Annotated in this window: 76 protein-coding genes, 3 tRNA genes, 1 rRNA gene and 1 pseudogene (2 of these 81 running past the window's edge); 73 read left to right on the forward strand and 8 right to left on the reverse strand. The window is 42.9% G+C overall.

Features of this window, described 5'->3' with window-relative positions:
- The 4 genes from NYE68_RS00975 to NYE68_RS00990 form a co-directional block, all read right to left on the reverse strand.
- Positions 1–560 carry the 5' portion of a site-specific integrase gene (locus NYE68_RS00975; RefSeq protein WP_342493996.1) on the reverse strand. The gene continues 655 nt to the left of window position 1, outside the view, so 560 of the gene's 1,215 nt are visible here — the first part of the coding sequence; it begins with the start codon at positions 558–560; the stop codon falls past the left edge of the window.
- Entirely contained in the window at positions 547–1,077 is a 531-nt protein-coding gene (locus NYE68_RS00980; protein ID WP_342493997.1) for an ImmA/IrrE family metallo-endopeptidase, read from the reverse strand. The genes NYE68_RS00975 and NYE68_RS00980 overlap by 14 nt, the downstream gene beginning before the upstream one ends.
- A 78-nt stretch (positions 1,078–1,155) precedes the next feature.
- On the reverse strand, positions 1,156–1,764 hold the full coding sequence (locus tag NYE68_RS00985; protein ID WP_342493998.1) for a hypothetical protein: 609 nt from the start codon (positions 1,762–1,764) through the stop codon (positions 1,156–1,158).
- A 231-nt stretch (positions 1,765–1,995) separates the two neighbouring features.
- The gene (locus NYE68_RS00990) at positions 1,996–2,331 is read right to left on the reverse strand and encodes a helix-turn-helix transcriptional regulator (protein WP_224994200.1); all 336 of its coding nucleotides are present in this window, start codon (positions 2,329–2,331) and stop codon (positions 1,996–1,998) included.
- 150 nt (positions 2,332–2,481) lie between these two features.
- On the opposite strand from NYE68_RS00990, the gene NYE68_RS00995 reads away from it, so the two are divergent.
- The 30 genes from NYE68_RS00995 to dcm all read left to right on the forward strand — a co-directional run bounded on the left by NYE68_RS00995 (position 2,482) and on the right by dcm (position 18,140).
- The gene (locus NYE68_RS00995) at positions 2,482–2,715 is read left to right on the forward strand and encodes a helix-turn-helix transcriptional regulator (RefSeq protein WP_053285433.1); all 234 of its coding nucleotides are present in this window, start codon (positions 2,482–2,484) and stop codon (positions 2,713–2,715) included.
- 67 nt (positions 2,716–2,782) lie between these two features.
- Positions 2,783–2,977, forward strand: coding sequence for a helix-turn-helix domain-containing protein (locus NYE68_RS01000; RefSeq protein ID WP_025284108.1), 195 nt, complete (start codon positions 2,783–2,785; stop codon positions 2,975–2,977).
- An 85-nt stretch (positions 2,978–3,062) separates the two neighbouring features.
- Complete coding sequence (locus tag NYE68_RS01005; RefSeq protein ID WP_038455948.1) at positions 3,063–3,329, forward strand: helix-turn-helix transcriptional regulator; 267 nt, start codon at positions 3,063–3,065, stop codon at positions 3,327–3,329.
- Between the two features lies 1 nt (position 3,330).
- Positions 3,331–3,609, forward strand: coding sequence for a hypothetical protein (locus NYE68_RS01010; RefSeq protein WP_327813696.1), 279 nt, complete (start codon positions 3,331–3,333; stop codon positions 3,607–3,609).
- Position 3,610: 1 nt separating this feature from the next.
- Complete coding sequence (locus NYE68_RS01015; protein ID WP_164512106.1) at positions 3,611–3,787, forward strand: hypothetical protein; 177 nt, start codon at positions 3,611–3,613, stop codon at positions 3,785–3,787.
- A gap of 160 nt (positions 3,788–3,947) precedes the next feature.
- On the forward strand, positions 3,948–4,142 hold the full coding sequence (locus tag NYE68_RS01020; RefSeq protein ID WP_025284111.1) for a hypothetical protein: 195 nt from the start codon (positions 3,948–3,950) through the stop codon (positions 4,140–4,142).
- A gap of 112 nt (positions 4,143–4,254) precedes the next feature.
- The gene (locus tag NYE68_RS01025; protein ID WP_053285429.1) at positions 4,255–4,440 is read left to right on the forward strand and encodes a hypothetical protein; all 186 of its coding nucleotides are present in this window, start codon (positions 4,255–4,257) and stop codon (positions 4,438–4,440) included.
- On the forward strand, positions 4,437–6,425 hold the full coding sequence (locus NYE68_RS01030; RefSeq protein WP_342493999.1) for a hypothetical protein: 1,989 nt from the start codon (positions 4,437–4,439) through the stop codon (positions 6,423–6,425). Before NYE68_RS01025 ends, NYE68_RS01030 begins: the two co-directional genes overlap by 4 nt.
- Entirely contained in the window at positions 6,422–6,673 is a 252-nt protein-coding gene (locus NYE68_RS01035; RefSeq protein ID WP_069013503.1) for a hypothetical protein, read from the forward strand. The genes NYE68_RS01030 and NYE68_RS01035 overlap by 4 nt, the downstream gene beginning before the upstream one ends.
- Positions 6,666–7,406 (forward strand): phage recombination protein Bet, encoded by a 741-nt coding sequence (gene bet / locus NYE68_RS01040; protein WP_069013502.1) that lies wholly within the window; start codon positions 6,666–6,668, stop codon positions 7,404–7,406. The genes NYE68_RS01035 and bet overlap by 8 nt, the downstream gene beginning before the upstream one ends.
- Entirely contained in the window at positions 7,403–8,104 is a 702-nt protein-coding gene (locus tag NYE68_RS01045; protein ID WP_237436908.1) for an MBL fold metallo-hydrolase, read from the forward strand. The genes bet and NYE68_RS01045 overlap by 4 nt, the downstream gene beginning before the upstream one ends.
- Positions 8,105–8,304: 200 nt before the next feature.
- The gene (locus tag NYE68_RS01050; RefSeq protein WP_342494000.1) at positions 8,305–9,060 is read left to right on the forward strand and encodes a hypothetical protein; all 756 of its coding nucleotides are present in this window, start codon (positions 8,305–8,307) and stop codon (positions 9,058–9,060) included.
- A 5-nt stretch (positions 9,061–9,065) separates the two neighbouring features.
- Complete coding sequence (locus NYE68_RS01055; protein WP_237436906.1) at positions 9,066–9,347, forward strand: replicative helicase loader/inhibitor; 282 nt, start codon at positions 9,066–9,068, stop codon at positions 9,345–9,347.
- The gene (gene dnaB / locus NYE68_RS01060) at positions 9,322–10,620 is read left to right on the forward strand and encodes a replicative DNA helicase (RefSeq protein WP_342494001.1); all 1,299 of its coding nucleotides are present in this window, start codon (positions 9,322–9,324) and stop codon (positions 10,618–10,620) included. The genes NYE68_RS01055 and dnaB overlap by 26 nt, the downstream gene beginning before the upstream one ends.
- Positions 10,621–10,904: 284 nt before the next feature.
- Complete coding sequence (locus tag NYE68_RS01065; protein WP_069013496.1) at positions 10,905–11,363, forward strand: RusA family crossover junction endodeoxyribonuclease; 459 nt, start codon at positions 10,905–10,907, stop codon at positions 11,361–11,363.
- Positions 11,333–12,025, forward strand: coding sequence for a hypothetical protein (locus NYE68_RS01070; protein WP_342494002.1), 693 nt, complete (start codon positions 11,333–11,335; stop codon positions 12,023–12,025). Before NYE68_RS01065 ends, NYE68_RS01070 begins: the two co-directional genes overlap by 31 nt.
- 134 nt (positions 12,026–12,159) lie before the next feature.
- Positions 12,160–12,336 (forward strand): hypothetical protein, encoded by a 177-nt coding sequence (locus NYE68_RS01075; RefSeq protein WP_342494003.1) that lies wholly within the window; start codon positions 12,160–12,162, stop codon positions 12,334–12,336.
- Positions 12,333–12,593: an ASCH/PUA domain-containing protein gene (locus NYE68_RS01080; RefSeq protein ID WP_266056205.1), complete on the forward strand. Its 261-nt coding sequence runs from the start codon at positions 12,333–12,335 to the stop codon at positions 12,591–12,593. The genes NYE68_RS01075 and NYE68_RS01080 overlap by 4 nt, the downstream gene beginning before the upstream one ends.
- Positions 12,577–12,846, forward strand: coding sequence for an IDEAL domain-containing protein (locus NYE68_RS01085; protein WP_342494004.1), 270 nt, complete (start codon positions 12,577–12,579; stop codon positions 12,844–12,846). The genes NYE68_RS01080 and NYE68_RS01085 overlap by 17 nt, the downstream gene beginning before the upstream one ends.
- A 74-nt stretch (positions 12,847–12,920) precedes the next feature.
- Positions 12,921–13,124, forward strand: a complete 204-nt coding sequence (locus NYE68_RS01090; RefSeq protein WP_069013491.1) for an XtrA/YqaO family protein — start codon at positions 12,921–12,923, stop codon at positions 13,122–13,124.
- A gap of 40 nt (positions 13,125–13,164) precedes the next feature.
- Positions 13,165–13,386 carry a hypothetical protein gene (locus NYE68_RS01095; protein ID WP_342494005.1) on the forward strand — a complete coding sequence of 74 codons (222 nt, stop codon included), beginning with the start codon at positions 13,165–13,167 and terminating at the stop codon, positions 13,384–13,386.
- Between the two features lie 47 nt (positions 13,387–13,433).
- Positions 13,434–13,718, forward strand: coding sequence for a hypothetical protein (locus tag NYE68_RS01100; protein WP_342494006.1), 285 nt, complete (start codon positions 13,434–13,436; stop codon positions 13,716–13,718).
- Positions 13,715–13,954 (forward strand): hypothetical protein, encoded by a 240-nt coding sequence (locus NYE68_RS01105; protein ID WP_342494007.1) that lies wholly within the window; start codon positions 13,715–13,717, stop codon positions 13,952–13,954. The genes NYE68_RS01100 and NYE68_RS01105 overlap by 4 nt, the downstream gene beginning before the upstream one ends.
- 13 nt (positions 13,955–13,967) lie before the next feature.
- On the forward strand, positions 13,968–14,402 hold the full coding sequence (locus NYE68_RS01110; RefSeq protein ID WP_342494008.1) for a hypothetical protein: 435 nt from the start codon (positions 13,968–13,970) through the stop codon (positions 14,400–14,402).
- Between the two features lie 101 nt (positions 14,403–14,503).
- Positions 14,504–14,890 (forward strand): ArpU family phage packaging/lysis transcriptional regulator, encoded by a 387-nt coding sequence (locus tag NYE68_RS01115; protein WP_342494009.1) that lies wholly within the window; start codon positions 14,504–14,506, stop codon positions 14,888–14,890.
- A 498-nt stretch (positions 14,891–15,388) separates the two neighbouring features.
- Entirely contained in the window at positions 15,389–15,556 is a 168-nt protein-coding gene (locus NYE68_RS01120) for a hypothetical protein (protein ID WP_170930485.1), read from the forward strand.
- A gap of 94 nt (positions 15,557–15,650) precedes the next feature.
- A complete protein-coding gene (locus NYE68_RS01125) occupies positions 15,651–15,995 on the forward strand; it encodes a structural protein (protein ID WP_342494010.1) in 345 nt (114 codons plus the stop codon).
- 62 nt (positions 15,996–16,057) lie between these two features.
- A complete protein-coding gene (locus tag NYE68_RS01130) occupies positions 16,058–16,504 on the forward strand; it encodes a hypothetical protein (RefSeq protein WP_342494011.1) in 447 nt (148 codons plus the stop codon).
- A 79-nt stretch (positions 16,505–16,583) separates the two neighbouring features.
- Positions 16,584–17,105 carry a ParB N-terminal domain-containing protein gene (locus NYE68_RS01135; RefSeq protein ID WP_069013517.1) on the forward strand — a complete coding sequence of 174 codons (522 nt, stop codon included), beginning with the start codon at positions 16,584–16,586 and terminating at the stop codon, positions 17,103–17,105.
- A 9-nt stretch (positions 17,106–17,114) separates the two neighbouring features.
- Complete coding sequence (gene dcm, locus NYE68_RS01140; protein ID WP_342494012.1) at positions 17,115–18,140, forward strand: DNA (cytosine-5-)-methyltransferase; 1,026 nt, start codon at positions 17,115–17,117, stop codon at positions 18,138–18,140.
- Positions 18,141–18,166: 26 nt separating this feature from the next.
- Here the strand turns inward: dcm and NYE68_RS01145 are convergent, their stop codons facing one another.
- Positions 18,167–18,691 carry a hypothetical protein gene (locus tag NYE68_RS01145; protein ID WP_342494013.1) on the reverse strand — a complete coding sequence of 175 codons (525 nt, stop codon included), beginning with the start codon at positions 18,689–18,691 and terminating at the stop codon, positions 18,167–18,169.
- A gap of 193 nt (positions 18,692–18,884) precedes the next feature.
- Between NYE68_RS01145 and NYE68_RS01150 the strand changes: the two genes are divergently transcribed.
- The 33 genes from NYE68_RS01150 to NYE68_RS01310 all read left to right on the forward strand — a co-directional run bounded on the left by NYE68_RS01150 (position 18,885) and on the right by NYE68_RS01310 (position 45,767).
- A complete protein-coding gene (locus tag NYE68_RS01150) occupies positions 18,885–19,133 on the forward strand; it encodes a hypothetical protein (protein ID WP_039252702.1) in 249 nt (82 codons plus the stop codon).
- Positions 19,134–19,181: 48 nt separating this feature from the next.
- Entirely contained in the window at positions 19,182–20,063 is an 882-nt protein-coding gene (gene terS, locus NYE68_RS01155; protein ID WP_342494014.1) for a phage terminase small subunit, read from the forward strand.
- Positions 20,063–21,409, forward strand: a complete 1,347-nt coding sequence (locus NYE68_RS01160) for a PBSX family phage terminase large subunit (protein WP_342494015.1) — start codon at positions 20,063–20,065, stop codon at positions 21,407–21,409. The genes terS and NYE68_RS01160 overlap by 1 nt, the downstream gene beginning before the upstream one ends.
- The gene (locus NYE68_RS01165; protein WP_342494016.1) at positions 21,375–22,922 is read left to right on the forward strand and encodes a phage portal protein; all 1,548 of its coding nucleotides are present in this window, start codon (positions 21,375–21,377) and stop codon (positions 22,920–22,922) included. Before NYE68_RS01160 ends, NYE68_RS01165 begins: the two co-directional genes overlap by 35 nt.
- Complete coding sequence (locus NYE68_RS01170; protein WP_342494017.1) at positions 22,906–23,823, forward strand: phage head morphogenesis protein; 918 nt, start codon at positions 22,906–22,908, stop codon at positions 23,821–23,823. The genes NYE68_RS01165 and NYE68_RS01170 overlap by 17 nt, the downstream gene beginning before the upstream one ends.
- A 41-nt stretch (positions 23,824–23,864) precedes the next feature.
- On the forward strand, positions 23,865–24,422 hold the full coding sequence (locus NYE68_RS01175) for a hypothetical protein (RefSeq protein WP_342494018.1): 558 nt from the start codon (positions 23,865–23,867) through the stop codon (positions 24,420–24,422).
- A gap of 27 nt (positions 24,423–24,449) precedes the next feature.
- The gene (locus NYE68_RS01180; protein WP_342494019.1) at positions 24,450–25,637 is read left to right on the forward strand and encodes an XkdF-like putative serine protease domain-containing protein; all 1,188 of its coding nucleotides are present in this window, start codon (positions 24,450–24,452) and stop codon (positions 25,635–25,637) included.
- A 29-nt stretch (positions 25,638–25,666) separates the two neighbouring features.
- Complete coding sequence (locus tag NYE68_RS01185; protein ID WP_266056247.1) at positions 25,667–26,602, forward strand: phage major capsid protein; 936 nt, start codon at positions 25,667–25,669, stop codon at positions 26,600–26,602.
- A gap of 11 nt (positions 26,603–26,613) precedes the next feature.
- Positions 26,614–26,964: a YqbF domain-containing protein gene (locus tag NYE68_RS01190; RefSeq protein ID WP_342494020.1), complete on the forward strand. Its 351-nt coding sequence runs from the start codon at positions 26,614–26,616 to the stop codon at positions 26,962–26,964.
- Between the two features lie 5 nt (positions 26,965–26,969).
- Positions 26,970–27,362: a DUF3199 family protein gene (locus tag NYE68_RS01195; protein WP_342494142.1), complete on the forward strand. Its 393-nt coding sequence runs from the start codon at positions 26,970–26,972 to the stop codon at positions 27,360–27,362.
- Entirely contained in the window at positions 27,359–27,721 is a 363-nt protein-coding gene (locus tag NYE68_RS01200) for a DUF3599 family protein (protein ID WP_088461991.1), read from the forward strand. The genes NYE68_RS01195 and NYE68_RS01200 overlap by 4 nt, the downstream gene beginning before the upstream one ends.
- Positions 27,718–28,221: an HK97 gp10 family phage protein gene (locus NYE68_RS01205; protein WP_342494021.1), complete on the forward strand. Its 504-nt coding sequence runs from the start codon at positions 27,718–27,720 to the stop codon at positions 28,219–28,221. Before NYE68_RS01200 ends, NYE68_RS01205 begins: the two co-directional genes overlap by 4 nt.
- A gap of 14 nt (positions 28,222–28,235) precedes the next feature.
- Entirely contained in the window at positions 28,236–28,673 is a 438-nt protein-coding gene (locus tag NYE68_RS01210) for a DUF6838 family protein (protein ID WP_266056253.1), read from the forward strand.
- Positions 28,670–28,861, forward strand: coding sequence for a hypothetical protein (locus NYE68_RS01215; RefSeq protein ID WP_095061700.1), 192 nt, complete (start codon positions 28,670–28,672; stop codon positions 28,859–28,861). The genes NYE68_RS01210 and NYE68_RS01215 overlap by 4 nt, the downstream gene beginning before the upstream one ends.
- Entirely contained in the window at positions 28,862–30,262 is a 1,401-nt protein-coding gene (locus NYE68_RS01220; RefSeq protein ID WP_342494022.1) for a phage tail sheath family protein, read from the forward strand.
- Between the two features lies 1 nt (position 30,263).
- Complete coding sequence (locus NYE68_RS01225; RefSeq protein WP_019712741.1) at positions 30,264–30,707, forward strand: phage tail tube protein; 444 nt, start codon at positions 30,264–30,266, stop codon at positions 30,705–30,707.
- A 646-nt stretch (positions 30,708–31,353) separates the two neighbouring features.
- Positions 31,354–31,803, forward strand: coding sequence for a phage portal protein (locus tag NYE68_RS01230; protein WP_342494023.1), 450 nt, complete (start codon positions 31,354–31,356; stop codon positions 31,801–31,803).
- A gap of 41 nt (positions 31,804–31,844) precedes the next feature.
- A complete protein-coding gene (locus NYE68_RS01235) occupies positions 31,845–31,976 on the forward strand; it encodes a hypothetical protein (RefSeq protein ID WP_223198305.1) in 132 nt (43 codons plus the stop codon).
- Between the two features lie 42 nt (positions 31,977–32,018).
- Positions 32,019–37,325: a phage tail tape measure protein gene (locus tag NYE68_RS01240; protein WP_342494024.1), complete on the forward strand. Its 5,307-nt coding sequence runs from the start codon at positions 32,019–32,021 to the stop codon at positions 37,323–37,325.
- On the forward strand, positions 37,318–37,977 hold the full coding sequence (locus NYE68_RS01245) for a LysM peptidoglycan-binding domain-containing protein (RefSeq protein ID WP_069013434.1): 660 nt from the start codon (positions 37,318–37,320) through the stop codon (positions 37,975–37,977). The genes NYE68_RS01240 and NYE68_RS01245 overlap by 8 nt, the downstream gene beginning before the upstream one ends.
- A gap of 13 nt (positions 37,978–37,990) precedes the next feature.
- Complete coding sequence (locus NYE68_RS01250; RefSeq protein WP_342494025.1) at positions 37,991–38,971, forward strand: phage portal protein; 981 nt, start codon at positions 37,991–37,993, stop codon at positions 38,969–38,971.
- Positions 38,968–39,234 carry a DUF2577 family protein gene (locus NYE68_RS01255; RefSeq protein WP_342494026.1) on the forward strand — a complete coding sequence of 89 codons (267 nt, stop codon included), beginning with the start codon at positions 38,968–38,970 and terminating at the stop codon, positions 39,232–39,234. The genes NYE68_RS01250 and NYE68_RS01255 overlap by 4 nt, the downstream gene beginning before the upstream one ends.
- Before the next feature lie 14 nt (positions 39,235–39,248).
- On the forward strand, positions 39,249–39,674 hold the full coding sequence (locus NYE68_RS01260) for a DUF2634 domain-containing protein (RefSeq protein WP_069013437.1): 426 nt from the start codon (positions 39,249–39,251) through the stop codon (positions 39,672–39,674).
- Positions 39,667–40,713 carry a baseplate J/gp47 family protein gene (locus NYE68_RS01265; RefSeq protein WP_342494027.1) on the forward strand — a complete coding sequence of 349 codons (1,047 nt, stop codon included), beginning with the start codon at positions 39,667–39,669 and terminating at the stop codon, positions 40,711–40,713. The genes NYE68_RS01260 and NYE68_RS01265 overlap by 8 nt, the downstream gene beginning before the upstream one ends.
- On the forward strand, positions 40,697–41,275 hold the full coding sequence (locus tag NYE68_RS01270; protein ID WP_342494028.1) for a YmfQ family protein: 579 nt from the start codon (positions 40,697–40,699) through the stop codon (positions 41,273–41,275). The genes NYE68_RS01265 and NYE68_RS01270 overlap by 17 nt, the downstream gene beginning before the upstream one ends.
- On the forward strand, positions 41,272–41,544 hold the full coding sequence (locus NYE68_RS01275; RefSeq protein WP_342494029.1) for a hypothetical protein: 273 nt from the start codon (positions 41,272–41,274) through the stop codon (positions 41,542–41,544). The genes NYE68_RS01270 and NYE68_RS01275 overlap by 4 nt, the downstream gene beginning before the upstream one ends.
- Before the next feature lie 2 nt (positions 41,545–41,546).
- On the forward strand, positions 41,547–42,644 hold the full coding sequence (locus NYE68_RS01280; RefSeq protein WP_327813666.1) for a hypothetical protein: 1,098 nt from the start codon (positions 41,547–41,549) through the stop codon (positions 42,642–42,644).
- An 11-nt stretch (positions 42,645–42,655) separates the two neighbouring features.
- Positions 42,656–42,994 carry an XkdW family protein gene (locus tag NYE68_RS01285; protein ID WP_192452826.1) on the forward strand — a complete coding sequence of 113 codons (339 nt, stop codon included), beginning with the start codon at positions 42,656–42,658 and terminating at the stop codon, positions 42,992–42,994.
- Positions 42,991–43,155: an XkdX family protein gene (locus NYE68_RS01290; protein ID WP_025284122.1), complete on the forward strand. Its 165-nt coding sequence runs from the start codon at positions 42,991–42,993 to the stop codon at positions 43,153–43,155. Before NYE68_RS01285 ends, NYE68_RS01290 begins: the two co-directional genes overlap by 4 nt.
- 95 nt (positions 43,156–43,250) lie before the next feature.
- Positions 43,251–44,153, forward strand: a complete 903-nt coding sequence (locus NYE68_RS01295) for a phage portal protein (RefSeq protein WP_327813664.1) — start codon at positions 43,251–43,253, stop codon at positions 44,151–44,153.
- 80 nt (positions 44,154–44,233) lie between these two features.
- Complete coding sequence (locus NYE68_RS01300) at positions 44,234–44,503, forward strand: hemolysin XhlA family protein (protein ID WP_160342555.1); 270 nt, start codon at positions 44,234–44,236, stop codon at positions 44,501–44,503.
- 12 nt (positions 44,504–44,515) lie between these two features.
- Positions 44,516–44,779 carry a phage holin gene (locus NYE68_RS01305; RefSeq protein ID WP_088461977.1) on the forward strand — a complete coding sequence of 88 codons (264 nt, stop codon included), beginning with the start codon at positions 44,516–44,518 and terminating at the stop codon, positions 44,777–44,779.
- A 52-nt stretch (positions 44,780–44,831) separates the two neighbouring features.
- Positions 44,832–45,767: an N-acetylmuramoyl-L-alanine amidase gene (locus NYE68_RS01310; protein WP_342494030.1), complete on the forward strand. Its 936-nt coding sequence runs from the start codon at positions 44,832–44,834 to the stop codon at positions 45,765–45,767.
- A gap of 37 nt (positions 45,768–45,804) precedes the next feature.
- On the opposite strand, the gene NYE68_RS01315 is transcribed toward NYE68_RS01310, so the two are convergent.
- Together NYE68_RS01315 and NYE68_RS01320 are read right to left on the reverse strand one after the other, a co-directional pair.
- The gene (locus NYE68_RS01315; protein WP_237436877.1) at positions 45,805–46,245 is read right to left on the reverse strand and encodes an SMI1/KNR4 family protein; all 441 of its coding nucleotides are present in this window, start codon (positions 46,243–46,245) and stop codon (positions 45,805–45,807) included.
- Positions 46,246–46,257: 12 nt separating this feature from the next.
- Positions 46,258–48,084 (reverse strand): T7SS effector LXG polymorphic toxin, encoded by a 1,827-nt coding sequence (locus tag NYE68_RS01320; RefSeq protein WP_342494031.1) that lies wholly within the window; start codon positions 48,082–48,084, stop codon positions 46,258–46,260.
- A gap of 134 nt (positions 48,085–48,218) precedes the next feature.
- On the opposite strand from NYE68_RS01320, the pseudogene NYE68_RS01325 reads away from it, so the two are divergent.
- From NYE68_RS01325 to NYE68_RS01345, 5 genes and pseudogenes are all read left to right on the forward strand, one after another.
- Positions 48,219–48,305 (forward strand): annotated as a pseudogene (locus tag NYE68_RS01325) (peptidoglycan-binding domain-containing protein); the annotation flags it as partial.
- A 108-nt stretch (positions 48,306–48,413) separates the two neighbouring features.
- A complete protein-coding gene (locus tag NYE68_RS01330) occupies positions 48,414–48,833 on the forward strand; it encodes a hypothetical protein (protein WP_199022298.1) in 420 nt (139 codons plus the stop codon).
- Between the two features lie 193 nt (positions 48,834–49,026).
- Positions 49,027–49,659, forward strand: coding sequence for a VanZ family protein (locus tag NYE68_RS01335; protein ID WP_342494032.1), 633 nt, complete (start codon positions 49,027–49,029; stop codon positions 49,657–49,659).
- A complete protein-coding gene (locus NYE68_RS01340; RefSeq protein ID WP_199022300.1) occupies positions 49,660–50,040 on the forward strand; it encodes a hypothetical protein in 381 nt (126 codons plus the stop codon). It begins immediately after the preceding gene.
- A gap of 149 nt (positions 50,041–50,189) precedes the next feature.
- Positions 50,190–51,317: a Rap family tetratricopeptide repeat protein gene (locus NYE68_RS01345; RefSeq protein ID WP_204530214.1), complete on the forward strand. Its 1,128-nt coding sequence runs from the start codon at positions 50,190–50,192 to the stop codon at positions 51,315–51,317.
- Positions 51,318–51,493: 176 nt separating this feature from the next.
- Here the strand turns inward: NYE68_RS01345 and NYE68_RS01350 are convergent, their stop codons facing one another.
- A complete protein-coding gene (locus NYE68_RS01350; RefSeq protein WP_342494033.1) occupies positions 51,494–51,682 on the reverse strand; it encodes a hypothetical protein in 189 nt (62 codons plus the stop codon).
- Positions 51,683–52,009: 327 nt separating this feature from the next.
- Here NYE68_RS01350 and NYE68_RS01355 point away from each other — a divergent pair, with 327 nt between their 5' ends.
- The 5 genes from NYE68_RS01355 to NYE68_RS01375 all read left to right on the forward strand — a co-directional run.
- The gene (locus NYE68_RS01355) at positions 52,010–52,219 is read left to right on the forward strand and encodes a transcriptional regulator (RefSeq protein WP_199022302.1); all 210 of its coding nucleotides are present in this window, start codon (positions 52,010–52,012) and stop codon (positions 52,217–52,219) included.
- Positions 52,220–52,801: 582 nt separating this feature from the next.
- Positions 52,802–52,876 (forward strand) — tRNA-Gly (locus tag NYE68_RS01360).
- Between the two features lie 32 nt (positions 52,877–52,908).
- Positions 52,909–52,985: transfer RNA gene (locus NYE68_RS01365), tRNA-Arg, on the forward strand.
- A gap of 16 nt (positions 52,986–53,001) precedes the next feature.
- A tRNA-Pro gene (locus NYE68_RS01370) sits at positions 53,002–53,078 on the forward strand.
- Between the two features lie 301 nt (positions 53,079–53,379).
- A 16S ribosomal RNA gene (locus tag NYE68_RS01375) occupies positions 53,380–54,572 on the forward strand; it runs 357 nt beyond the window's last position.

Below are 54,572 nucleotides of genomic sequence, written 5' to 3' on the forward strand. Positions count from 1 at the left end.
ATTTCTTCTTCTGTATATATTTCATATTCTTTATATTCTTGTTTTGGCCGCTTAACATTTAAAGCCGGATTTTCACCAATTATCTTCCACTCAGCAGCTCTCCCCAATATGTCTCTTATAATTCGATAACGGGCATGAATACTTGAAGATGAGATATTTTCATTACTCTTTTTGTAGTCATCTAAAAAATTCAGAATATGGATTGGCTGAATATCTTCTAAATGCATATCACCAAACCATGGCCTAATTTCTTTACTCATTATATAGTTATAGGTTTCAATTGTTTTCCCGTCTAGGTGACTCATTGCATATTTGTTTTCCCAGTCATCTACAAACATATTGAATGTTCTCTTTTGGGGCTTTATATAAGTGCCGGCATCAATTTCAGCCTTGAATTTATACCATTCACTCTCTAAAAAGGTCTTAAGTTTTTTTGATGATTTTAACAATTTTTCATCTTCAATCTTAATTGTCTTTTTCTCTTTTTTTCTTTTTCCTTTAGTCCCTACCTCAACAATGAGACGGAACGATCTTTCTCCTCTTTTCTCAATACTCGGCATAGACAAACTTCTCCTTTTCTAATTTTTGAGTTAGGAAAGCATGATATTTAAAACTGAATAGCTTACGAAGATACATATCCAGGCGTGTCTCTGCGAATGGATACGTAACTTGAAATAAGTTGGATATGTAGGTTATTGCCTCTCGTTTGGTCGCCGGTAAAACGAGATTCTTCAACATAAAAGTGGGAACTGCGAAGTGATACATAAAAGCATTTGCCTGATTCTCCTGCAGCTCTCTAAATAGGGATGGGATCTTGTATTGAACACCGACATGATTAATGTGATGGCAGAGTTCATGGCAAAAATCTTCCCATTGCTTCTTTTTAGATATACGTGAATCAAGGATAATACAAGCCATCCCCAGTAATTTCACAGCTACACTCTTTTCATTTTTGTAGTAAATTAATATCTTTAATCGTTCTGCGATTTTTTCTAAGTCTCCAGCTCCTGGTTCAGTAATTCCTATACCGGAATAAATAGATCTAATTCTTTCTTCAAGTAATGATAGTTGAAACAAAATAAATCCTCCTGCAGTAACTACAAACCTATGTTCGGTTTTTTGTTTAAAAGAAAAGCCTGAAAAAGCAGGCTCATTTTAATGCTCTAAGTTGATCTTTATATCCATCTTATCCCCTAGTGCTGTAGCATTCTCATCGCTTGGGGATGCAACCCTTAGACGAATTGAATCTAGATTTTCTATATCCTCTTCATTTTGAAAGATATAAAAAACAGATCCACTGTCTTTCACTTTCCCAATATACTCTCCGAGAAGGTCGTCACTTTCATCAAGAGAAGGTTCCTCAACTTGTACTCCGGTGCTTGTAGCAAGTTTTATACTATCTGGAGTGAAATTCACTACTCCATCAGATGTATTCTTCGCTTCCAGTTCAAGTTCAATAAAAGGCGTTTTCTTATTAGCTACCGCTGCAATTACTCTTTTCACAGTAAGTTGCATGGGGCCGGATTTAGCTGTGGTTTCTTTATTGCTTATGGCCGTTACTTTTGCTGTTCCACCATCAATTTCATATACATCTCCAACTTCGTTGGGCCCGTTTTCGGAAATATCCTGACTCTCCGACGAGCTATTATCAGGAACACTGTTTTTGTTCCCGGAAGATGGAGAAGAAGACTCTTCACTATTTTTGCAGGCTGTGAGCAACACGAGCGAAGCAATTAATAGCAAAGTCCCCAACCTCTTAAACAATTTTTGTCCCCCTTTTGATTTTCTTTATATCTCAATCAATTTACTTATTCGTGAACAGTTTATTTTACAGTACACGGTTACCGCAAAGCCTTGGTAATTCTACGTTTTCACGGGGTTGAAAATTTTTAATTTAACACTTAACTTTCTTTTTATTAAACAAATGCTAAACAAATGTTTTACCAAAAGAAGAATTAAGAAGTTAAGAATTAAGAAGTGAAGAATGATTGTCTGCTATTCATCGAACCCTTTTTTGAGAAGGTACTCTAAAAGCTCTTTCGCTTGTTCCTTGGTGATTTTTCCGTCACGGCCAGCAATTAAGGTTTCAGGGTCATTTAAGAGTTCATCTATCTTTGAGTCATGGGAGTCACCTTTTAGAAGGTAGTCTGTAGAGACATCCAATACTTTAGATAAACTAATAATTTCTGAATCAGTAATAGGGCGAGTACCTTTTTCTATACGGTTCATAACAGCATAATTTAGGTTTACACGGCGAGCCAACTCCCTTTGGGACCAGCCTTTTCTTTCTCTTAATAAAACGATCCGATCACCTATATTCAATGTTTTCACCACTTTCCAAGTAAGACAAATAATATCACGTTTCCGATATGGAAACAAAAAAAGTTTCTAAATTGTAAACAAAAATCATTGACATTTCTAAAACAGAAATGTATTATGTGATTACAGTGTTTCTGAAACAGAAACGAAAGGAGTGAAGAAATGCAGCAGCTTAATTTAATTTTCATCAAGAATAGACGAAAAGAATTAAAAATCTCTCTGCAATATATGGCGACAAAATTAGGTTTCAAAACTGGCTCAAGTTATTTGAAATATGAGCAAGGCCTATACGCTTTTAAAGCTGAACAATTGCCGATCTTAGCACACCATTTACAATGCAAAATAACAGATTTTTTTGCGGAAAACGTTTCTGATTTAGAAACAAGTAGTGCTTAAGGGATTTCGTAATGAGAAATGAACCGTTAATCCCTAAAAATAATGATTAATGGTGAGGTGTGAAATTTTGCAACGGACAGCATTAAGCCCTCAAGAAACAGCTGCTTTTTTGGGGGTTCATAAAGAAACCATTTATAGCATGGTAAGAAACAACCAAATTCCTCATTTTAGGGTGGGGAGGAAGATTTTCTTTAGGGTTGATTCACTCAATGCATGGATAAAAGAACAGGAAGAAAACAGCGTGCTTTCTATTGAAATGTAGATTTCTTCCACCTAAGAGTACAACATGCTCCGACACAAATCTGTTCTGTTTCAGAACATGTTCCGATTTGGAACATTGAGGGGGGGTGAACAAGTTGAAATTAGGGGCACTACTTCGAAGCACACGGGAGCGGGCGGGTCTTTCACAAGAACATCTAGCTGAATTACTACACCGATCCCGCAGTTGTATATCAAAATTTGAGAACGATAAAAAATCTTTAGATGTTCCTACATACGTACGATGGATGGAAGCGACAAATGCAAAGGAGGCAATGATCGCAACGTTATGCGGCATTGATCCGAGCGCAGTCGCTCAAAGCATCCAAAACATCATGACTCTATTTGGAGGTTGAAATGAAAAACGAAATGGAAAAGCCAGTCTATGCGGGCATTCATCATAGTGGAATAACACTGGAAATGATCTGTATTGAAACATTGCACACAAGAATCATGGAAGCGTTAAAAACGGGAGACACAGCTAAAGCGGTTGAGGCTCATAAAGATGTGTTGCGTTCGTTGATCCAGATCAAACGATATCAGACTGCCGAACGAGTGGAAAAGTTGAAGGCATCATCAAAAATAGTATCTGTCCAGTATCCGGAATCATTAAAAAAATTGAGAGGAATGGTTTGAAATGAAATTTGTCTTGTCTGTCAGCAAAGTCATGAAGGGGAGCCAAGTTAGAGAAAAGATTGAGGAGTCACGTGAAAATCCTGCGAAATTATACTTAGCAGACGCTGAAGCGCGAAAAGAATGTCAAATCAGAATGGAGCAAATAAAAAAGCAGCAAGCCGGCACGCTCACTGCATAAAACAAATGTTCGTATCTATTATACCGCTCTTTTAAGAGCACGGCAAGTTTGTTCTTGTCGTCAGGCCAGGGGGAGAGGCGCTTATCCCACAACCCCCTTGACTTTGTCTCTTTCTCTGGTCTGACGATGCGCGCAAGCATCAGAAAGGAGTGTGAGTAAATTGGGTAATACGTTTGACGCTGTGGAGGACTTAGTCGCGGCAACAAAAATTATCGGTGAGCTCCGGGCAGAAATGTCAATTGTGAAGACAATGGCATCCTTATTGGCAGAGAGTAAAGATATTAACGTTCTGCAGAATACATTGAACAAAATATCTGATGACATTTCAGCATCATTGGCAAAACACAAATTTTAAGCATTAAAAAAGCTCACTGTGCAGAGTGAGCTTCGGAAGGTGTTGCAATCTTTGGTACTACCAAGTTTACTTTATCACCTTCCAAAAATCAAATATTGGAGGTCTTTGACAAATGAACGAAGTTTTTTACACTGAGCCATTTAGCGAGAATTATCGCGATCAGGTCAATCTGGCATCTGCCGGGGGATCTATCTCTTTTGATATTCAAGGGAATGCGGCTTTTCGTTTTCCTACTGCCGCCGCTCGGGAGGAATATCGCGCTCTTAAACAAAGAGCTGAAGGAGGTGGCAACAAATGAAAAAGGAAATGAAGCTATTGAAGTTGGAACTGCTGAATTTCAAGGGTGTTAAGCAATTCACCCTCGATACTCAAGGTGAGAATGTCAAGGTGTACGGAGATAATGCCACTGGTAAAACAACTCTATTTGATGCCTTCATCTGGCTGCTGTTTGACAAAGACAGTCAAAACAAAAAGGATTTTCAAATTAAGACACTGACAAAAGAAAATGAACCGGTATCCGGATTGAATCATGAGGTAACAGGAGTTTTCGTTGTTGACGGTAGTCATCTCACTCTTAAAAAAGTTTATTCCGAGAAATGGACGAGAAAGCGCGGCAGCAGCCAGGCTGTATTTTCTGGCCATACCACAGATTATTTTATCGATGGTGTGCCGGCAAAGAAAAAAGAGTTCAATGATCGTGTAAATGGAATCATTTCGGAAGATATTTTCCGCCTTGTCACTTCTCCATCATTTTTCAATGAACAAATGAACTGGCAGGACAGACGAAAGATTCTCCTTGAAATTTGTGGGGACATTACCCAAGAAGAAGTTTTTCAAGCGAATCCATCCGTAAAGGCTTTAGAGAGTATCTTAAACAAACGATCAATTGAGGATCACAGAAAAGTAATCGCGGCCAAACAAGCGGAGATAAATAAAGAGTTGAAGGCGATTCCTGTCAGGATTGATGAAGCCCTCCGGTCGGTCGAGGATATATCTGACCTAAATGAACAGGAATTAAACGACGAAATCAATTGTCTCCAAAATGATATCGATTTGTTGGATGATCAGCTGCAATCCGCTCGAAACGGAGAGGCGGTATCGGAAAAGAGAAATGCCATCCTGCATATAGAGAACGAGCTTCAGGAAATGAAAAATGCTCATCAGGAGAAAGAATACAGCAATATCAGGGCACTGAAAGAAAAACTGTTCTCGGTAAAAAATAAGCTGGAGGAAATTTCTCTGGAGATTAAATCGAATACCCGTCAGCTGTCGCTTGAAAAAGACAACCAGGAAAGATTAACTGCGGAAATCCAGTCGCTGCGCCAGAATTGGCTCGATAAGAATGAGGAAACGTTTGATCAGCATCAAACTGAATGTCCTACATGCGGCCAGGCATTACCGCCAGAACAGGTTGAACAAGCGAAAGAGAATTTCAATTCTCACAAAAGCAGTGAATTAGAAAAAATCAATGAGCGGGGTAAATCGCGTAGCGAAGAGCTGAGGAGATCAGAAAGCATAATCGCAGAAATAGAGTCAGCGTCTCAAAAACTGCAGAAGGATTATGAGAGCAAAAGTGAGGAATGGTCACAACTTGATACTGAAATCAAGGCGGCCGAGAGCAACATGTCAGATATCACCACGGATGATGCTTACAAAAAGAAACAGTCAGAGATTGATAGCATCCGTAAACAGATTGAGCAATTGGAGTCATCAAAGAACGAAGCAATTCAATTGATCAAAGATGATATTAACGGCAAAAAACAGGAGATGCTGCTGCTTCAAAAAGATTTGGGGAAAATTTCGCATTCTAAAAAAGTGAACAAGCGGATCATGCAGCTTGAAGAGGAACAGAAGGGCTTAGCCGAGGAGTATGAAGGGCTTCAGCATCAACTCTATTTGACTGAGGAATTTGTTCGTACAAAGGTAGATCTCCTGGAAGAAAAAATAAACAACAAATTCAAATTTGCCCGCTTCAAGCTCTTTAAGAGTCAGATCAATGGAGGTCTTGAAGAGACGTGTGAAACGCTATATGAGGGCATTCCATACTCTTCCGGCTTGAACAACGCCGCCCGCATAAATGTTGGACTGGACATCATTAATACCCTTAATGAGCATTATGGCATTTCTGCTCCAATCTTCGTAGATAACTCTGAAGCGGTGACTAAATTGATCGACACAAATTCACAGATTCTCAGTCTGATTGTCTCTGAAAAAGACAAGCAGCTGCGGATTGAATTGGAAGATAGTTCGCTCATTCCGGTGGATTGTGAGGTAAGTGCATGAGTGAAATTGTCACGGTAACAGTAGTTACGGGGAAAGGTTGGGAAGATCTACGCCGTGAAACCTTGCGTATAAATTCGGAAGAGATTATGCATGTGGGTCCGCTTTCTGAATGTCCAGAAGATGCGATTTTAGAAAGAGATTTAGTCGGACCCTCCGACTTCGCTGAGCTGCTTAAAAATTTTCTAATTGAGCATAAGGGAAAAAAGGTGAAATTTGTGTACGAGGATGAGGAGGATTCAAATGAGTGAAACCACAGAATTAATGACAAAACAGGTTGAGTTTTCAGTAAATGGTGAATCTGTAAAGCTTACGGGAAAAACAGTTAAAAACTTTTTAGTTCGCGGAAACTCTGACGTAACTGATCAAGAAGCAGCAATGTTTATAAACCTTTGTAAGTATCAAAAACTTAATCCGTTTTTAAATGAGGCTTACCTTGTGAAATTTAAAGGCTCACCGGCTCAAATGATTGTCGGTAAAGAAGCATTTATGAAGCGTGCAGAGAATAACGAGCAATTTCAGGGGTTTAAAGCTGGAATTATCGTTGAACGTGAAGGGGATATGGTTGAACTAGAGGGCGCAATCAAACTTCCCAAAGATAATCTAATTGGAGGGTGGGCTGACGTTTACCGTGCGGATAGGCAGCAACCAATTTGCGTGCGTATAAGCCTGGATGAATTCAGCAAAGGACAATCCACTTGGAAGACAATGCCCTTAAATATGATTCGAAAAACAGCAATAGTAAATGCCCTGCGTGAAGCTTTCCCTAATAGTTTAGGAAATCTATACACAGAGGAAGAGGAGCAGGCTAACGATGATATACCTGCTGAAGAACGGGTGCGCCGTGAGGTAAATGAAAACGCGAATACAGAGGTTATCGATATCGAACCAATTCCGGATCCACAAACAGAACAGCCGGAGCCGCAACCAACAAAAAAAGATGAGAAGCCTTCAGTCTTTGAAGGGAACGGACCAGACTTTTGATTGAAATAACAGCCCTGTCATCGAGCAGTAAGGGGAATTGCTATCGGGTTACCGATGGTAAGACCCCGCTTCTGTTGGAATGTGGTATCAGCTTTAAACAAATGCAAAAGGGCTTTCAGTTTAGAATGTCTCAATTCGCTGGCTGCCTTGTCTCTCATGAACATGGGGACCACTGCAAGGCTATTAAGGATGTTCTGAACGCCGGCATTGATTGTTATATGTCTCCTGGGACGGCCGGAGCAATTGGCCTCACTCATAACAGAATTAAGCCTGTGCCCGTAAAACAGCCGTTTAAGGTTGGTTCCTGGTCTATTATGCCCTTTGACGTGCAGCACGATGTAGCGGAGCCGTATGGCTTCCTATTGGCGAATGACGCCGGGGATAAACTGCTTTTCGCCACTGATACCTATTACATACGCTATAGGTTCCCTGGTCTCACTCATGTCATGGTGGAATGCAATTACTCAGAGAAGATATTGAATGAAAATATTGAGAGCGGCATTACCGCTCCCGTCATGAAAAAGCGGCTTTTACAATCTCATTTTAGTTTAGAAAACGTCAAGAAATTTTTAACGGCCAATGATTTAAGCAAGGTACAGGAGATATGGCTGCTTCATCTTTCAGAATCAAACAGCGACGAAAAGATCTTTAAAGAAGACATCATGAAATTGACAGGAAAGGTTGTCTATATCCCGTGAGTGAACTGATTAAAACTACGTATCCTTATTGCTATGTGTTTTTGGCACAGACTTCTGCTCCGCATATGAGAAAAGCTGTGCTTGAGAATTATATTAAGACATTCATGAGCAAGTATGAGCCGAGCCTTGAATATGTGGCTATTAAAGGCACTTACGCTCTTTGTCGAAGAAAATAAACTCTTTGGAGAGGAGGAAGGCTCTTGTCAGGCTGGGTGAAATTATACAAGTCAGTCGTCGATCATGAGATCTTTACAGATAATGTGGGCTTTAGGCTATTTACCTTCTTAATGGCCAAAGCAGCTTATCAGGACGGTATGAAAATAAATGATTATGAATTGAAGAAAGGACAATATATCCGCTCGTATTCAAAACTATGTGATGATTTAGCGGTAAAAAAGGGACGAGGGTTAACCAGATTTACAAGAGCGGCAATTAAGGCTGCAGCTGAAAGGCTTCAAGCAAAAGGCATGATTGCTGCAGAGGAAACGGAATACGGAATGCTCTGGACCATTGTGAACTATTCGAAATTTCAAGGCTCTGAAAGAATCGTAAATGAAGAGAGCTTTTCAGAAAGGCGGCAAATATCCCAACCAATTGATGAGAAACTGTCTCCTTTCCAAAAAATCGAAGACAAGTACCTGTCCCGAAAGGGCGGCATGTTTACAACACCATATGATGTGGCTGCCATAAATAGAATCCTTGATCAACAAATTCCAATTGAGGATGTCCTGGCTTGGATAGATGAAATATTTGATCGTTACGTTCCTAAGCATCGAGCGGACGGTATCAAATCCTTTACTTACTGTGAGCAAGGTATTTTAGACAGGTGGCATGCTAAACAGAACCCACCTCCAAAAACAAACGTTTCGGAGTTCCGGCCGCGCAGATCAAAACAAGAGGAGAGTTTTGCCGCACTTGAAGCATATGCCAAAGAAAACGGCATTTCGATGGGGTGATCATATTGGAAAAAGAAGAAGCAATGAAAATTCTAAGGCGGCTCTCCGCCGCGTATACCCGCTTTGATTTAACAGGGGATGTGGGTATGGAGCGGATTGGATTATGGATGGAGCATCTGACTGAAATGCCGTTCAAACCTGTTTATGACAAAGTCAATGAGCATATTTCTAATAAGCCATTTCCTCCGACTATCTCAGAAATTAAAGTCAAACAACCAGCGAAAAACGAGTTTTTAGAGCAACAGAAAGAGTGGGAACGGAATGCAAAACATGCTAAAAAACCTTGAAGCAGAAGAGAGCCTGTTGGGCTGTATCCTTGTTGAAAATGAATTGATTAAGGAAACCACCTTGGAGCCGAAACACTTCGCAGACGAGCGGCATAAACGGATATTTAAGGCTATGCGAAATGTAGATGCTTCCGGCCAGCCTGTTGAAATGGTCACAGTAGTTACAGAGTTAGGAGAAACCGTCGAAGCGATCGGCGGCACTAGCTATCTTGTTGATTTAGCCAATGCTGTTCCATCTGTTATTAACTTCGAGACCTATCAAACATTAATCTACGAAGCCTTTAAACTGCGTGATATGCAAAAGATCGCTCTTGATTTTGCGAATAATCCAAGCGATGAGGGGATTTTGCAGGTTTATCAGAAGGCCGTGGAGCTACAGGAGATCGGTGTTACAAATAAACGAACTAAGATGGATGTTTTAACCGAGATTTACAACGACATGTACCAAGAGAAAGGTGAAATAACAGGAGTGGAAACCGGTTTGGCCGATTTAGATGCTATGACCGGCGGCTGGCAGGACAGTGATTTAATTGTCGTAGCTGCTCGACCTTCCATGGGGAAGACTGCTTTTGCTCTAAATTTGGCGCAGAATGCGGCGCTAAAAGGTGGGGTTGTCGATCTTTTTTCATTGGAGATGCCCGACCGCCAACTCGTTAACCGGATGCTCAGCAATTTGGGTTCGATCGAAGGTACAAAATGGAGAAATCCGCACAAGTATTTCAGTGAAAAAGACTATGAAAATGCGAATCGGGCCATCGGTGAATATGAAAAATTAGACATCTATATTCATGATAAACCGTCACAGTCAGTGGCTGATATTCGTTCTTCCATCCGGAAGACCAAAAAGGACCACCCGGACAAAAAGCATTTGGTTGTGATTGATTATCTTCAATTAATCCGACCTATCGGCAAATTTGAAACGAAAAACTTAGAGGTCGCAAGCATAACGGGCGAATTGAAGAACATAGCCCGGACCTTCAATGTTCCAATTGTTCTGCTTTCTCAACTTTCGCGCGCCGTTGAGCAGCGGCAAGATAAACGGCCGATGATGTCAGACCTTCGAGATTCAGGCAGTATTGAGCAGGACGCCGATATTGTTAGTTTTCTCTACAGGGATGACTATTACGATAAACAAAGCGATCTGAAAAACGTAGTGGAAATCATTTTTGCAAAACAAAGAAACGGATCCGTCGGCACTGTCATGGCTGCCTTTATTAAAGAGTACGGACGATTCTTAAACCTTGATAGACAAATGGAAGCCCTTGTGGGTTAAAAAGGAGCGGTTTTATGCCAAGTAATGAAGTGGAGAAGCGGAGAGAATTTCTAATCAATGAATTGATTCGGTATGGCTATCCCATCGAGGCTTCGGGTCATTTGACACTATTTGAGCTGGAGAACCTCACAATTCAAGTAAAATGCCAGTTTGGCCGCAAGCTATCCGAAGAGGAGGAATCCTGCTGATGTACACCGTCCTGGCTCTCATTTACGTGATAAAGGAAGGCGAACAGCAGGAAATGATCATACAGCAGTGGATTCAGGATGACGGGAGGTAACAGCATGATCCAATTTACTATTTATGGGGAGCCAGTTGCACAGGGGCGCCCCAGGGCAACCACAATTAACGGAATGACCAGGTTATACGATCCGAAGAAATCAAGGGATTTTAAGCAATACGTTAAACTTGCCGCCTCAGATCATCGGCCAAGTTCCTTGCTGACGGGCCCGCTTGAGTTAAGAGTCAAGGTCTATAAATCTACCTTGAAGAGTTTCAGTAAGAAAAAAGCGGCTGAAGCTGAACAAGGATTATTAAGACCCAGCAAAAAGCCTGACGTGGACAATTATATTAAGGGCATTAAAGACGGCTTAAATAAAGTCCTCTGGCATGATGACAGTCAGATTGTAGACCTTCATGTCAGTAAGTATTACAGCCAAAACCCAAGAATTGAAATTCTAGTAAAACCACTATCACAAGAGGAGGAACAATTATGTCTTTCGTTGACTTCAAAGGAATCGTAAAAAAGGTGAACCACAAACCCAAAGGAATTACCGAGGTTGTCCTGGAGGTCCCAACTAAAGAGGTAGGAAGCGGCATTCAAAATTTAGCCGAGATGATTGATAAGGACGTTCAGGCGCAACTGGAGAGCGAGGTTGTACAGTTTAATGTACAAGTCAACGCGCTCACCGATCGCCCGATTATTAATTACACAGTTGGCTCTGATGGAATTGTAAAGGTAGCAGATCCGGAACCAGAACAACTTGAGGCAAACCTCGGGCTTCCTAAAGAGAAGCCAAAAATCGAAGAAGTAATAGAGGAAATCGAGAGAAAGGTTGTTGACTCCTTCATTACTGAAGATATGGCCCCGATCCTTGATGGATTCCCTGTATACATTACTGAAATGGCTAAGCGTCGCATAGAGGGTGAATCATACCAGAAGATTGCGAATGATTATGTAATGTATGAAGAGAACCTTATAGACCTGATCAACGAGTACAGAAAAGAAGTTGCACCGTATGCTCAAGCCTGGTGGGATTGGAAGCAGGATCAGGAAGCGGAGGCAGAGCCGATGGAAAAGCAGGCGCCGCGTGTTCCTCTTGACGAAGCTGATAAATCCGAGCCGTCAATCGAGGATGAAAAAAAGGATGAGAATAAGGACGAGGACGAACACGGAGCGGCATAAATGGGGAGAAGGAAAAAGCAGCCGCGTTGGTATCTGCTGTTTCGCATAGAGGATGGACAAGCTGTCCACCTCTATGAACCTTTGAAGAAATACGAGCTTGTAAGCCGAATCCGGAATGGATGGAGGTTAAGAAGATGACAGAGAAGAGAAAGAAACTCTTAGAAAAATTGAGTAATTTCCGCATGGTTCCTGGCCATGGTCCTGATCTTTCCACGATGACAGATGAGCAATTAGAAAAACGACTATGGTTTTTAGAAACTGCTTTTGCTATGGCTTGGAATGAAGGTAGTGAGGAAGGTGACGACTTATGAGCGTAAGGCATCATCTGAAAATCTTACCGGAATATTTTGAAGCGCTGAAGGATGGCCGAAAAACCTTTGAAATAAGGCACGATGATAGAGGGTTTAAGGAAGGGGATACCCTTTCCCTGAATGAATGGCAGGATGGTTACACTGGCCGCTCAATTGACGTACATGTGACATACATTACTGACTTTGAACAAAAGCCCGGCTATGTCGTTCTTGGTATTCAAAAGAAAGTGAGAGAAGATGATGATCGAAATATTTAAAGGCGATTGGGTGAGCGCAAAAGGTCACGGGATCGTCGTAACAGGATATGTAGAGGAGATGCTGGGAGTAGCAGTTATTATCCGCCTTGTAGATGGAGAAAAAATAAAAGCTTCAATCCGGGTAGTAGAGAAGATGGATGACACGCTGCATGCCGAAGACCTTGATACAATGATTGATTTTTCCTTGATTATGGGGGATGAAGAATGGTTTCGGGAATTGTCTGAACTGAAATACAAACGCCGTGCCGTATAACATAAAAAACCGCAGCACAAGGCCCCGGTTTAGTTAATCTCGACAATTAATTATAACACGGGGAGTGCTGCAATATGAACAGACCTGAAAAAATTGAAAATTTACATCAACTTTCCGTTAAGGACTTAATGGAAGATCAAAAAACGAAGCTGATCATCTTGGATGGCTCAAGCGGGTCAGCCTATCTTGTAGATACACCGGAATATGGAAAGACCATTATACAGACAGCCAATAGCAAGCACACAAAGCTGAATTACGATTATGGCTTCTTGCCGTAACGCGGAGGGGAACTCCCCTCTTTTTTTTGGAGGAATGTTTATGGCCATGAAGGGAGAATGTCTCAGCGCAGACATTACACCGCTTGAAAAAGGGAAAGAGTATTTCCTCTTTCCTTTAGGAGAAAGTCATTTCTACGTATCAAAATTTAACAATGTAAACGCCCATTGTGGAGCCTATCAAAAGAAACTATTCCGGATAACTGATGCCGGTCACGGTGAAGTGCCTGAACCGAATGAATGGCATCAAATGAGTCTGTTTTGATTCAAAATCAAATAGCAGGGGTATTCCCTGCGGGGGAGGAAACGAAAATGAGTGAGAGAGTTGAACGGTTAAAACAGCTTACTTATATCCCACAAAAGGAAATAGGGTGGCTTCTTGAACAAGCTGAACTGGCTGACAAACAGCGGACTATCATTGAGGAACACCAGCGCCAACAGGACATTGCGGTCAATCAATTCCGGCAGGCTCAAAAGGACATTCAGCATCTAAGCGGGGAAAGAAGCAGATACAAGAAGGCTTTACAGCAAACTATTAAGAATATGCAATTCACTATAACGGTTGCCCAACATGAATTGAAGGGGGATGCGGAATGATTCGTGTCTATCAAAAAGGTGATTCGCAATATAACAATCTAACGGCGGCTTGGTCTAAAATGACTCGCTACGAAAAGGAAAAATATCAAGTGGAAACCATTATCCTTGCGCCGAGTCAACAGAGGGAAAATGTCGACTTGATAACAAAGGCTTTAAATGGTGATGAAGTTGAGAAGTTTACATCGGTAGTGCCGTGCCTCATGGTTTGCGTATTGGAGAAAAAAGCTCAAATATGAAGGAGGAACAATGATGAAAAAACTATTCAAATCAATCATGCTATCAGCAGCATTACTTACGGGAGCCACGGCCGTTGCGCCGTCTGCTTCCGCCGCATGGTCCGGTTGGCAAAATGAATCCGGGTACAGCGGCCGGGTGTTTACAGATGCCGTGACTTACACGGCCGGCGCTTCAACGGTGGACTGGAAAGCCGAGAAGAAAGGCTCAAGGACACTTTATTACACGGCTGGCGTGTACAAGAAGCGTAGCGGCGGCGGGCTGACTGATACGAATTTAGTGCAGCGGGGCAGCTTCAAAACTGCAACGCCTCTGAAATCATTCAATGTGAAAACGATTCGGAATAAGACCGGGAAAGGAACCTATGTCATTCAGCTGGACTGCTACTCCGATTCCGGCAAGCGGAACTATATCGGAACATTTGAATCAGCAAAATTTTACGTTAAGTGATTCAATTTCGTTACCAAATTAAATGAGCAATTGCGGACATCAAACATTCGGCATAAGGCTGTGTGTTTGATGCCGCTCTATTACTTTAAGGAGGGAACAGAATGCAAGCAGTCAAACAATTGTCATTCATTCCGGAAGTAAATGAAAAAGAAGTGCGTAACATCGTCATTAAAGAGCTCAAAACGTATAGATCATTAAAAACTCAAGCGGAAAATAGACAAGAGCAAAAGGAAAAGGGGATCATCGGTCTATTTCCGCAGTTACGAAAAAACACTGATTATAATGAGCTGAAGGTCAAGCAGATGGATAGGGCGCTAGAAAACTGCCTTGATCAAGATGAGCGCAGCATTATTGACAAGAAATATTTATCTCCTAAAAAAATAAAGGATTTAGAAATTATGATTGAGCTTGGGCTCAAAAGGGATAAGTTTTATCAGGTGAAAAGACAAGCCATCTATAATATCGCGACAGCGCTCGGAATAATCTGAGGGCTTTCTTTTTTTATGAGCGACAAAAAGCCGACAAAAACCCGATAAAAAGCCGACAAAATGGGGGATAAAATGGGTACTTTTTTTAGATGCGGTTTGTCATACGATAGAGACAAGAAGAAAACGAACGTGAATATCTGTCCCAAAAGGAGAAACCTGCGGACGCTGATCTTTTGCATGAGTCTATTTGTGCATCTGATTAGTGGCCGCTTTTTTTATGGCAGATTGGGAGACGCACCTTTCCCGTATCAAGTGTGCACTCGGATGTATCGAATGACTATGAAGGCCGTTAGCTTAACAGGAGGAGCGGCTGGAGTCTATGCAGTATTGCGCGCGATAGTCACGGGGAACGCAAGCGGTGAGATCCCGATTGCAAGGAAAGTCTTTTAAACCGGCTCTCCATTTTCTTTGCTTACCTCCTGGGGGAAATCGGCGGGTCACAAATAAATAAAAGCGAATAGCGTAAGGCGGTGCTTATTCGGCAAGGAGAAATGAAAGATGAAGATGAGAGACATTTTATCTGCAGAAACGAAACAGCAACTTGAAAAAGAGAAAAGCCCCTCAACAAAGGAAGCTGATCCTTCGACGAGGCAGGAATGGGAAGAAATCATGGGAACGAAGCGCGACACCTTTAAGCGTGTAGGCGGCCGGGTCCGCAGAAAGTGAAGTGGTGGGAACAGCCGTCATGTTTGGGGCGTATGGCTGCCTGTGCTTTGGGATCGGGGATAGGAGCACAAAACAATATAGGGGAGGAATCAGCATGGCATCTTTAAGAGGAGTAAGCGCCAATCCAACGAAACAGAATCACATTTTAGGGGAGGACAAAGTCGTAAGGGTCGCTGTCAAAAATGACAATGACTACATCGCAGGCCCTAATCTGTTCCTGCAACGCAAAGAAAATGGGAAATGGAAGGACCTCGATACGAATTCTCCGAATCCGCTCAAACCAGGTAAAAAAGATTATGATGAGTGGGGTATTACAGAGATGTTCGACAACAAAAAAGGCACTTATCGTTTCAAGGTGGACGTTGAGCGCTATGATTCAAAAGAGAAACATATTAAAACAGAAGGCACAGTGTATACGAACGAATTCTATATTAAATAATTTTTTGAGTATTTCCTAAAAATTGAAAAATCACCCCCGATATATATTTTGGGGTGATTTTTATGAGTAAAAGTAAAGAAATAAATGAGTTTGGTGAGATTAAGAGTGTCCTTGTATATTTGGAACAATTTAAAAAGGGCGTACATAACAAAAGCTTATCTGAACAAGCTGAATTCAAAGAAGAGATCAAAAAGCGGCATGGTAAGAAGCAAATACAAGTACTCTTGGGAAAGCTTGAGGACAAGGTCGAAATTAAAAAAGCCACAAGTCATTTAACTACTGCATTTTTTGCAATTATATCTTTAATAATAGGAGGTACAATGAGCTTCCTTCTAGGTATTATAAAAGAGTTTGGTTTTAACTCAGCTGTTGTTTCTTTTGTGATTCTCTATTTTTGTTTAATTGCTGGAACAGCATGGTTTATTCTATCAAGAGTAGAGTTAGCAGGTTTTGGGAAATTATGCGGTTATAAAAGATTATTACAAGAGTGTTTAAATGAATTACCCTAAAAAATATTTTTGAAGAAGAGTATAAAAAGCACCAGACACCTTATTTATAAGGTGTTTTTTTATTGGAGGCGAAAGCATCATGAATATCAAAACAATATCAGTGGAAAAAATAAACCCCGCTACATACAATCCTCGGATTGACCTGCAGCCCGGAGATCCGGAATATGATTCCCTCAAAGCTTCAATAACTCGATTTGGCAATGTTGAGCCGCTTGTCTGGAATGAAAGAACCGGTAATCTGGTTGGCGGACACCAACGATTTAAAATATATATGGAAAGCAACCCTGCTGAACTCACTGTCTCTGTAGTCAACCTGAATGAATCAGAAGAGAAAGCCTTAAATCTGGCTTTAAATAAGACGGGCGGAGATTGGGATGAGCACAAGCTTGAACAGGTATTGCGAGACCTACAGGAGAATAATTTTGATTTATTTGTTACTGGCTTTTCAGATTCTGAGTTAGACGAGATTCTGGATGAATTACCTGAACATGCGGGGAATGGCGGGAAGATTACTGATGGCCATGAACTGGACTTAGATGAATATGAAGACGATCATTTTGAGCATACATGCCCGAAATGCGGATTCTCGTTTAATGAGTAGGTGAAGCATATGGTTGGTTACAAGTGGAGGCTTTCCGATCTGAAATCTGTAGAGCGGAATGGCCTAAAGGTATTCAGTACATTCTCCTGCGGCGGCGGCTCATCTATGGGCTACAAACTTGCCGGATTTGAGCTTGTGGGGAACTGTGAAATCGATCCCCAAATGATGAAGATATACAGAAAAAATCATAATCCACAGCATTCTTTCTTAATGGATATACGAAAATTTAACAAAATCCCTTTGAGCGAACTTCCGGAGGCTCTATTTGATCTTGATGTGTTCGACGGTTCTCCGCCGTGTAGTGTATTTTCAATATCTGGTGAACGGGAGGATGCCTGGGGGAAAGAAAAAACGTTCAGGGAAGGTCAGGCTAAACAGTCATTGGACGATTTGTTTTTTGAATACCTGGATGCCGTAGAAAGATTGAAGCCTAAAACGTTTCTCGCTGAAAATGTAAAAGGAATGATAATCGGTAAGGCGAAAGGATATGTCAAGCTTGTCATTGAACGAGCAAAGGAAATTGGGTATGACGTTCAGGTGTTTTTGTTGAATGCAGCAACAATGGGAGTCCCGCAGCGGAGAGAGCGGGTCTTTTTTATTGGCCGTCGGAAGGATCTGAACCTCCCACCTTTGCATCTATCTTTTAATGAATCACCTATTTTGTATGGTGAGTTCAGGAGCGGCCGGGGATCAAAGCTGACAGAGACCTCTAAAACATATAGGCGATGGGTGAAGCGGCGCCCGTCAGATAACACTATAGGAGATATAACGAAGAGAACAGAGGGGAAAGAAAGTAATTTCAATACTGTCTTGGTCAAAAACAGCCTTGTGCCGCCTACTTTGGCTAGTAACTCTGTTTTCATACGTTATGATGAACCTTACTATATCTCTGAACGGGATATCATCTTAATGCAGTCGTTCCCGTTGGATTATGATTTCATGGGCGCTAACATCCAGTATGTTTGTGGAATGAGTGTCCCGCCTATCATGATGAACAGGATAGCGGAACAGATTTATAAACAATGGTTTTTATAATCAAAGGGGTGAAACACCCCTTTGATTTAGCAGTTCCAATCTCCTGATTCTTGCTCGTAGGAAAGACTATAATCAACTAATTTAAATGTTTCTTCTGCTAAACAGGTTTTGAGTTTTTCTACAAAAAGAGTCTGAGCTGTTGGGACTGCTGGGGGTAAAAATTCTGGATTTATGCAACTAGCTGCAATAATGCCAGCAGCGTATATAGCAGCTTCTTCAGCACACTTTATAATGCTATTAACAACATCACCAACTAAGTCTGAGGGATAGAAAACTTTTAATTCTATCCAATGTCTCCCTGTTCTTGTGCAGGTACATGGATATGGAACATCCATGCTTCCGTCAAAAGGTACAGTAACTTGCTTATGACAAGTCTCTACCTTAATTTCGGGCACCCCGCTTACAGAGACAAGTTCCTTTTTCCAAACCTTTTTCTCCGAAGATGTTTCTGGATCAACAGTCAAAGCAAAGCCGTTTGCAGGCGAAGATGGTAGATTTGAAATTTCAAGAGTTTTAAATTCTCCATTATCAGATAAATATTTGACTTCCATATAAAAACTCCTCCTTAATAATATTCGGTATTATTTTGGATAAGAGTTAAGATAATATTCATAAAAAAAAGAGGGTGCTGCTAACACCCTCCAATCAAAACAGAGATAGCTCCCTGTCGAGAGCGTGATCAAGACGCGGCCGCGTTTGTGGGAAATCACGCTCTGATTCATATTGTAATGGAGGACGGGGAGCATGACAAGAGAAAAAACAAACGTATGTTCCTATTCTGATGAAGAGAAGGAAAAGCTTCTGCTTTTACATAAAACCGATGTTCTTGAAAATATCAGTGAGTCAAAAGAGAAGTATCGGAAAATCGTTAGTGCAGGCATTGCGCAGTGGATCAGAGACTTTCAAAACGGTCGAATAGAGGTAAACACTGTGGACGACCTAAAAAAGCTCATAGAGCTCGATATACAGCTTCAGAAGGATGAAGAAATTTAAAAACAAACTCAAACTCAATTACATGGCTCGGGGGTGGGTGATGATGTAATGCCAAGAAAAAGAGATCCACGCAGAGACGAGGCTTTTCATTTGTGGAAAGAGAGTGGCGGAACCAAGAAATTAAAAGACATTGCCGATGAATTGGGCGTCACCAGCAGCACTGTCCGCAAATGGAAAGCAAATGATAAATGGGAAGAAAAAATCAATGGGAGCGCTCCTAAATCGAAAGGGAGCGCTCCTTTTCGTCCGGGCGCTCCAAAAGGTAACAAAAACGCCCGGGGTAATAAAGGAGGCAAGGCGCCGCCTGGCAACAAAAACGCCAAAGGGAACAGGGGTGGTGCCGCTCCCAAAGGAAATAAAAACTCTGTGCGTACAGGTGAGTATGAATCAATCTTGTTTGATTTCATGGATGATACAGAAAAAGAGCTATTTGATCAGATTGAAACTGACCCGCTCTATCAAATTGAGTTAACGATCCGGGAGCTTTATTTAAAAGAGCGGCGTATGATGCAGCGCATCATGAGAATTGAAAATGGATTAAATGAGAAGCAGCGCCGTGTTCTTCAACAGATGCGCAAGGTAAAAGACATCATTCCAACTAATGACAAGAAAACAGGACTTGTAAAGCATGTACCGCTTATGAACGAGCGGCTGGTTGTCACAGAAGTGGAAGAAACAGCGATGCGGTCCATTGACGATATCTTAAATATCGAGGAAGCAATGACCCGTGTTACTGATAGGCGGCTGAAGGCTATTCGTCAAAAGCATGATATCACCCGCTCTATGGATGAACACGATCTGAAGCTGCGTGCCATGTATCTGACAAACGAGACAAAACAAGCTGAGCTTGAACGCTTGACCGCAAGACCTGTGGATAACTCTGTGAATATCATAATAGAGCGTAAGCGCAAGGATAAGGGTGACAGCTGATGACTGTTAAAAAAGTAAACCCACATTTCGAGGATTTCCTTTTTGACTGGAACCAAAAGTTTCAGTTCTTGGTTGGCGGCTATGGGTCATCGAAAAGCTATCATGCTGCGCTGAAGATCATTCTGAAATTACTCACAGAGAAGCGGACAGCGCTTGTTATCCGGGAAGTTTATGACACACACAGAGACTCAACCTTTTCTCTCTTCGAAGAGATTGTCAACGAATTAGAGATTGATCACGTTGTTAGGTGTGTTTCGTCACCGATGCAAATACGGTTTCCGAATGGCAGCCGAATTATTTTTAAAGGGCTGGATAAGCCGGCCAAGCTGAAATCAATCAATAACATTTCGATCATATGGATTGAGGAATGTTCTGAGGTGAAATATGAAGGCTTTAAGGAATTGCTTGGGCGCCTACGTCACCCGACATTGCCGCTCCACATGATTCTTTCCACAAACCCGGTCGGAGAGGATAACTGGACATTCCGGCATTTCTTCAAAGATGACCGCCAAAAACGGTTTGTGCTTGATGATAAAGAGCTTTATGAAAAGCGTACAGTCGTTGTGAACGACACCTATTATCATCATTCAACTGCGGAAGATAATCTATTTCTGCCCGAAAGTTATGTGAAGCAGCTCGATGAACTGAAGGATTATGATCCAGACCTTTACCGCATTGCGCGGAAGGGGCGCTTTGGCATTAATGGTGTGCGGGTTCTTCCTCAATTTGAAGAGCGGCCGCACGAAGAAGTTATGGAGGATATCGCCAACATTCACTGCCCACTTAAACGAGTTGGCATGGACTTTGGTTTTGAGGAATCGTATAACGCCATTGTCCGGCTTGCTGTGGACACGGAGAAGAAGTACCTCTATATCTATTGGGAGTATTACAAAAATCAAATGACGGACGATAGGACGGCCGAAGAGATAAAGGAATTTGCGGAGACAAAGGAATTGATCAAGGCGGATGCCGCCGAGCCGAAAACAATTCGTTATTATCAGCAGCAAGGATTCAATATGGTGGGGGCTCGAAAGTTCCAGGGTTCACGTCTTCAATACATTAAGAAGATCAAGCGGTTTAAAAAGATCATTTGCTCTGATCGTTGTGAAAATACTGTCTATGAGCTGAAGCCGCTCACCTATGCTACCGATAAGCTGGGCCACATCATTGAAGACGAGTTCACGATTGATCCACATACTTTTTCAGCGATTTGGTACGCGCTGGATGATTACGAGGTTTCCGACCTTAAAGAAAAACCAAAAGGACGCCCGCAGCGGGCCAGACCGGTTAGGGAAGAAAGGGGGTTATCAGATGACGAAGCAATCAGTCAAAGCACGAGTGATTAAAGCCGCTCCGCCTGCCGAAACGACAAAACAAATATATGCTGATGAATTTGCAGGCCATTACACGGAAAACATGATCATGGAGCCGCCATACAACCTGAAGGAATTAAAAATGATAGCTGAGTATTCAACAATGCTCCAGCAATGTGTTGATGCCTACAGGACAAATATTGTGGGTTTTGGCTTTGATATGCGATACACAAAGGATATCAATTCACATGAAGTGGATTCTGAAGAAAAAGCGGCTGCGGATAAGGAATGGCAACAGCTTGAGGAGTTCATAAAGCATCTCCATTTTGATGAATCAGCAGAAACACTGCTCGGCTTCTGTTTAGAAGATCGGGAAAAGACAGGAAACGGATATATAGAGGTTATCCGTAACGGTAAAAATCATCCCGCCGGCATCGAATACATGGCCGCAGAATATGTCCGGGTGTGCAAGCTATCTGATCCTATAGAAGTTCCTTTCAAATACTTTGAATCAGGTCAATTAAAGACTATGAAAAGGCAGAAGCGGTTTCGTAAATATGCTCAGATGTTCGATGGCCGAGTTATTTATTTTAAGGAGTACGGTGACCCGCGTACACTTAATCTTGAAACGGGGCAGTATGATGAAAGAACTCCTATTGATAAGCAGGCCAACGAGGTTGTGCATTTTAAGATAGGGAGCGGCGCTTATGGGAAGCCCCGGTGGATCGGTCATATTGTCAACTTATACGGCGCCCGCAAAGCAGAAGAGCTGAATTTCATGTACTTTAAACAGGGCCGGCATGTTCCCGCTGCTATTACGATCGAGAACGGCATGCTCTCGGAGGATTCGTATAAACAGCTGCAGGACTATATGAACGGCCTTGAAGGCGTGGAAAACTCACATAAATTCCTTTTGCTCGAAGCGGAAGGGATAGCCAAAGGGAAGAATATTCATGGTGATGAGGAAATCGTGCCGGTCAAAGTAGACATCAAATCACTTGCCGAGATTCTTCAGGAAGATGCTTTGTTCCTGGAATATGATCAAAAGAGCCGGGATAAAATCCGCTCTGCATTCCGGCTACCGCCGATTTATACCGGGGAAGCGCAGGATTACAACAGGGCGACAGCTGACACAGCCAGAAAGATTACTGAAGAGCAAGTCTTTCAGCCGGAACGAAAGGTACTTACCGGCAGACTGAACGCGTTATTTTTAAATGATCTTGAAATTCATAAAGTAGAGCTGCAGTTGAAAGGCCCGGACTTTCAAGATCCGCTTGAAATTGCAAAAGTGCTGACTCCTTTCATTACGGCTGGTGCTGTATCACCTAACGATCTGAGGGATCTGGCCGGGCGCGTGCTCGGTAAAACGCTTGAGGAATGGCCGGAGGAAGAATACAATCGGCCAATTGGTAAGAACGAAGCAACGCCTGCAGCGGATCCATTTACGGCTCTGTTTAAATCCGAGAGCGGCACTCCTGATGTGATGGGGCTGTTAAAAGATATGCGGGATGTTTTGGAGGATTTGAATAATGAACAAAACAGATAAGCTGCTGGTCAGTCTTACCTCATTCATTCAAAAAGCCGAGGAAAGCGAAGGCCAGAAGCTTGTGGAGACGATTCCTGACTTCCCCGGCCTCTCTAAGATACCCCGTTACGTAGAGGATTATGAAAAAGGCATCGCTAGATTGCTCAGGAGCCAGCGTAAGAGGTTTTTAAAAGGATTGAACGGCTTTGTAAGCAAAGCTGATTCAGAGACGTTACAGGAGCTTCTGGTGTTTTTTACGCAGAACCTTTTTGCAGAGGATGATTTTCAGGAAGAGTTCCAGGAACTGACCGAGGATTTTCTGCAGCAGACGCTTGAAGAGCTGGCCGCTATCATAATGGATTCAATCGATCCTGAAGTTCCGTTCAAAGTTCTTTCCTCCCGCTCGATCGACTGGATCAAGGATTGGTCAAAGAGACTGGCCGAAATTATGCAGCTCAACACACATGAGGCAGTGGAAACAGTGCTGACGGAAGCCATTGACTCAGGTTCATCTATTCAGGAGGTTGAACTGACTTTGAAGGATATGCCGCATTTTGATAGACCGAGAGCCCGGACAACGGCCATAACCGAGGTTCTTGCGGCTTCCTCTGCCGCTCAGCATGAATCTTATGCGCAGTCCCCGGCTGTATCTAAGAAGAAATGGCGGCACAGCGGAGGGAAGAAGAACAATCCGCGTGAGAATCATATAGACCTCGACGGTACAATTGTTGGTGTTGATGAAGAATTCAAGATACCAGGAAGCAGCGAAACCTGTATGTATCCGCGAGACACGAATCTTTCCGCCGCTGAGCGGGTTCATTGTCACTGCGTTCTGTCGCCTGTTGTAGATAACGAGATTTTAGGGTTGTCGGCTGAGGAAAAAGAAGAGATTCGTAGAGAAGCCTTAGCAAACATGGAATAAAATAGTATAATTTCCTCACTAAGATTAATGGGGGGAGAGCTTTGAATCATTTAGAATTTATTTCATCTCTAGTTAATTCTATGATCTGGCCAGTTACACTTATTATTTCGATTTTAATGTTGAAAGGTCCTTTGTCTGAAAGGCTCAAAGACTTAATTAGTTTAAAGTACGGAAATTTAGAAATGGTTTTTAACTCTGCCATCAGTAAAGCGGAAAGCTATATAAAAATGGAGCAAGGACAGGCAGGCCATGAACAGGAAACTGTAAGAAAAAGATTTAATGAATTACAGCAATTGAGCAAAATATCAACTATTGATGCTGTAATTGATACTTGGGAGTTTATAAAAGAAATTATTAAAAACAAAGCAAATGAAAATGGTATTGAAGCCGGTAATTACGAACATTTTTACAATGTACTTAATAAACTCGAAAACGAGAAGGTAATGAAAGGCCAAACTAGAGATTCGGTTATTGCATTATATAATGCTCGGAAAATATTACTAAAAGGAAATAGTATTACAGAGAGTGCAGCTGAAAAATTCATAGCTGTTGCTCGTATTATTGCTAATAGAATTGTTAAAGAAAAGCCTTCTAAATAAGGCTTTTCTTTGAAAGGAGGTGAACATATGCCAAGAGAACTGATAAACGCAAAAATCACACATGTTTCTTATGTAGACAAGGCTGCTAATCAAAAGCAGTTCTTTTTTATGAAATCAGAAAAACAGCCGGACTTTCAAAAGGAAGTCAAGGTCCTTGCGAAAGAAGCAGACGAGCAAAAACTTGTTTACGGTATCGTTTATGAACCGGACACAGTGGATGCTCACGGTGATTTCATGACAGCTGCAGAAATTGAGAAGGCCGCTCACGGCTTTCTGAAAGACGCCCGGGAAATTGATAAGCAGCATGACTTTCAGGGCGGCGTTGGTGAAGTGGTTGAATCTTATGTCGCTCCTGCTGACTTTGAAATGAATGGTGAAACCATCAAAAAAGGATCATGGGTGCTTGTGACAAAGGCTTCCGAGGCAGTTTGGGATGAAATCAAAAAGGGCGAGATTACCGGTTATTCAATGGCCGGCATCGCGGATATCGCAAAACAAGAAGAAAAGCCTGTTTCTCCAGAGGACAACCACGAGAAAGGGCTTTTTAATTTGGTCAAAAACTTTTTTAATGCCAGTGTGGCCAAGGGCGCGGTTCGGGACAAATATGACGAGGGGCGCCAACGCCGTGAGTTTTGGGCCGCACAAGATGCGTTAAACTCAGCTTTATTCAAATGGGACTATCCCGGAGAGATGGAAAATGACCCTGCAAAAATCAAAGAAGCTCTGCAAGACTTCGTGGATATCGCTCAGGATGTATTGATCTCCGATGACATTCTAAAAGTGATCGGGCCGAAGCCGAAAGAGCTGCAAAAGGCCGGCCGGAAATTCTCGGCTTCAAGCTTACAAGAAATTAAAAGCGCTCATACCGCTCTCGGCAACTTGCTGAGTCAGGTGGAGACGGAAGGAGAGGAAGAAGAAATGAACGCAGAGGATGTAGCAAAATCCATCGAAGCAGCGTTAGAGCCAATTCAGAAACGGCTCACGGAATTGGAAAAAGAGGAAGATCCTAAAAAGAAGAAAGACGAGGAAAAAGCATCTGAGGAAGAAGAGGCTGAAAAAGAGGCTGAGAAGTTGAAAAAAGCCATCACAGACGCTGTTCAACCGCTCGCTGATCGTATTGATGCCATTGAAAAAAGCCGCGGCTTTTCTAAACAAGAAGAGACCACGCAGGAAACCGCAGATGTTAAAAAATCAATCTGGGCCGGCCTTCTTTAAGTAGAAGCGGCAAACACAAGGAGGATCACATGAGAAATCACGAGGTAATTGAAAAGGCAGAGATGACGCTTGCCAGCTTAAAGAGCGGCGGCATGATGAACCCAACACAGGCAAATGCTTTTATTCGAATGGTTCAAGATGCGCCGACTATCTTAAATGAGGCGCGTGTCATTCCTATGGATCACGATACGCAAAAAATTGAGAAGATCGGGTTTGGGCAGCGGATTCTCAGAGCTGCCCAGGAAGGTGTTTCGCTGACAAAAGATCAAAAGGTTGTTCCGTCAACAAGCACTGTCAACTTGAGCACAAAAGAAGTCATTGCAGAAGTAAATATCACCTACGACACGCTTGAAAACAATATTGAAAAAGAGGGACTGCAAAATACAATTATGCAGATGCTCGCTGAACGTGCGGCCGTTGATATTGAAGAGCTGTTAGTAAACGGTGATACGGCATCTTCAGATCCTTATCTTGCGCAAATAGACGGGATTCGAAAGCAAGCCACATCTCATATCGTGGATGTAGCGGGCGAAGAGCTGACTCGCCAGGTCTTCAAGCGTGGATATAAAGCAGTTCCTTCAAAATATCTCCGGATTCCACAGGAGTACCGTTTTTATACGTCCCCTGGAATGGAAGTTGAATGGAAAGACCGAGTGGCTGACCGCCAGACTTCTTTAGGAGACACTGCTGTACAGGGCGGACTTTCTTCAGCGTTTGGTGTTCCGGTCAAAGGCATTGCCAACCTACAGCCGTACACCACAGGTGAAGGGGATAGCGCGTCAGATGTGTCTGATATTATCCTGACTCACCCGAAAAATATCATTCTCGGCTTCTCGCGCAACATTCGTATTGAAGTAGATAAGGATATCCGCCGCCGTATGTTCTTGATCGTCCTGACGGCTAAGCTGGACAGTAAATTCGAAGAAGAAGACGCTGTGGCTAAAATCATCAAAGTGAAAGAGTAGGTGAATAAAATATGGCCGACACATATACAGCGAAGTTGATAGCAGGTCAGACATACGATGTTATGGGGTATGTCTTCTTGCTTAATCAAAAGCGTGAAGTGGAGAAGCCCGTCTATTCTTATTTAAAGAATAATGAGCAGTTTGAGTGTCATTTAATTAAAGAAGAGCCGAAGGAAACGGAAAAACCTAAAAGCGATGATGACACGGCATCAAAGAAGAAGTACACAGAAACAGATTTGAAGGGCATGAATAAAACTGAACAAGAAGCCATTGTTACTGATCTTGGCGGCAATCCGTCTGACTTCAAGAATGCAGATGAAAGAATTGCCTTCATCCTTGAACAACAAGGAAAAGAAGATTGAGCGGCATGTTAATTACCCCCGCTGACTTAAAGGCTTACTCGGTTTTTGATTCAGTCAAAGATCGGCCGGATGTGCTGCTTACCCAGGACATCATTGAGGCCGTTGCTGAAATTTCGTTAGAAGTTGGCCATGATTTTTTAGGAGAGGAATATGATCCTCTTCCTGAAAGGGTCAGGCTTGCCGTTTTAAAGATGGCGCAGTTTTATGCACTGATCAATTCGGATGAGTCAATCACAAAAGGATATACGTCCGAGAAGATAGGCGATTATTCGTACACTCTCGGCAATGGAAGCACCATTCAAAAACCCAATATCTATTCACTGATTAAGGATTACGTGGTGCCGGCTGATTCAGATCTTGAAGGCACAGAAGTAAAAATGCGGATGAGGTCTATATGAGTTACCGCTCCTTATTGACTCACCGGTGCGATGTTTATCATCTGCAGGAGAAACACGAAGGCCAAGAAAAGAGATACGGCGTGCCTGTTCACGATGCACCGCCGGCTTACACTTATCCCGATGAGCCTGATATAAAGAGTCAGCCCTGCTATTTTACTGAGAAGAGCCAGTCAATTGTTCAGCAGGAGCCGAACGCGGCCATCTACCAGTCATTTATGATTCATTTCCCGGCTTCTGCAGATATTCGGATCAATGACAGAGTGAAATGGGAAGGTACTGCCTACAAGCTGCAGCAGCCGCGTTTGATTAAAAATCACCATTGGGAAGTGACGGCGGTCAGGGAGGTTAATTACCTATGAGAATTAAGGGGCTCGATCAATTCGTTCAATCGCTGCACCAGGCATCCCACGGAGGACTGCGGCAAGAATATGAGATTTGGCTTGAAGGAATGGGTTATCAATTCCTTGATATTGTCCAGGATGAAGTGATCCGGACTCAGACGGTAGACACGCGCCGCTTGCTTAACTCATTCCATAAGGGCGATCAGGAGAACATCTTTTCAATGACGGCTGGTAAATTAAAGCTGGATGTGGGAACGAATCTGGATTATGCCTCTTATGTCAATGACGGGCATTTCACCATTGATCCATCCAAGAATCAGGATCGTCGCTGGGTGCCGGGCCGATGGAAAGGTGATCGCTTTGAATATGATCCTGCTGAAAAAAACTCCGGAATGCTGCTGAAGTTCAAATGGGTTGACGGTTCAGGGTATTGGGATAATGCAATGGCCATCTTTGAAATGATGTTTGAGCGCAGTCTTGAGCGGAAGCTCCAGCAATGGATTGAAAATAAATTTTAGGCGGTGGCAGCAGCATGAATAGTGAAGTTGGCTCAATCATGGGCTATCTATACAATTTGTATCCTGTCCAGGTATATGAGGAAGAGATACCGCAAGACTTCGCGGTCCCATCTCTTTACTTCCCGCCGGCTTCTACCGCCGACGGTCCAGACACAGTTTCAACATTTCAGAAAGTCTATGTGCTAAACGTGAAGCTTTTTCATAAAAATGCACAGAAGGCTCATACAGAAGCGGAAAGGATAGCGGATGTCCTTAGAAGTAAGAGAGGGTTAATCCCCCTCTTGAAGGAATCTGGTGAAGATACGGGTGATTTTATTCGTCTGTCACGGATTGAAACCCGAGTAACGGATGATTATGCAAGTATTGTCCTGAATTGGACAGGCCGCTATTGGTATGAGAGAGAAGAAAAGCCAGCTCTGAATAATTTTGATTTTACAAGCGGGGTGAAATGATGGCCACTAAGTTAGAAAAAGCAGAAACTGCTTTTTATATCAGGGACTTGAGAGAGCACAGTCGTGAACTTTTTGGGGTAAAGCCCGAAGTATTTGACGGTGCTCTTTTTCATGTAGACAAAGAAAGAATTACAAAAACAGAAGCGAAGAAGCTCATAACTCAGTTTCTTCAAAAGGAGGTTAAATAGATGAACGGCGGAACATTTACACCAGGCAAGGAAAAAGAACGTGCGGGTATCTACTTTAATTTTAAAACGACCGCCGAGGATCGTGTGTCTGTCGGTGAAAGAGGAACCGTGGCACTCCCGATCGCTTCCAGTTGGGGAGAGCTGAAAAAATTCATTTCTATCTCTTCCATTGAGGATCTGAATAAGAAGATCGGATTAAACATTGATAATCCTTCGCTCCTTCTGCTGCGTGAAGCAATGAAGAAGGCAAAAACAGTATTGCTTTATCGGTTGACTGAGGGTCTTCGTGCTTCTGCAGAAATCAGTGAAGGCGTTAAGGCAACCGCTCTTTATGGCGGGACCAAAGGGAATGACATCATTATCCGGATCACCGAGAATGTCATTGATTCAAAAAAGGTTGATGTCATTACGTATCTCGATGAGTCGGAAGTTGACAAGCAGACCGTAGCAGCCGCGGAGGAATTGAAGGCAAACAGTTATGTATCCTTTACTGGAAAAGGAGATTTGACCGTATCCATCCCGCTTACCGGTACATCACCTGCCGATGCAAGCGGAGACTTACCGGCATCCGCCGGCACCCGTCTTTCCGGCGGCACAGATAAGGTCCCGACGAACGCCGACTATATGGATTTCTTAAATGCGGCCGAAACGGAATACTTTGACACCATTGCTCTGCCAGTAGAAGACAATGAACAGCTTAAAGCCACGTTCGTAGCATTCGTGAAGCGGCTAAGAGATAACCAAGGTCAGAAGATTCAAGGCGTCCTTTCGAATTATAAAGGGGATCATGAAGGAATTATCAATGTGACAGGAGGGGTCCTGTTGGAAGACGGTACTGAGATTACGCCTGAAAAAGCTACTGCCTGGGTGGCCGGGGCCAGTGCGGGGGCTACCTTTAATCAATCTCTTACGTTTGTCGAATATGAAGGGGCTGTGGACGTTTTAAACCGCATTGACAATGATGAAATTGTTGAGCGACTGGCTAAAGGTGAATTTTTGTTCACTTTCGATCCTCGCGATAAGGCTGTGGCTGTTGAAAAGGATATTAATTCCTTGACCAGCTTAACAGCTGAGAAAAACAAGGTGTTCCAGAAGAACAAAATTGTTCGGGTTCTTGATGCAATTAATAACGATCTGACATCACAGCTGAAAGCATTAATTAAGTCCAGAAAAGCGAGCGGCAGCGATGTCCCGGCTTCAGATGACGGCCTGCAGTTCGTGAAAACCCTGATCACTCAATACATGGGAATCCTTCAAGATGGGGGTGGCATTACGGGATTTGACTCTGAGTCTGATATCACGATTGTTCTGAATGAGAATCGGGATGGATTTATCATTGACTTGGCCGTGCAACCTGTTGATGCAGCAGAGAAATTCTACTTTAACGTGGAGGTGAAGTAAGATGGCTTTTAAAGCGCAGAATACGATATCTGGTAAAGAGGGGCGCCTCTTCTTGGATGGTGAGGAATTGGCTTTTATCAAAACGTTTGAAGCAAACGTGGAGAAAAACAAATCAGAAGTCAATGTCATGGGCCGCCGCATGACCGGCCATAAAACGACTGGCGCGAATGGAACGGGAACAGCGACATTTTATAAAGTCACGTCTCGCTTCGTGCAGCTCATGCTCAATTACGTGAAAAAAGGTGAAGATCCGTATTTCACTCTGCAGGCGGTGCTTGATGATAAATCATCTGGCCGCGGGACTGAGCGGGTTACTCTTTATGATGTGAACTTTGATTCTGCGAAAATCGCAGGGCTGGATGTGGATTCGGAAGCATTGGAAGAGGAAGTACCGTTCACCTTTGAGGACTTTGATCTTCCTGAAAAGCTGAAAGATACATTCTAAGAAAAACGTGTAATGCATTTCATTGGGGTGATTCAATACGAGGCAAAAATAAACAAAAACCTAATAAAATCTAATAAAATCTAATACATTACCACTTGATAACTCCGATTGTTAATATTAATATTGATGTTAACAAGTTAACAAATAGTATTGATAGTATCGGTACTACAAGTAGTATCATTACTACTGGCAGTCAGGTATTCATGACTACCGATGTAATGCATTTCGTCTTTCTTGGTTTTCCGTGTATTTCTTAAACAAGAAATGCATAAAATAAAAAATACCGGAGTGCGCCAACACTCCGGCCTGTACAAATGCTGGCTCCTCATTGGAGCGCTGGCTATAGGTGTACCTTTTTAGATATGGACCTACCCTAGAAGTTTCTGAGGCTCAAAGGGTGGTCTATTTCTTTTTGTCTATATACGTCAACAATGCGAGGATAAACATCCCGAACCCAAGCATTAAAGTGAGTGCTTGAAATGTTGACATAGGCGTCACCCCCTTTCAGGGGATTTAGCCAGCAGACCACCTTTGAGCTAGCCGGACAAAATGTACAGGAATAATTATACACTAAGACAACCAAATTGTGGTTGTCTTTTTTGTTGGCAAGAGTCAACTAAATCTAATATCCAAAGGAGTAATTAACATGAGCGAAAAACAAAACGAAAAAGTATATGATCTTTCATTCTTTATGCCAGGACAAACAATTGAAGCGGAAGAGGTAGAAGTGCTGATCTCAAAGCGGTTTAAAGACAAAGCGGGGAACGTGATTCCGTTCGTTTTCAAAGCAATTACGACTGAGCGCATCGATGAGTTGGAGAAAGAAAACACAACATACAAAAATGTCAAAGGCCGCGGCCGTGTGAAAGATCTGGACAGCCAGCGCTTCTATGCACGAATTGCTGTTGAAACGACTGTTTACCCGAACTTTAAATCAAAAGAGCTGCGCGAAGCTTACAAGACAGAAGATCCAGTGGAAGTGGCAAAGCGCATCCTTTCTGTCGGTGGGGAATACGCTAACTGGCTGAACAAGGCAATCGAGATCAACGGTTTTGAAGATGATCTGGAAGACCTTGAAGAAGAAGCAAAAAACTAATACGAGGCGGGGATAAGGAGGCTGTGTATTTCTATTACGCTATGCACGAGCTGAAATATTCCCCGTCTGAATTAAGAGAGCTCTATGAAGCTCCGCGTGAATATAAGGCGCTGCTGTACGGTGCCATTGCTTATAAACTTGATTTGCTTGAAAAAGAAGCGAAAAAATCATAGGTAGCTGTTAGAAAAAGAAGCAGAGAAAGGAGGAAAATAACCATGGCGAAACTAACAGCCACATTTGATCTACACGATAAGATGACCAAAAAGCTCCGCAAAATACAAGGAAATGCTGAAAGACTTCAGAGGGCCGCTAACGGCCCTCTTGTTTTTGAAGCTGATGACCGGACACAACGGACCATACGGAGGATAGACCGCTCAGCTACCCAATTGACGCGGCGCCCTCGCTCTCTTGATGTCCGTCTCGATGATCAAGCTTCAGGAGGGTTGACTCGCATTAGGCGGCAGACTGAGGACATTACAGAGGGGGAACATGAGGTCAGGGTATCGGTGGATGACCGGGCGACACCACGTCTACGTTTAATCAGGGGAAACCTGTCTGATTTACAACGATCAGACGCAACGCCGACTGTCTCCGTCAGAGATCGCGCATCCGGGGATTTAAATTCTCTCCGGCACCGCGTTTCAGATTTAGATGGATCTGAGGCAACGCCTACTGTGTCTATCAAAGACAAAGCTTCCGCTGCTCTCGATGCTATTGAGAAGAGGTTGGACGGCTTAAAGACTGTCACGATTACATTAGCGGCAGCGGGTGGATTATCAGGCGGCGCAATTATGAACTCCGGAAAAAATGCAATGGCTCAGGATGCCTATGTCTCAGCAACTTCAAACGTGAGCAAAAAAGATGCAGGGCGAATGACTGATGACATTTTCTACAAAAACAAAGCCGGTGGATCCCGGGAGGAAGTAAGCTCCGCATTAAAGGGACTCTCGCAACTGACAGGGGCATCCGGCCGGGCACTGGCGGAACTCACCGAGTCTTCAAGCAAAATCGCTCAATTGATGAATGCTGACCAAGCTGAAGTAGACCGGGCATTCAGTGCTATGTATAACAACTTGAAAATGACTGGTAAAGAGAGCGGAGACACCATCGCTTACATTTACCGGAATGCTGGTGACCAGGCTGATGATTTGCTAGACACAATGAATGAATACAGTTCCACTTTCAAAGACATGAAGCTTACGGGCGGTCAAATCGCAAACGCCATGATAAAAGGGACCAAGGGCGGCGCCCGGAACTTTGACAACCTTGCCGACAGTATGCGTGAGTTTAACATCCGTCGCACGGAGATGTCAGATAACCAAGTCGCCGCGTTTGAACAATTATTTGGCGGTAAAGAAACGCAAAAAATGTTCAAAGGCTTCAAAGACGGTTCTATCAGTGGACAGGAAAGCCTATTTAAAGTGGCTGATGCGCTATCCAAGGTCAAAGACAAGACCAAGCGTGCTTCTATTGCAACTGAATTGATCGGGACACAATACGAAGACTTAAAGCAGCCTATCCTTGATATGGCTGAGGGGATCGGCACAAGTGCGAAAACAACCGGCGAGCTAAACCGCAGCTTTACTCAACTCCGGAACAACAATCCGATGACGCCTGTAAATGATGCTATGAGGGATTTTGAGAGTATATCAAAGGATATGGGGACTTCATTGTTAACCGGTCTTGGCCCTGCTTTTGATAAGATTAGTGACTTCCTGAACAGTAAAGAAGGCAAAGAAAAGTTGAAAGAGATTAAGAACGACATAACCGATCTTGGAGAAGCTGTCGGTGACAAGCTGAATAAGGCTATCGAATTTACGGTGAGTCATTGGGATGAACTGAAAACAGCGTTTAAGGTAGTGGTCCCGCCCCTGATCGGCTTAATAGCTTATCTGAAGATTCTCCGTCCGATCCTGAAAGGAATAGGCACAGCCGGCGGCGATGCTGCCCGCGTCATAAAAAAACTTATTCCTTCACGAACGGGTTCAGCATCCGCAGATCCCAATACGAGAAGCGGCAGAAGAAACGGAAGGGCCGGCAGAGCAAGCCCAACGAGTATAGCAAGGAGCGGCAGTCTGACAGGCTGCTGTTGTGCTGGCGGTTTCGGTGGGGAAGGCCGGGGAAAAGGCAGATCATCTGGCCGACAAGGAGGCGCTGCCCGCAGGAATCCCGCTCGTGGGACAATCAGCGTGCCTGCTGATCGCTTAGGAAGAGAACGGGGGCATGCAGGGGTGGGCTCCGCTGCCGGTCGGGATGGAATTTCAACCACAAGAACAGAACTCCGGTCTGCCGGCCAGGCCTCATCCAAAATGGGGAAAATCCTTAAACCGCTTTCCGGAGTTGGGAAGTTTGCGAAAGGAATCCCGGTACTTGGTACAGCGTTGGCGGCAACAGGGCTTATCGGTATGAATAAAGATAATGCCGGTGAAAAGCTCGGCTCTTTCGGGGGCAACATGGCAGGCGCGGCTGCCGGTGGGGCAACCGGCGCGGCAATAGGCTCTGTCGTTCCGGTTGTGGGAACAGCTGTCGGTGGTTTAGTCGGAAGTGCTGTTGGCGGTATTGCGGGATCAGATGTAGGTTCGTCAGTGGGGCAGTGGTTTGATAAGGGCGGCATGTCAAAGACATGGGATAGCATCAAGACTGGCGGTGGAGATGCCTTTGCCTGGGTATCCGAAAAAGGACAGGACGCGTTAGACTGGATCACTGACACTTGGGACGATCTATCATCTTGGTTTATGGACAATGTCTGGGATCCAATTGGTGATTGGGTCGGTGATACCCTTGACGACATTAAAAAGAAATTTGAAGACGGAAAGAAATGGGTTACTGATACCTGGAATACTGTATCAAATTGGTTTGATAAGAATGTGTGGACGCCCATCTACAATACGGCTGTCCCGATTATCAATTTCGTAGTCGGCATTTTTGCTTTCGCTTGGGATGGCATTAAGAAGATATGGTCTATCGTCTCAACTTGGTTCATGGATAATGTTTGGAACCCAATGAGTAAGGCGGTAACCAGCGTGGCAAAATGGATCTGGACAAAGATCACTGATGCGTGGAATTGGATCTCCGATACATGGTCTACAGTCTCAACTTGGTTTATGGATAACGTTTGGAATCCAATAAGTGACGCTGTTGCGACTGTGGCCGGCTGGATACAAGCACATATTGATTATGCTCGAATCTGGATCCAATTAAAGTGGCTTCAAGTGGCGACATGGTTCTATGACAACGTCTGGAATCCAATCAGTACAGCAGTTAGTGATGTAGCAAACTGGATTTGGACGAAGCTTAATGATGCGTGGACTTTTATTTCGGACTTATGGTCAACTGTGTCAACTTGGTTCATGGACAATGTCTGGAATCCAGTAAGTGATGCGGTGACAACGGCAGCAAAGTGGATCTGGACGAAGCTTAACGATGCGTGGAATTGGATCTCTGATACATGGAATACGGTTTCCACTTGGTTCACTGAAAATGTATGGAACCCCATTGTCACAAAAGTGGAAAATGCTAAAAAATCAATCACGAAAAAGTTTGAGGATGCCAAAAACGCAGTTACCGGCGCTTGGGGAGGAATTGAGGCTTGGTTCAAAACAAATGTCGGTGATCCCCTGGGGAAAGTGGCCGACGGAATTAAAAAGAAGTTTGAGAAAACGTTTTGGTGGGTCATTAAACTTAAAGAGTTAGCCGACGCCGGCGGGGAGTTTATCGGTTCCATTATACATCGTGGTGAACAAGTCACTGGACTGCACCAAAAGGGGAAAACTTCAACAAACAACAATTCGGCAGGAACAGGAATTGGCTTAGCTCGTACGCAACAACAGCCTGCAAATAGTGTTTTTCCGCCAAAACAAAAAAGCGTACTGCAAAAGAATGCCACAGGCGGCTTCATCACAAAGCCTACTATTTCATGGATCGGTGAAGCCGGTAAGGAGTTTGTTATCCCCGTCGATAATAATCGTGGTCGCGGTAAGATGCTTCTTTCACAGGCGGCTTCTAAGCTCGGCATGAGTGTTGTGGACGATATGGCTGCAGCTTCAAGCGGCGGAGGGGAATCTTCTGTTTCTCCATTATCCAGCGGTGCGGCAGTTTCCGCTTCTGTCTCTCCAACAGTAGACACGTCCAGCCTGAATGACCAGGCAGCTACATTTGGTCAACAGTTCTCACAAGGCTTTGATCAAGGTATAAGCGACAATGTTGTGTCTATGGATGCTTGGAAACAGAAAAACGTTGGTCAGCCTATGAACAGCTTAATTTCATACTCGCCGAATTATGGGAAGCAGGTTGTCAATGGGTTTGCCAGTGGCCAGAACAGCACTGCGACAGGTACGGATGGATTTCTGCAAACCAAAGTCAAAACCCCTTTCCAAAATACTATTAACAAATCAGGGTCATGGGGAAGCGGAACGGTGAAGGGATTCGCTTCCGGACAGAACAGTACGGATCCTGGCACTGCGCAGTATGTCAGCTCTCGTATAGAAAAGCCTTTTCTCCGTTCTAAAGAGTCCTCCAACGGATGGGGGAGCGGAATGATCGGCAACTTTATTACTGGGATGGCATCCAAGGGCAGCGAAGTATCTGAAGCCGCGAAGGAACTTGCTAAAAAAGTAGAAAAAGCATTCCGTGAGGAGCTTGATATCCATTCGCCTTCCCGTGTCATGATGAGTCTTGGCCGCTTTGCATCAGTAGGGGTTGTTAAAGGTCTCGGCTCTGTCGATGTGAAAAAGTTTGCCGAAAAACAAGCGGGTTCACTTGCGGCTGCCTATTCCGGAATGGGGGCAGTCAGCGGCAACGTTAAGGAATGGCTAATGTCTGCAATGATCGCAACTAAAACTCCATTCAGCTGGCTTCCGGGCTTGATGACAATTGCACAGAATGAATCAGGCGGCAACCCTAATTCCATTAACTTATGGGATAGCAATGCCAAAGCCGGCCACCCGTCACAAGGGTTAATGCAGACGATCCCAAGCACCTTTGAAGCTCATAAGGCGCCAGGAATGAATGATATCAGCAACCCAATTCACAACGCTGCTGCCGCTATCGGCTATATTAAAAGCAGATACGGATCGATAAACAATGTGCCCGGGATTAAGAGCCTGGCGCGCGGCGGCCCATACGTCGGTTATGCCAATGGTGGTTTGATCACTAAGGAGCAGATCGCCCGTGTCGGTGAAGGGAATAAACGGGAGTGGATCATTCCTGAAGAGCGGGGCATCCGCGGCCGTTATTTGCTTGGTCGTGCCGCTCAAGCGCTTGGAATGGAGGTAACTGATCCTGCGCAGACGGGAACAACTGAACTCTCTTCCGGGAAAGTATCTGCGGCCACCTCGGGCGGCACGCAGACTGCGGTTGCCGCTTCCGGCAGCAAAGAAATTGTAATTCAACTTAACGGCGATCAACATTTTTATAACAATCAAGACGCTGATAGCCTCGTGGCCAAAATCAAACAAGCTCTGATAGATGAATTAGAGAAGGATATCAATATCGGAACGAAAGGAGTCGTAGCTTTTGACTAAGTCTGTTTATGAGTTTTGGATATCACAGGGTAAGGACAGGCTGCGGCTGCCCGTCCTTCCGGAACAGATCGACATATCTGATACGATTCAAAATGACTCTGTAAAGGTTGCCCGCTTCGGTGAGATTACCTTTATAGATAATCCGGGAGCGAAAGAAATTTCGTTCTCTTCCTTTTTTCCAAAGAAGCACAGTCCGCTCTCCGAATATAAAGGGTTTCCTTCCCCAGAAAACGCAATTGCAAGAATAGACAAATGGTTGAAATCGAAAAAGCCTGTTCAGTTTTTGATTACCGGAACAAAAATAAACTTAACCTGCAGCATTGAGGCATTTTCGCATAGTGAGGGACAAAAGGACATAGGAGACCGAGATTTTGAAATTAAGCTGAAGGAATACAGGACCGCTTCACCCCGGAAGATAAAACAAAAGAAGAAAACAAAGAAAAAACGGCCGTCAAAATCTGCTCCAAAAACATATACCGTGAAAAAAGGGGATACTCTTTGGGATCTGGCGGGCAAATTCTATGGGAGCAGCATGCAATGGCGGAAAATATGGAATGCCAATAAAACGGCAATGATTAAACGCAGCAGAAGAAACATCAGGCAGCCGGGCCACTGGATATTCCCCGGCCAAAAATTAAAGATTCCGCAATAGCAGGTGATGACACATGATTGAGCTTTTTGTCATTAAAGAAACAGAATGGCTTGAGCTGGTAACAGAGACAGTATCTCTTGAAGGACAGCGATATCAAGCGCCGCGTTCAATCACGGCCACGATCATAACAAAGCAAGGAAATCACTCTTATTACAGCGTAACTGAAGGCGCTACAGTTCTATTCAAGTGGAAAGGTAAGGAATTATTCCGCGGCATTGTGTTTTCCCGTAATCCGGATGATCATAAATTGACTTTTACGGCTTATGACATGCTTCAATATCTGGTGAAGAACAAAGATGTTTACGTCTTCTCGAATCAGCGTGCTGATCAAATAGTAAAACGGTTGGCCCGAGATTTTCAGATTCCCGCCGGGTCCATTGCAAAAACAGCCTATACTATTAAATCACTGGTCTTTAAAGATGATACAAGCCTTTATGACATGATATTAAAGGCATTGAAGCAAACAAAAAAACAGACCGGTCATAATTATCAGTTATATGCCTCGAAGGGGAAGCTTTGTCTCAGGGCTTGGCCTGACCCGTCAGAAGTTTGGGTGTTAGAGACAGGCGTAAACATCACAGGATACCAGTACAGCACCTCAATTAATGAGACAGCTACGAAGGTCAAACTCCGGCGCCAGAAAGACAATAAGACGTATACTGCCACTGCAAAAGATAATTCAGGAATTAATAAATACGGGGTTCTGCAGTATGTGGAAACTGTTTCGGATAATATTAATCAGGCGCAGCTTCAGCAGCGAGCGAACGTACTTCAATCACAAAAAAAAGGTGTGAAAAAGGAATTAAAGAGTATTCAAGCTATTGGTATTCCTGACTTGCAGAGCGGGCTTCCGGTGTATATTTCTATTCCGGAAGTGGGGGTAAAGAAAACATATTGGATTGATTCTGACAAGCACGAATTTAAAGGCAGCTCCCACACGATGACAATTGATGTGGTTGAAAAAAACACAATCCCGGAAGGGGCTTCATCATGAGGTTAAGTGAAGCAATTAAACATCTGGCTATCGGCGCTGTTGATTCTGAGTCGCCGGTGGATATGCTGCCGGCTGAAGTCGTTTCTGTTTCCCCTGTTGAAATCAAGGTCAATGAAAACGAAAAATTAATCATTCCTTCTGACTTAATTATTATCCCTAAACGCCTGCGCGCCGGGGGAGAAGATGAACTTAAAACCGGTGAGAATGTAATGGTTGTCTCCTTAAAAGGCGGACAATCATTTTTTATTCTCGACAAAATATAGGGGGGGTGCGTGGGTTGGCCCTTTCACCAGAAATAGAATTTGATGATTTTGAAGATGACAGCGAAGCAATAGAGACATCGCGCACATATAGAATTGACTTTGAAAATGGGCGAATTACTAACGAGCTGATCGCAGGACTTGAGGCAATTAAACAATTTGTTTATATGGCCCTGCATACAGAGCGGTATTCCTATTCTGTTTTCAGTCATGACATTGGTAATGAGCTTCAAGAGGTTCTTTCTGATAACGAGACAACAGACGCATATAAAAAAATGGAGATCCCGAGACTGATCGAAGAAGCTTTAATATATGATGATCGAATTTCTTCTGTCACTGATTTTGAGATTGATAAATCAGGTGATAGGTTCATAGTTTCTTTTATCGTAGAGACAGACGAGGGCACGCTGGAGATCGAGGAGGTGCTTGGCGAGGATGTTTGAAGATCAAACGTTTGAGGAGATTATGGATCGTATGCTGTCCCGTATCTCTGCGGATATTGATACAAGAGAAGGGAGCGTCATTTACAATGCGCTCGCGCCTGCGGCCGCTGAGCTCGCAAAGTCTTATATTTGGCTTGATACCGTGCTGGAGCTCGTGTTTTCCGATACGGCTCAGGGCGAATTTCTGGATAGGCGGGCTGCTGAAGCGGGGATTGAAAGAACGGCAGCCACAAAAGCTGTAAGGGCGGGCGAATTCACATCAGGGGTGAAAATTCCTGTGGGGTCCCGCTTCTTTGTTGATAATCTCTATTTTCAATATACAGCGGATGGAACATTAGAATGTGAAACGGCCGGTGAAGCTGGTAATGCAAATATCTCCGGACAAAATCTTTTGTCGCTCGATACGATACCAGGACTTCAAAAGGCGATAGTGAAAGAGATCCTGATTCCTGGCCGCGAAGAGGAAGACGATAATAACTTGAGAGAACGCTATTTTACCCGTGTGCGCCGAGAAGCTGTAAGTGCCAATAAAGAGCATTATAAGCAGTGGGCGGAAGAAGTGGACGGAGTGGGTAAAGCAAAGGTCTTCCCGCTTTGGAAGGGAGACGGCACAGTCAAAATTGTGGTGACGGATGCTAAGCTGGAGCCGGCTTCAGAAATTCTGATAACAAAGGTCAGTGATTATATTGATCCGGAGCCCGGACAAGGAGAAGGCCAGGCGCCGATCGGCGCGTTTGTAACAGTAGAAAGTGCAGAATGGAAAGAGATTGAGATTTCCGCCTCCGTGCTGCCCGAGATCAATAGCTCAATTGACCAAGTTAAAGATGAAATAGAAGCTGGGGTCCTGAATCTTTTCAAAAAGATGGCTTTTGAAGATAAGGTGATCCGGCTCTCTCAAATTAACAATATCGTGTATAATTCGCCATCCGTGAGCGATTACTCTGATATTAAAATTAATGGATTGGCTGAAAATTTGGTTCTGGATGACATTGAAATCCCTAAGCTCAGGCAGGTGACGATCGTTGAGCAAACTCGATGAGATGACTGCTTACCTGCCGCCGTTCTTAACAAAGTTGAAAGAAATGACTCAAGTCCTTCAGACGGAAGCGCCGGAATTTGAGAAGCAAAATGACGGCATCTTCGATCTGACAGATCAGCTGTTTGTCACAACAGCTACCTGGGGGCTCGAACGCTGGGAAAAAATATTAAATGTGCCGCGCGAGTCGGGTGATACGTATGAGATTCGCAGGCTGCGCCTGATTTCCAAAATGTCCAATATTCCTCCGGCAACATATTTGGCCATCGAGCGGGCGCTTAACAGGTTCTTGAAAAATCCGTCTGCCTGCGTCCGTCTGATTCCTGGAGAGTATCACTTTAACGTTGATATTGATATAGATGACCTGCAGCACATGACTGAGCTTATTGAGACGTTAGAGAACATGAAGCCGGCACATTTGGCTTACACACTCAGGCCGGCCTTTAATGAGAGTCTGCAAATAAAGGATACAGTCATATTGAATCACAGGAGATACCGTAAAGTGAGTGAGCTTCGGGTAGGTTATTCCGTAACTCTTAATAACAATGAGGTGATCTTGACATGATTTCAGAAGCATATAGAGAGCGTACTGCTGCCGATTTAAAAGGTCGAATCAGCAAAGTGCTGCTGAATGGAAAAGAGACTGACATCGTGGAGCTTTCGATCAGTGGCGCGGTGGTTACGGTGCTCACACATCGTGAAGAGGATATTAAGCACATTGAATCAGTGCAGATCATTGATGACTTGGGAAATGTGATTACTGAACGAAAGACTGATTTAAATGTCAGTGATAACAGAACGTTAGATTTTAGGTTTACTTTTGAGGTGGTATAACAATGGCTTATGAAGCAAAAACAAATTGGCTTCCAGACGACCCGATTAACGAAGGTGATGTTAACCGCTGGGAAAAAGGAATAAAAGACGCCCATACGGACCTTGCATCTCATAAAAATGACATGAATAACCCGCATAAAACGACAAAGGGACAAGTTGGACTCGGGAACGTGGACAACGTGCAGCAGGCTCCGAAACGAGACTTTGATATTCATGTGAATGATGCTGAACTTCATATCAATAAAGAAGAGCGGGAAAACTGGAACAACAAAGAAACCCCTGAAGGAGCAAAAGAAAAAATTAAGCAGGCATTGACTGATGCTATCAATTATGTGAATTCCAATTTCAAAAACGAGAACCTAATTTGCATTCGTGATGGAGATGAAAGAGCGATCGTCGATGCGAGAACACCAGGCACTGATTACCCTGAAGGAATAACCTTTATGGGTATCTATGAGGGCAATGACACAGGCTACCCTCTTGGCTATGGCTTAATTAAAAATGAAAATTTAAATAAATGGCGCTTTGCTCAGTATTTCTATGGTAATGGCGATGGAACAAAGAGGAAGAATATCGGGACATGGATTCGCCATTGGTGGGATAGTACAGGCTGGACAAAATGGGAAAAGATATCAGGTTTTGCTCACGCAAGTGTGGGAGTATCCGATGTTCAATATTTAAAACAGATTGATCACACCAAGATAGCTTTTAATCGAAAAATAAAAGACAGTCATGATGCTTTCGATATTAAAAATAATAGATTTGTCGCGCCGAATGATGGAATGTACTTAGTAAATGTTGGGCTTTATATGATCAACTACGCTATGTATATCAACTTTCATTTGAAGGTGTATCTGAACGGAAAAGAGTATAAAACCCTTGACCACTATAGAGGTTATTTTGATAACGGCAAAGAAATGAATTTAGGGTTAAATGGCACAGCCACTATCCCAATGAACAGGGGCGATTATGTGGAAATCTTCTGCTACTGTAATTATGGCGGAGATGAAACCGTCAAAAGGGGTATCACTGATAAAAATGGAGTTTACAACTTCTTTGATATCCAAGAGGTTGGCGGATTAAACTACCCCGATGCGTAAGGAGGTAAAAAATGAATATAGGTGAAGCAATCCTTTATAAATATCCCGATGCCGATCCGACTAAAGATTTTATCATTCAGAATAATGGCGATGGCACCCCCTCTTATATTGCACGATGGAATATCCGGGCCCCTATCCCTACAGAAGCGGATTTGCAAGCTTGGTGGGACGAATTAAAGCAAAATCCGCCATTTGAACCGCCTGATCAAATTCAATTACTGGCACAGAAGCTTTCGGAAGAAAAACTGGCCTGTAAACAGCTTGAAGAATTAAATCAAACACTTGGACGGCAGCTGTCGGAACTAAAGCTTGCCATTATGTCATGGGAAGAGAGGGATGAATCAAAATGAATTATTGGGTATTGGCACTATATTATAAATGGGCCACTCCGGAGATGGTGAAAAAGGCAATGTATTACGACGATTGTTCTGCAGCTGATTTACAACAGGGCGTTGAAAAGAAGCTCGTTACCCCGCAACAGTATATAGAGATCACTGGTAAAGCCTTATAGGCTTTTTTATTTTGCCTTGAAGGGGGTGAGACGATGTCATAAGTTTGAAAAAGTCCGCTCAAATAAATAAAAAACTTTTATGAAGGAGGACAATTATGTCATCTTTAGGATTCACATTTCCAACGGATGCCGCGGGAAAGCCGGGCGCAGTAAAACCATTTAGAGAAGGGAAAAGCGATTTTGTTGAGCCAGTTGCAGATATTTCAGGAACAGCAGAGCTTCTGACTAATGCAACATTAAAGGCTACAGATTCTTATAGCCAATATGGCCAGGATAGATTGGGACCGATCTTAATTTCTAAAATCAAAGGCGCTGCATATTCGGATCGCGAAGGGACCCTATTTATTGAGCAAAGCAACGATAATGTTTCATGGTCCACCATCACATCATTAGAAGTGAAAGCAAATACTCTATCAGAGACTGCTTGGGTCGATTTATCACAGAGATACTACCGCTTCAGATATGCGAATGGTAATCTGCAGCAATCAGAATTTTTACTGTATCAGTCGCTCGGGGCAGGCCAGGGAGATGTGAAGATTCGGGATTCAGTCTCAATTAAATCTGATAAACCGCTCCCGCTTGAATTTACATCAAGCAATGTAACCAAAGACGGCCGCTTAAAGGTAGAAACGCAAGGAATCGCGATTAATCCGGCTGATTTTGAAAGTGTACAGGCTAAAACAGCCGATATCGTTTTTCATGACAAAGTGGAGACCCCAGGTGAGGGGAATATTTTGAAAGTCGGTTCCTTTAAAACATTATTGATTGAAGTCTATGGCACGGCTGATACAAGTGAATTGAAGTTCTGGGGGAAATCTCTTTCAGGAACAAAACGCCCGCTGCGCGGCCAAAAAGTAGACGACGGCACCCTGGCTATAAGCACAGTGGGTAAGTCAGAAGCTTGGACTTTTGATATTACAGGATTCAAAGAGATCGTGATGGAGATTACCGCTTTAAATAATGGGAACTTTTCCGTAAAAGGGACAGCCGTCTCATAAAATAGCGGCTGTCCTTTTTAATTGCCTCATACAGGAGGAGAAAACGATGTAATAAAAGGGGGGGCGTACTAATGTCAGAAGTGACGGAGGTACCAGATGTGCATGTATTACAAAAAGAGATAATGGAAATGAAGACAGGTCAGAAAGCAATCGAACAGCGCGTAAATGTTCTTGAACGCGTTTCCGATAGGCAAGACCAGCAGATCATGACATTAAACGAAAAACTCAACAAGATCGAAGAGAACACAACTTGGATCAAGCGCACAATCACTGGCGCTATCATTACAGCGGTATGCACTGGCATTATTGGCGGCGCAATCGCTATTTTTTATACTGTTTTGCAGAAATAAGGAGGAAAATACATGAAAAAATTTGAAAAAGGCACGGTCGTCCGGACGGTGCTTCTTTTAATTGCGCTTATTAACCAAACAATGTTGATGTTTGGCAAATCGCCTTTGGATATTACAGAGGGTCAGGTGAATCAGCTTGCTGACGCTCTTTACACTGCCGGCTCTGTGCTCTTTTCAATCGGTACAACTGCCGCAGCTTGGTTCAAAAACAACTATTTGACTGAGAAAGGCCATAAGCAACAGGCTATTTTGAAACAACATAATCTAACAAAGTGAGGCTGCCGTTTGGCAGTCTTCTTTCATTATCAAATATTAGGAGATGATCAGAATGATAAAAGTCATTCAAGATTTTATTCCAGTAGGGCACCATAATAGACCGGGATACGCAATGAACCCGGCATACATCACAGTTCATAACACGGCGAACACAGCAAAAGGAGCAAACGCAGCCATGCACGCCCGTTATGAGAAAAATCCGGAAACGCCAACCAGTTGGCATTTTACAGTGGACGAGAAAGAGATATATCAACATCTGCCATTGAATGAGAACGGATGGCATGCCGGTGATGGAAACGGCACCGGTAACCGGAAATCTATTGGTATTGAAATTTGCGAGAATAGCGATGGGGATTTTGAGAAAGCCATGGCAAATGCGCAATGGCTGATCAAAAAGCTCATGAAGGAGCAGGGGATTTCCCTTGCAAACGTGGTCCCTCACCAACACTGGTCCGGCAAGTATTGCCCACGCAAATTGCTTGATCGATGGGACTCTTTTAAGGCCGGCATAAGCGGTGCCCCATCTTCACCTGCGAAAACAGAAGTCAAGACTGGCGGGGCGACGTACACCGTCAAAAAAGGCGATGCCCTTTCTGTCATTGCGCAGAAAAATGGCGTAAGCATGGCCACCCTACGAAGCTTGAACGGCATCAAGGACCCGAATTTTATCAAAGTCGGTCAAGTATTAAAGCTGACTGGCTCGGTCAGCTCTTCATCCGGTAAAAAGAAATCATCTTACACGCTGCCGTCAGGCATTTTTAAAGTGACAAGCCCCTTAACTAAGGGGCCGGCCGTAAAACAGATTCAATTGGCACTGACGGCTCTCTATTACTACCCGGACAAGGGGGCAAAGAATAACGGAATAGACGGCTATTACGGACCGAAGACAGCAAATGCAGTCAAACGGTTCCAGTCAATGTATGGCTTGAATGCTGACGGTATTTACGGACCAAAAACGAAAACAAAGCTTGAAGCTCTACTAAAATAAGAGAATCCCTTCTCGTTATGAGAAGGGATTTATCTTTTTATTCATCGTATAGTTTATTAACCAAATCGGTAAATGAATCAGATATATGACTCAATGCTCCATCAGGGTCTTCATAAGCAATTTCATGATCCCAGAAAACCACGGAGGGATTTTCTTTATTCTGACGATAATCGAAACAGATTTCATTACCGAAAGGATCACAGGCGAAAGGGACTATCCCTGAAAGCATTCTTCCATCCTGATAATCTTCTAAGACCTCTAAAATAAAACTTGAACTATCTTCAGTTAGACCATGTAATCGATTAAAAACCGCACCTTTTGTATTTTCAAAGTCAAATATCTTTTTACTTGGGCGTGCTCCATTGTTGTTTAATATAGTTGAAATGTAGTCGTTTGGAAACTTAACATCTAATGCCTTTTCGATTTTTTTAACAGTTGTTTCCCCAATAGGCTCTTCGGCAAATCTCCACTCTGTCATATTGACCAACTCCTATCTGTTCTTACTTCCTCCACCCCAAAGGTGCCGGCCTCCTGTATGGCCTGTTTTCCGATGCACCTTTTGGTCAACTAATTGCATCCTCCCTGGATCTTGGTGATGGTGCCAAGTATATCCATCTGGTGTTTCACCAGCTTTTATCATTTCGATTTGAAGGTCACTGAATTGATTTCTAAGTAAAGGATCTTTTTCAATTTCTTTTTTTAATTTTAAAGTTGCATCTTTAAATTGTAAATAATCGCTTTCCTTATAAAGATTAGAATCAATCTTCGTATCAAATTCTGCTTTGAAAATTGGGAAACCGTCTTTATTATATGGAACTCCAGTTTTGGGATGTTTTTCGTTTTTAAGATGGCCCATTTTTAAGTTAACTGTTTTGAGGTTTCCATACTCATCTCTGTAAGTATATGGTGCGGCTTTAGTAAACAAGTCATCCTTTGATTGAACTAATCTCTTTAAAAGCGGTGTGTTTTTTACATTATGGGTGTTTTCAATATCTTGCGCTATTCCAACAAGGACAGGTTCGTTCTTATGTTTCAGTAAAGAGTTGATATAGTCTGTTCCGTTTATTATTCCTCTGTGTACATGGCTTGCAGCGCTAGGCTCCAGTACTTTTCCCACCTTGGAAAAGCCTGTTTTTGCGAGTTTGCTTGATACGTTAACCGTCGAGCCTACACCTTTCAGGCCAACAAGGCTGCCTACCGCATAGGAGACGTAGTGCGCTCTAGAGTACGTATCACCATTCACCATTTGATCATTCCACGAATCGGCTAGGTTTGTCCATATGATTTTTGCGTAAGACGGAGTATTCAATACGGTAGAAATCGTTTTAACAACCTTTTGTTCATCAGAGAGCTGATAAAAGTCCCATGCGCCGACAGCGAGATCTTTCAGTCCTAACACAGTATCTTTCCCAACATCATAAAGGCCGACTGCAACCCCTTTGAAACCGTCTGTGAGTTCTTGCGTGTTTTCAATTTGAGTAAAGTATCGCTGCTGTTCTTTTGTCAGGTTTTCATAGCCGATCGTTTTGGCCATTGAGTAGAACTCATCAGCATTTGCATAGTCGAAATTGTTCAGTCGTTCTTTCAGTTTTTCGACCTCACGTTCCCTTGCTTCTTCTTTCTTAATCGTAAGATAAGCATGCGAGTGCCTTGCAATCTCGTCTTTTTTCCTATGGATGTCGCTTTCACGGTACGCCTTGGCATTGTAGTGAAGCGGAGTTGCGCTTTTTCCTTTGCCTGTGGCGTTTTGAAGCTGCTGGAAGTCAGCTTGGATGAACTGTTCGTTCGCTTCGGTTTCTGCGTATTCCTTCGTAAGATCGTGATCAAGCTTGCCGAGCTTATGTATGGTTTCGCTTCTTTTTTTGTCAGCTGAGGAAAGCTTCTGATCTGTGCTTTCGGTTGAAAACAAATCAAGCGAGATGATGTCTTCGATCTCTCCGAGGATGGAGCGCATGTCCTTTTTCTGCTCTTCCATAATTGCCTTTGATTTATTTAGGGCGTGGGTGAGCTCGTGTTCCAGAAATGATTCCTCCACATGTGAATTGGAAAGTCCGGCATCTTCGACTTTGCTGGGAAGGCTTGTGAGAAATGCGATTTTCATGTCGATCAGATCAAGCCAGCTGTCTGTGACGCCGGCGTGGTCCTGGAAAAAGGCTTTGATATTGTCGGCGCCCCGGCCTGAGAAATCGCCCTCGCCAAGATCAGCCATGCCTTGAAACGCTTTTTTTAGATTGACCATCTGACCGCGCAGTTCTGTGTATTCACTCGCGCGCTGTTTGGCAGCGGCTAGCAGGGTATTTGCTTCGAAAACTTTCATGACCATATCCTTTCATACGAAATACTTCAACAAGATTTTACCATGGGAAAATAAAGAAATAGAAGGGGGGATTCTAAAGTGTGAAATGATTAATTCGATCTGTGCTATTTTTCCTTTTTACAATTCTTGTTTAAAGACGGTTTCAGCTTATGAATGGCCTATCTGCTGACGGCATTTACGGACCGAAAACGAAAGCGAAATTGGAGTCTTTACTTCACTAATTAAAAAGCCCTCTTTTTTTAGAGGAGAGGGCTCTTTATAGTTTGCAATGCTTAAGTTGTATAAAGGAATAAAAAAATGTAAACGTTAAGGTACAAGGAGATGATATTATGAAAAAAATAATCATAATGATGATTTTATGTTTTTCGTTAAGCTCTATTACGGTAGCTGCTGCTAAACCAGAATACCCAATGAACTCAAAAGTGTCTCAGGATGTATTTGATGTTTTTATGCAAGAACTTTTCTGTAAAGATATATTAGACAATATCCGTAAATTCTATAAGGATGAGACACTCTCTGTTACCACTAAAGGAGGCATTAAATTATCCGAAGACAAAGAAGGCAGGTATATAATTAAGTTTATAATCATTCCTCATTCAAAACTTCCGGGTAAAAAGGGTAAGATTTCTGGTACCGACACATTGACTTTGAGAGTAGATCCCTTCCTTCTGGGTGCTCAATCAAAAGACAGAAATTCAGCGGTTACATTCCTTGATCTAAAGCATAACAACTCTACACGACAAAATTAAATAGAACAGGGCACATGACAAAATGCCCTGTTTGACTTCTCGACATAAAGTCAATTATCAAATGTCCTCATTTTTCCAAACCACAAATTCCCATAATTTTTTATTTATTTATACAAAAGCTGTATCCATTTGAAGGTATTTCCTAATTTGTATGGAACTTTCTATATGAGAGGTGAGAAGGAGGTGAAATACATTGGGGGATATATTGATATTTACTTGGCCACAATTGGTACCTTTGTTGATTATTTATTCAGTTGTGATGTTTTTACGATACAGAAAACGAAAAACCTCTGTTATTCAACAAATTGTGTACCTTACTTTTTTTATTTATTGTGTCCTTGTCATAAGTGAAACCTTACTTCCTATACCAATCAGCAAACGTTACATTCAGATGATGATAGAGTCAAACACTGCACAACAAAATAGCTTTATTCCTTTCTCAGACATTTATAAGGTTGTTATGGCAAATCCGAATCATCTTGTAAACGCCCTCCTTAAACAAATTGGGGGTAATATAATTTTATTATTCCCCTTAGGATTCTATGCTCCAATTCTTTGGAGGCGTTTTAACAAAGCTAAATCCGTAGTAATTTTAGGTTTTGCAGTTTCAGGTGGGATTGAATTAACTCAATTATGTATTTCCACTATTTTAGGGGTTACTTATCGTAGCTTTGTTTTTGATGACATCATCCTTAATACAGTGGGCGTATTATTGGGTTATTTGTTTTTTAGATTAATCAGTCCATTCTTGATTATTATTATTAAAAGCATCGACAAACCGAGCAATGAAAATTTGAAACTATTAAATTTGTGGAGGGATTTGTAAATGAAACTCAAAAAAGCCTTTTATTCATTAGTTCTTTTAGGTGCTCTTACAGTGCCAACTGTGGCATTTGCTGTAGGTTCCTATACTTTTCATTATGATTTTAAATACAAACTGAATTCAGATTTAATTAGTTTTTCACGTGGAACTCATTCGAGAACTCTGAAGATAAATCCTACAGTGGGAGGCAAATTTAGCGTTGATTTATATAGGGCTAATACATTGGGAGTAGGGGTTCTACAGAGTACTGTAACTATCTCAGGGAGTAAGGAAGTTACAAAAAAATTCACTGTAAAGAATGCTGATGGAAAATTTCAGTTAAGATTAAGGAAGGCTGATGATGGAAAATATGTTGTTGGTTATGGATTATTATTAGACAAGTAATAAGAATAGGTTAGTGAAAGGAATTAGGTAAGTGGAATCCACCTACCTAATTTCTTTGACACAATGAGCGCACAACCGCATTGCGGTTTTTTTTCGTTTAAACATATTATGGAAATGTTAGAATATTATATAAAAGGAGGAGTGGCCTTGTGAGTTCTGTTTTACCATCATCGGAGGTTGGCGTTAAGATTAATGAATGGTACAAAATGATACGTCAGTTCAGTGTTCCGGATGCGGAGATTTTGAAAGCGGAAGTGGAACAAGAAATAAATGAGATGGAAGAAGACGAGTATCTACTGATTTACTACACCCTCATGAAATTCCGCCATCAGCTTATGCTGGATTATTTAGAACCGGTGACTACCCGCGTGAGACCGACAATTGACGAGCTGCTGGAAAAAATCGAAGCATCAAATAAAGGAATTTCCGGCCTGCTGTGCTATTATTCTTTATTTTTCCGCGGCATGTATGAATTTGATCAAAAGCAGTATGTAAAGGCGATCGGCTTTTATAGAGAGGCTGAAAAACAACTCATTCATGTGCATGATGAAATTGAGAGAGCGGAGTTTCATTTTAAACTGGCTGAAGCATATTACGGTATGAAACAGAGCCACGTCTCTATGCATCACGTAAAGCAAGCGCTCGATATTTACGATCAGTATGAGTTGTATAAGGTCCGGAAAATTCAATGTCTATTTGTCATATCAGGGAATTATATTGATTTTAAGCGTTATGAGAAGAGTCAGCCGCATCTTGAAAAGGCTCTTGAATTATCAAAAGAGTTAGATAACAAGAGATTGATCAGTTCTGCTCTTTATAATTTGGGTACAAATTTCGGAGATAGGGGCGACTATGAAAAGGCTGAGATATTTTTAAGGCAAGCAGTAGAGATAACCGAAAAAGCAAAACTGAGCAACTTGCCGCACTCTTTATTTTCTTATGCAAAATTTCTTTTTAAACAGGGGAAAATGGCTGAGGGTATCCAAGCAAGCAAAAAAGGTTTGTCGGCCGCGGTATACCAAGGCGATAAGCTTTTTGAAAATCTTCAGGGGTATCTGAAGGCACTTTATGTGGATGCAGTGGATCAACAGGGAGTCAATGAAACAATTGAGTATCTGGAGAAGAATAAGAATTACTCATATGTTGAAGATATTGCTTGCGAAACTGCATCTGTTTATGCAGATTCAAGGGAGTTTGAGAATTCTTATTTTTATCATAAAAAAATGGTTGATACGCAAACACAAATTCAAAGGGGAGAGTGCCTGTATGAATTTTAAAAAGAGCATCTTCATCGTCCTGGGTCTGTCATTGACTTTAGTATGTGGATTGGGTATGAACTCGGTAGAAAAACAAGCACAAGATACAATCAAAGTAGCTTCAGATCGCCTTCAAACTTGAACAGCTTACGCCTTTTCTTCGGAAAAGGCTTTTTTAGTTTCTTCATTATATTGTTTCAAAACATCCACTTGTTTTTATTCTTATCCCATTTCAGCATACGCTGCCTCATGAGGTTCTTCACTGTTTCCCGGATAGCGCGTTCATCCTTACCGGTTTTTCTCTTTAATTCGTCCAAGGAGGGATTTTTCCCGAATTGGGTCATGTTAAAGATAATCCGATACACTTTCCGCTCAAAGTCATTCATTTGAATTACCTCCTCAAGTAGATAATACCAGAACAAACATTCCCTTTTCAACTTGATGCAGAACAAAGGTTCGTATAAAATAATAGTAAAGAAGGAGGGGGCGCAGCTTGCATCCATTGTTAAACCGCTCATTAAATGAAAAATCAACGCTCGATATGATCTACATAAAGAGTGATGGGACAATATCAAAGAGAGCAATCATAGTGCATCAAATCAAGAATCAATATATTCGTGCGTTCTGTTTTAGAAGTAGACAGACAAAAACTTTCAGAATGGACAATATTCTCGCTGTGGCTCCCTCTAATTATAGAAGGGGAATCAGCAATCATGCGTAATCTAACAAAAAGGCAAGAAGATACTTTAAACGCGATATCGAATTTCTTAAATCAGTATGGGGTGGCCCCGACACATCGGGAGTTAATGGAGGAACTTGGTTTGCGGTCCACCAGTTCGGTGAAGGGGCTGCTGGATAGGTTAAGGGAAAAGAATTATGTAACATGGCAAGAAGGATTACCGCGAACAATTAAACTATTATAAGGAAGAGCCCTGAATAGTAAGGGCTCTTTTTTTTGACCGGCTTCAAACGTCTTATCTTGAGTGGGGGACGAATTGGGGACGAACTGAATTGTACGAGATCATTTTAAAACTGTCTAAAACATTAACACATATAAAGAAACCCTTTTATAACAGGGATTATCCCATTAAATAATTCTAAGACTTTAATTGACCTCTTCCATGGTAAGGAAGAGGTCAGCGGTTCGAGCCCGCTTGGAAGCTTATCTAAATACGTTGATCTGAAGCAGTTTCCGCATGTTATGGAACTGTTATTTTTTGTTCAGTTCAGTAAAAATCTGTTACTGATTGTACCAGTTAAGGTATAGGTATTTAGCGCGTCTTCTGATGAAGCCTTTCTTCAAGGGTGCAAAAGAGATTAACATAATTAATTGTTAATCGGTATTGACTTTTATCAAAACCTTGATATAATTACTTTTGTCATAATGAACAGTATGCTTTAGATTATTCTGCGGGTTATACCGTTTGGAGTTTTACTGAATAAATAACAATACAGTTTTTGGGTTATCTGATGCTGTATTCTGGCTGTACATTACATTTTTACTTGCGGAAGTAGTTCAGTGGTAGAACATCACCTTGCCAAGGTGGGGGTCGCGGGTTCGAATCCCGTCTTCCGCTCCATTTTATCCCAACGGGATATTGTGAAATTGATTGCGCCCGTAGCTCAATTGGATAGAGCGTTTGACTACGGATCAAAAGGTTAGGGGTTCGACTCCTCTCGGGCGCGCCATAATATATTTAAAAATCGGGAAGTAGCTCAGCTTGGTAGAGCACATGGTTTGGGACCATGGGGTCGCAGGTTCGAATCCTGTCTTCCCGACCATTCTCAAACTTTAAAGATAATATACTGGTTTTCTTTTTTTCTCTTTTTAAAAAAAATGCTTGATTTATAGAGAGACACCGTGGTATATTATTAAACGTCGCTGATGAACAGCAGACAACAACAAAAAGCTTCGGAAACAACTTAAAAAAAGTTGTTGACATAAAAGAAGCTGAGTGGTAAGATAATAAAGCTGCTTCAACAAGCGGTAATGATCTTTGAAAACTAAACAAGACAAAACGTACCTGTTAATTCAAAGTTTTAAATAAATCGCACAGCGATGTGCGTAGTCAGTCAAACTACTTTATCGGAGAGTTTGATCCTGGCTCAGGACGAACGCTGGCGGCGTGCCTAATACATGCAAGTCGAGCGGACAGATGGGAGCTTGCTCCCTGATGTTAGCGGCGGACGGGTGAGTAACACGTGGGTAACCTGCCTGTAAGACTGGGATAACTCCGGGAAACCGGGGCTAATACCGGATGGTTGTTTGAACCGCATGGTTCAGACATAAAAGGTGGCTTCGGCTACCACTTACAGATGGACCCGCGGCGCATTAGCTAGTTGGTGAGGTAACGGCTCACCAAGGCGACGATGCGTAGCCGACCTGAGAGGGTGATCGGCCACACTGGGACTGAGACACGGCCCAGACTCCTACGGGAGGCAGCAGTAGGGAATCTTCCGCAATGGACGAAAGTCTGACGGAGCAACGCCGCGTGAGTGATGAAGGTTTTCGGATCGTAAAGCTCTGTTGTTAGGGAAGAACAAGTGCCGTTCAAATAGGGCGGCACCTTGACGGTACCTAACCAGAAAGCCACGGCTAACTACGTGCCAGCAGCCGCGGTAATACGTAGGTGGCAAGCGTTGTCCGGAATTATTGGGCGTAAAGGGCTCGCAGGCGGTTTCTTAAGTCTGATGTGAAAGCCCCCGGCTCAACCGGGGAGGGTCATTGGAAACTGGGGAACTTGAGTGCAGAAGAGGAGAGTGGAATTCCACGTGTAGCGGTGAAATGCGTAGAGATGTGGAGGAACACCAGTGGCGAAGGCGACTCTCTGGTCTGTAACTGACGCTGAGGAGCGAAAGCGTGGGGAGCGAACAGGATTAGATACCCTGGTAGTCCACGCCGTAAACGATGAGTGCTAAGTGTTAGGGGGTTTCCGCCCCTTAGTGCTGCAGCTAACGCATTAAGCACTCCGCCTGGGGAGTACGGTCGCAAGACTGAAACTCAAAGGAATTGACGGGGGCCCGCACAAGCGGTGGAGCATGTGGTTTAATTCGAAGCAACGCGAAGAACCTTACCAGGTCTTGACATCCTCTGACAATCCTAGAGATAGGACGTCCCCTTCGGGGGCAGAGTGACAGGTGGTGCATGGTTGTCGTCAGCTCGTGTCGTGAGATGTTGGGTTAAGTCCCGCAACGAGCGCAACCCTTGATCTTAGTTGCCAGCATTCAGTTGGGCACTCTAAGGTGACTGCCGGTGACAAACCGGAGGAAGGTGGG

The sequence above is a fragment of the Bacillus sp. FSL R5-0447 genome, assembly GCF_038606125.1.
GTDB lineage: Bacteria > Bacillota > Bacilli > Bacillales > Bacillaceae > Bacillus > Bacillus velezensis.

Coding starts and splice junctions, on each gene's coding strand:
- NYE68_RS01150 (WP_039252702.1), top strand. CDS start 18,885: ATGACAAGAGAAAAAACAAACGTATGTTCCTATTCTGATGAAGAGAAG.
- NYE68_RS01210 (WP_266056253.1), top strand. CDS start 28,236: ATGAATAGTGAAGTTGGCTCAATCATGGGCTATCTATACAATTTGTAT.
- NYE68_RS01120 (WP_170930485.1), top strand. CDS start 15,389: ATGAAGATGAGAGACATTTTATCTGCAGAAACGAAACAGCAACTTGAA.
- NYE68_RS01100 (WP_342494006.1), top strand. CDS start 13,434: ATGAGTGAGAGAGTTGAACGGTTAAAACAGCTTACTTATATCCCACAA.
- NYE68_RS01295 (WP_327813664.1), top strand. CDS start 43,251: ATGTCATCTTTAGGATTCACATTTCCAACGGATGCCGCGGGAAAGCCG.
- NYE68_RS01105 (WP_342494007.1), top strand. CDS start 13,715: ATGATTCGTGTCTATCAAAAAGGTGATTCGCAATATAACAATCTAACG.
- NYE68_RS01115 (WP_342494009.1), top strand. CDS start 14,504: ATGCAAGCAGTCAAACAATTGTCATTCATTCCGGAAGTAAATGAAAAA.
- NYE68_RS01280 (WP_327813666.1), top strand. CDS start 41,547: ATGGCTTATGAAGCAAAAACAAATTGGCTTCCAGACGACCCGATTAAC.
- NYE68_RS01240 (WP_342494024.1), top strand. CDS start 32,019: ATGGCGAAACTAACAGCCACATTTGATCTACACGATAAGATGACCAAA.
- NYE68_RS01200 (WP_088461991.1), top strand. CDS start 27,359: ATGAGTTACCGCTCCTTATTGACTCACCGGTGCGATGTTTATCATCTG.
- NYE68_RS01065 (WP_069013496.1), top strand. CDS start 10,905: ATGATCCAATTTACTATTTATGGGGAGCCAGTTGCACAGGGGCGCCCC.
- NYE68_RS01305 (WP_088461977.1), top strand. CDS start 44,516: ATGAAAAAATTTGAAAAAGGCACGGTCGTCCGGACGGTGCTTCTTTTA.
- NYE68_RS01315 (WP_237436877.1), bottom strand. CDS start 46,245: ATGACAGAGTGGAGATTTGCCGAAGAGCCTATTGGGGAAACAACTGTT.
- NYE68_RS01070 (WP_342494002.1), top strand. CDS start 11,333: ATGTCTTTCGTTGACTTCAAAGGAATCGTAAAAAAGGTGAACCACAAA.
- NYE68_RS01265 (WP_342494027.1), top strand. CDS start 39,667: ATGTTTGAAGATCAAACGTTTGAGGAGATTATGGATCGTATGCTGTCC.
- NYE68_RS01080 (WP_266056205.1), top strand. CDS start 12,333: ATGAGCGTAAGGCATCATCTGAAAATCTTACCGGAATATTTTGAAGCG.
- NYE68_RS01320 (WP_342494031.1), bottom strand. CDS start 48,084: ATGAAAGTTTTCGAAGCAAATACCCTGCTAGCCGCTGCCAAACAGCGC.
- NYE68_RS01215 (WP_095061700.1), top strand. CDS start 28,670: ATGATGGCCACTAAGTTAGAAAAAGCAGAAACTGCTTTTTATATCAGG.
- NYE68_RS01110 (WP_342494008.1), top strand. CDS start 13,968: ATGAAAAAACTATTCAAATCAATCATGCTATCAGCAGCATTACTTACG.
- NYE68_RS01095 (WP_342494005.1), top strand. CDS start 13,165: ATGGCCATGAAGGGAGAATGTCTCAGCGCAGACATTACACCGCTTGAA.
- NYE68_RS01205 (WP_342494021.1), top strand. CDS start 27,718: ATGAGAATTAAGGGGCTCGATCAATTCGTTCAATCGCTGCACCAGGCA.
- NYE68_RS01275 (WP_342494029.1), top strand. CDS start 41,272: ATGATTTCAGAAGCATATAGAGAGCGTACTGCTGCCGATTTAAAAGGT.
- NYE68_RS01135 (WP_069013517.1), top strand. CDS start 16,584: ATGAATATCAAAACAATATCAGTGGAAAAAATAAACCCCGCTACATAC.
- NYE68_RS01220 (WP_342494022.1), top strand. CDS start 28,862: ATGAACGGCGGAACATTTACACCAGGCAAGGAAAAAGAACGTGCGGGT.
- NYE68_RS01165 (WP_342494016.1), top strand. CDS start 21,375: ATGACGAAGCAATCAGTCAAAGCACGAGTGATTAAAGCCGCTCCGCCT.
- NYE68_RS01090 (WP_069013491.1), top strand. CDS start 12,921: ATGAACAGACCTGAAAAAATTGAAAATTTACATCAACTTTCCGTTAAG.
- NYE68_RS01355 (WP_199022302.1), top strand. CDS start 52,010: ATGCGTAATCTAACAAAAAGGCAAGAAGATACTTTAAACGCGATATCG.
- NYE68_RS01180 (WP_342494019.1), top strand. CDS start 24,450: ATGCCAAGAGAACTGATAAACGCAAAAATCACACATGTTTCTTATGTA.
- NYE68_RS01255 (WP_342494026.1), top strand. CDS start 38,968: ATGAGGTTAAGTGAAGCAATTAAACATCTGGCTATCGGCGCTGTTGAT.
- NYE68_RS01310 (WP_342494030.1), top strand. CDS start 44,832: ATGATAAAAGTCATTCAAGATTTTATTCCAGTAGGGCACCATAATAGA.
- NYE68_RS01195 (WP_342494142.1), top strand. CDS start 26,970: ATGTTAATTACCCCCGCTGACTTAAAGGCTTACTCGGTTTTTGATTCA.
- NYE68_RS01190 (WP_342494020.1), top strand. CDS start 26,614: ATGGCCGACACATATACAGCGAAGTTGATAGCAGGTCAGACATACGAT.
- NYE68_RS01015 (WP_164512106.1), top strand. CDS start 3,611: ATGAAATTTGTCTTGTCTGTCAGCAAAGTCATGAAGGGGAGCCAAGTT.
- NYE68_RS00995 (WP_053285433.1), top strand. CDS start 2,482: ATGCAGCAGCTTAATTTAATTTTCATCAAGAATAGACGAAAAGAATTA.
- dcm (WP_342494012.1), top strand. CDS start 17,115: ATGGTTGGTTACAAGTGGAGGCTTTCCGATCTGAAATCTGTAGAGCGG.
- NYE68_RS01145 (WP_342494013.1), bottom strand. CDS start 18,691: ATGGAAGTCAAATATTTATCTGATAATGGAGAATTTAAAACTCTTGAA.
- NYE68_RS01130 (WP_342494011.1), top strand. CDS start 16,058: ATGAGTAAAAGTAAAGAAATAAATGAGTTTGGTGAGATTAAGAGTGTC.
- NYE68_RS01125 (WP_342494010.1), top strand. CDS start 15,651: ATGGCATCTTTAAGAGGAGTAAGCGCCAATCCAACGAAACAGAATCAC.
- NYE68_RS01290 (WP_025284122.1), top strand. CDS start 42,991: ATGAATTATTGGGTATTGGCACTATATTATAAATGGGCCACTCCGGAG.
- NYE68_RS01225 (WP_019712741.1), top strand. CDS start 30,264: ATGGCTTTTAAAGCGCAGAATACGATATCTGGTAAAGAGGGGCGCCTC.
- NYE68_RS01075 (WP_342494003.1), top strand. CDS start 12,160: ATGACAGAGAAGAGAAAGAAACTCTTAGAAAAATTGAGTAATTTCCGC.
- NYE68_RS01230 (WP_342494023.1), top strand. CDS start 31,354: ATGAGCGAAAAACAAAACGAAAAAGTATATGATCTTTCATTCTTTATG.
- NYE68_RS01085 (WP_342494004.1), top strand. CDS start 12,577: ATGATCGAAATATTTAAAGGCGATTGGGTGAGCGCAAAAGGTCACGGG.
- NYE68_RS01250 (WP_342494025.1), top strand. CDS start 37,991: ATGATTGAGCTTTTTGTCATTAAAGAAACAGAATGGCTTGAGCTGGTA.
- NYE68_RS01235 (WP_223198305.1), top strand. CDS start 31,845: ATGCACGAGCTGAAATATTCCCCGTCTGAATTAAGAGAGCTCTATGAA.
- NYE68_RS01010 (WP_327813696.1), top strand. CDS start 3,331: ATGAAAAACGAAATGGAAAAGCCAGTCTATGCGGGCATTCATCATAGT.
- NYE68_RS01025 (WP_053285429.1), top strand. CDS start 4,255: ATGAACGAAGTTTTTTACACTGAGCCATTTAGCGAGAATTATCGCGAT.
- NYE68_RS01330 (WP_199022298.1), top strand. CDS start 48,414: ATGAAAAAAATAATCATAATGATGATTTTATGTTTTTCGTTAAGCTCT.
- NYE68_RS01340 (WP_199022300.1), top strand. CDS start 49,660: ATGAAACTCAAAAAAGCCTTTTATTCATTAGTTCTTTTAGGTGCTCTT.
- NYE68_RS01350 (WP_342494033.1), bottom strand. CDS start 51,682: ATGAATGACTTTGAGCGGAAAGTGTATCGGATTATCTTTAACATGACC.
- NYE68_RS01185 (WP_266056247.1), top strand. CDS start 25,667: ATGAGAAATCACGAGGTAATTGAAAAGGCAGAGATGACGCTTGCCAGC.
- NYE68_RS01035 (WP_069013503.1), top strand. CDS start 6,422: ATGAGTGAAATTGTCACGGTAACAGTAGTTACGGGGAAAGGTTGGGAA.
- NYE68_RS01285 (WP_192452826.1), top strand. CDS start 42,656: ATGAATATAGGTGAAGCAATCCTTTATAAATATCCCGATGCCGATCCG.
- NYE68_RS01160 (WP_342494015.1), top strand. CDS start 20,063: ATGACTGTTAAAAAAGTAAACCCACATTTCGAGGATTTCCTTTTTGAC.
- terS (WP_342494014.1), top strand. CDS start 19,182: ATGCCAAGAAAAAGAGATCCACGCAGAGACGAGGCTTTTCATTTGTGG.
- NYE68_RS01030 (WP_342493999.1), top strand. CDS start 4,437: ATGAAAAAGGAAATGAAGCTATTGAAGTTGGAACTGCTGAATTTCAAG.
- bet (WP_069013502.1), top strand. CDS start 6,666: ATGAGTGAAACCACAGAATTAATGACAAAACAGGTTGAGTTTTCAGTA.
- NYE68_RS01170 (WP_342494017.1), top strand. CDS start 22,906: ATGAACAAAACAGATAAGCTGCTGGTCAGTCTTACCTCATTCATTCAA.
- dnaB (WP_342494001.1), top strand. CDS start 9,322: ATGCAAAACATGCTAAAAAACCTTGAAGCAGAAGAGAGCCTGTTGGGC.